Source organism: Pseudomonas sp. BN417, from assembly GCF_029871205.1.
Lineage (GTDB): Bacteria > Pseudomonadota > Gammaproteobacteria > Pseudomonadales > Pseudomonadaceae > Metapseudomonas.
In genome coordinates, this window is record NZ_SSOJ01000160.1 from 14,007 (window position 1) to 70,503 (window position 56,497).

Annotated in this window: 49 protein-coding genes and 1 tRNA gene (1 of these 50 running past the window's edge); 29 read left to right on the forward strand and 21 right to left on the reverse strand. The window is 65.2% G+C overall.

Going from position 1 to position 56,497, the window contains the following annotated elements; genetic code table 11:
- The first annotated feature begins 78 nt into the window (after positions 1 to 78).
- From E8F11_RS26180 to E8F11_RS26195, 4 genes are all read left to right on the forward strand, one after another.
- A tRNA-Gly gene (locus E8F11_RS26180) sits at positions 79 to 154 on the forward strand.
- A gap of 112 nt (positions 155 to 266) precedes the next feature.
- Positions 267 to 506, forward strand: a complete 240-nt coding sequence (locus E8F11_RS26185) for an Arm DNA-binding domain-containing protein (protein ID WP_280291833.1) — start codon at positions 267 to 269, stop codon at positions 504 to 506.
- A gap of 655 nt (positions 507 to 1,161) precedes the next feature.
- Entirely contained in the window at positions 1,162 to 1,689 is a 528-nt protein-coding gene (locus E8F11_RS26190; protein WP_280291834.1) for a VOC family protein, read from the forward strand.
- Positions 1,690 to 1,698: 9 nt separating this feature from the next.
- Positions 1,699 to 2,496, forward strand: a complete 798-nt coding sequence (locus E8F11_RS26195; protein ID WP_280291835.1) for an SDR family oxidoreductase — start codon at positions 1,699 to 1,701, stop codon at positions 2,494 to 2,496.
- 335 nt (positions 2,497 to 2,831) lie between these two features.
- On the opposite strand, the gene E8F11_RS26200 is transcribed toward E8F11_RS26195, so the two are convergent.
- Positions 2,832 to 3,656 (reverse strand): SDR family NAD(P)-dependent oxidoreductase, encoded by an 825-nt coding sequence (locus E8F11_RS26200; RefSeq protein ID WP_280291836.1) that lies wholly within the window; start codon positions 3,654 to 3,656, stop codon positions 2,832 to 2,834.
- 348 nt (positions 3,657 to 4,004) lie between these two features.
- Between E8F11_RS26200 and E8F11_RS26205 the strand changes: the two genes are divergently transcribed.
- On the forward strand, positions 4,005 to 4,520 hold the full coding sequence (locus E8F11_RS26205) for a ProQ/FINO family protein (protein WP_280291904.1): 516 nt from the start codon (positions 4,005 to 4,007) through the stop codon (positions 4,518 to 4,520).
- A gap of 267 nt (positions 4,521 to 4,787) precedes the next feature.
- Complete coding sequence (locus tag E8F11_RS26210; RefSeq protein ID WP_280291837.1) at positions 4,788 to 5,231, forward strand: nuclear transport factor 2 family protein; 444 nt, start codon at positions 4,788 to 4,790, stop codon at positions 5,229 to 5,231.
- Between the two features lie 145 nt (positions 5,232 to 5,376).
- Here the strand turns inward: E8F11_RS26210 and E8F11_RS26215 are convergent, their stop codons facing one another.
- Positions 5,377 to 6,522 (reverse strand): SRPBCC family protein, encoded by a 1,146-nt coding sequence (locus E8F11_RS26215; protein WP_280291838.1) that lies wholly within the window; start codon positions 6,520 to 6,522, stop codon positions 5,377 to 5,379.
- Positions 6,523 to 6,610: 88 nt separating this feature from the next.
- On the opposite strand from E8F11_RS26215, the gene E8F11_RS26220 reads away from it, so the two are divergent.
- The gene (locus tag E8F11_RS26220; protein WP_280291839.1) at positions 6,611 to 7,534 is read left to right on the forward strand and encodes a LysR family transcriptional regulator; all 924 of its coding nucleotides are present in this window, start codon (positions 6,611 to 6,613) and stop codon (positions 7,532 to 7,534) included.
- A 307-nt stretch (positions 7,535 to 7,841) separates the two neighbouring features.
- Positions 7,842 to 8,033: a hypothetical protein gene (locus E8F11_RS26225; protein ID WP_280291840.1), complete on the forward strand. Its 192-nt coding sequence runs from the start codon at positions 7,842 to 7,844 to the stop codon at positions 8,031 to 8,033.
- A 154-nt stretch (positions 8,034 to 8,187) separates the two neighbouring features.
- On the opposite strand, the gene E8F11_RS26230 is transcribed toward E8F11_RS26225, so the two are convergent.
- From E8F11_RS26230 to E8F11_RS26240, 3 genes are all read right to left on the reverse strand, one after another.
- Positions 8,188 to 10,566 (reverse strand): TonB-dependent siderophore receptor, encoded by a 2,379-nt coding sequence (locus E8F11_RS26230; RefSeq protein ID WP_280291841.1) that lies wholly within the window; start codon positions 10,564 to 10,566, stop codon positions 8,188 to 8,190.
- Between the two features lie 159 nt (positions 10,567 to 10,725).
- On the reverse strand, positions 10,726 to 11,136 hold the full coding sequence (locus E8F11_RS26235; RefSeq protein ID WP_280291842.1) for a PA2817 family protein: 411 nt from the start codon (positions 11,134 to 11,136) through the stop codon (positions 10,726 to 10,728).
- Between the two features lie 71 nt (positions 11,137 to 11,207).
- Entirely contained in the window at positions 11,208 to 13,655 is a 2,448-nt protein-coding gene (locus E8F11_RS26240; RefSeq protein ID WP_280291843.1) for an acyl-CoA dehydrogenase, read from the reverse strand.
- Between the two features lie 152 nt (positions 13,656 to 13,807).
- Here E8F11_RS26240 and E8F11_RS26245 point away from each other — a divergent pair, with 152 nt between their 5' ends.
- The 6 genes from E8F11_RS26245 (at position 13,808) to E8F11_RS26270 (ending at position 21,457) form a co-directional block, all read left to right on the forward strand.
- Positions 13,808 to 14,464, forward strand: coding sequence for a transglutaminase family protein (locus E8F11_RS26245; protein WP_280291844.1), 657 nt, complete (start codon positions 13,808 to 13,810; stop codon positions 14,462 to 14,464).
- 352 nt (positions 14,465 to 14,816) lie between these two features.
- Positions 14,817 to 15,437: a glutathione S-transferase gene (locus tag E8F11_RS26250; RefSeq protein WP_280291845.1), complete on the forward strand. Its 621-nt coding sequence runs from the start codon at positions 14,817 to 14,819 to the stop codon at positions 15,435 to 15,437.
- A gap of 126 nt (positions 15,438 to 15,563) precedes the next feature.
- Positions 15,564 to 16,496: an ABC transporter ATP-binding protein gene (locus tag E8F11_RS26255; RefSeq protein WP_280291846.1), complete on the forward strand. Its 933-nt coding sequence runs from the start codon at positions 15,564 to 15,566 to the stop codon at positions 16,494 to 16,496.
- A complete protein-coding gene (locus E8F11_RS26260) occupies positions 16,493 to 17,272 on the forward strand; it encodes an ABC transporter permease (RefSeq protein ID WP_280291847.1) in 780 nt (259 codons plus the stop codon). The genes E8F11_RS26255 and E8F11_RS26260 overlap by 4 nt, the downstream gene beginning before the upstream one ends.
- Positions 17,273 to 17,384: 112 nt before the next feature.
- The gene (locus E8F11_RS26265) at positions 17,385 to 18,401 is read left to right on the forward strand and encodes an efflux RND transporter periplasmic adaptor subunit (protein WP_280291848.1); all 1,017 of its coding nucleotides are present in this window, start codon (positions 17,385 to 17,387) and stop codon (positions 18,399 to 18,401) included.
- Positions 18,398 to 21,457 (forward strand): efflux RND transporter permease subunit, encoded by a 3,060-nt coding sequence (locus tag E8F11_RS26270; protein WP_280291849.1) that lies wholly within the window; start codon positions 18,398 to 18,400, stop codon positions 21,455 to 21,457. The genes E8F11_RS26265 and E8F11_RS26270 overlap by 4 nt, the downstream gene beginning before the upstream one ends.
- Before the next feature lie 288 nt (positions 21,458 to 21,745).
- Here E8F11_RS26270 and E8F11_RS26275 read toward each other — a convergent pair whose 3' ends face one another.
- The 4 genes from E8F11_RS26275 to E8F11_RS26290 all read right to left on the reverse strand — a co-directional run bounded on the left by E8F11_RS26275 (position 21,746) and on the right by E8F11_RS26290 (position 24,925).
- Entirely contained in the window at positions 21,746 to 22,303 is a 558-nt protein-coding gene (locus tag E8F11_RS26275) for a putative glycolipid-binding domain-containing protein (protein WP_280291850.1), read from the reverse strand.
- A 71-nt stretch (positions 22,304 to 22,374) separates the two neighbouring features.
- Positions 22,375 to 22,722, reverse strand: a complete 348-nt coding sequence (locus E8F11_RS26280; RefSeq protein ID WP_280291851.1) for an MmcQ/YjbR family DNA-binding protein — start codon at positions 22,720 to 22,722, stop codon at positions 22,375 to 22,377.
- A gap of 16 nt (positions 22,723 to 22,738) precedes the next feature.
- Entirely contained in the window at positions 22,739 to 23,920 is a 1,182-nt protein-coding gene (locus tag E8F11_RS26285) for an MFS transporter (protein WP_280291852.1), read from the reverse strand.
- 96 nt (positions 23,921 to 24,016) lie between these two features.
- Positions 24,017 to 24,925 (reverse strand): LysR substrate-binding domain-containing protein, encoded by a 909-nt coding sequence (locus tag E8F11_RS26290; RefSeq protein ID WP_280291853.1) that lies wholly within the window; start codon positions 24,923 to 24,925, stop codon positions 24,017 to 24,019.
- 151 nt (positions 24,926 to 25,076) lie between these two features.
- Between E8F11_RS26290 and E8F11_RS26295 the strand changes: the two genes are divergently transcribed.
- Together E8F11_RS26295 and E8F11_RS26300 are read left to right on the forward strand one after the other, a co-directional pair.
- The gene (locus E8F11_RS26295) at positions 25,077 to 25,583 is read left to right on the forward strand and encodes a DUF1993 domain-containing protein (protein ID WP_280291854.1); all 507 of its coding nucleotides are present in this window, start codon (positions 25,077 to 25,079) and stop codon (positions 25,581 to 25,583) included.
- A gap of 217 nt (positions 25,584 to 25,800) precedes the next feature.
- Complete coding sequence (locus E8F11_RS26300) at positions 25,801 to 26,409, forward strand: FMN-dependent NADH-azoreductase (protein ID WP_280291855.1); 609 nt, start codon at positions 25,801 to 25,803, stop codon at positions 26,407 to 26,409.
- 198 nt (positions 26,410 to 26,607) lie between these two features.
- On the opposite strand, the gene E8F11_RS26305 is transcribed toward E8F11_RS26300, so the two are convergent.
- Positions 26,608 to 28,197 carry an ABC-F family ATPase gene (locus E8F11_RS26305; protein WP_280291856.1) on the reverse strand — a complete coding sequence of 530 codons (1,590 nt, stop codon included), beginning with the start codon at positions 28,195 to 28,197 and terminating at the stop codon, positions 26,608 to 26,610.
- A 289-nt stretch (positions 28,198 to 28,486) separates the two neighbouring features.
- Between E8F11_RS26305 and E8F11_RS26310 the strand changes: the two genes are divergently transcribed.
- Positions 28,487 to 28,672 carry a hypothetical protein gene (locus E8F11_RS26310; protein ID WP_280291857.1) on the forward strand — a complete coding sequence of 62 codons (186 nt, stop codon included), beginning with the start codon at positions 28,487 to 28,489 and terminating at the stop codon, positions 28,670 to 28,672.
- 88 nt (positions 28,673 to 28,760) lie between these two features.
- On the forward strand, positions 28,761 to 29,060 hold the full coding sequence (locus tag E8F11_RS26315; protein ID WP_280291858.1) for a hypothetical protein: 300 nt from the start codon (positions 28,761 to 28,763) through the stop codon (positions 29,058 to 29,060).
- A gap of 78 nt (positions 29,061 to 29,138) precedes the next feature.
- Here E8F11_RS26315 and E8F11_RS26320 read toward each other — a convergent pair whose 3' ends face one another.
- Positions 29,139 to 29,417, reverse strand: a complete 279-nt coding sequence (locus E8F11_RS26320) for a peptidylprolyl isomerase (protein WP_280291859.1) — start codon at positions 29,415 to 29,417, stop codon at positions 29,139 to 29,141.
- Between the two features lie 119 nt (positions 29,418 to 29,536).
- Between E8F11_RS26320 and E8F11_RS26325 the strand changes: the two genes are divergently transcribed.
- The gene (locus E8F11_RS26325; RefSeq protein ID WP_280291860.1) at positions 29,537 to 30,733 is read left to right on the forward strand and encodes a PilT/PilU family type 4a pilus ATPase; all 1,197 of its coding nucleotides are present in this window, start codon (positions 29,537 to 29,539) and stop codon (positions 30,731 to 30,733) included.
- A 248-nt stretch (positions 30,734 to 30,981) separates the two neighbouring features.
- Complete coding sequence (locus tag E8F11_RS26330; RefSeq protein WP_280291861.1) at positions 30,982 to 31,578, forward strand: DJ-1/PfpI family protein; 597 nt, start codon at positions 30,982 to 30,984, stop codon at positions 31,576 to 31,578.
- A gap of 141 nt (positions 31,579 to 31,719) precedes the next feature.
- Here the strand turns inward: E8F11_RS26330 and E8F11_RS26335 are convergent, their stop codons facing one another.
- A complete protein-coding gene (locus E8F11_RS26335) occupies positions 31,720 to 33,675 on the reverse strand; it encodes an acetoacetate--CoA ligase (protein WP_280291862.1) in 1,956 nt (651 codons plus the stop codon).
- 61 nt (positions 33,676 to 33,736) lie between these two features.
- Complete coding sequence (locus tag E8F11_RS26340) at positions 33,737 to 34,645, reverse strand: LysR family transcriptional regulator (RefSeq protein WP_280291863.1); 909 nt, start codon at positions 34,643 to 34,645, stop codon at positions 33,737 to 33,739.
- Positions 34,646 to 34,769: 124 nt separating this feature from the next.
- Between E8F11_RS26340 and E8F11_RS26345 the strand changes: the two genes are divergently transcribed.
- From E8F11_RS26345 to E8F11_RS26360, 4 genes are all read left to right on the forward strand, one after another.
- Positions 34,770 to 35,468: a CoA transferase subunit A gene (locus tag E8F11_RS26345; RefSeq protein WP_280291864.1), complete on the forward strand. Its 699-nt coding sequence runs from the start codon at positions 34,770 to 34,772 to the stop codon at positions 35,466 to 35,468.
- 30 nt (positions 35,469 to 35,498) lie between these two features.
- Positions 35,499 to 36,155: a CoA transferase subunit B gene (locus tag E8F11_RS26350; RefSeq protein ID WP_280291865.1), complete on the forward strand. Its 657-nt coding sequence runs from the start codon at positions 35,499 to 35,501 to the stop codon at positions 36,153 to 36,155.
- Between the two features lie 194 nt (positions 36,156 to 36,349).
- Positions 36,350 to 37,528 (forward strand): acetyl-CoA C-acetyltransferase, encoded by a 1,179-nt coding sequence (locus tag E8F11_RS26355; protein ID WP_280291866.1) that lies wholly within the window; start codon positions 36,350 to 36,352, stop codon positions 37,526 to 37,528.
- Between the two features lie 343 nt (positions 37,529 to 37,871).
- Positions 37,872 to 39,311 carry a TIGR00366 family protein gene (locus tag E8F11_RS26360; protein WP_280291867.1) on the forward strand — a complete coding sequence of 480 codons (1,440 nt, stop codon included), beginning with the start codon at positions 37,872 to 37,874 and terminating at the stop codon, positions 39,309 to 39,311.
- A 173-nt stretch (positions 39,312 to 39,484) separates the two neighbouring features.
- Here E8F11_RS26360 and E8F11_RS26365 read toward each other — a convergent pair whose 3' ends face one another.
- From E8F11_RS26365 to E8F11_RS26400, 8 genes are all read right to left on the reverse strand, one after another.
- Positions 39,485 to 40,279, reverse strand: coding sequence for an ABC transporter ATP-binding protein (locus E8F11_RS26365; RefSeq protein ID WP_280291868.1), 795 nt, complete (start codon positions 40,277 to 40,279; stop codon positions 39,485 to 39,487).
- Positions 40,280 to 40,369: 90 nt separating this feature from the next.
- Entirely contained in the window at positions 40,370 to 41,149 is a 780-nt protein-coding gene (locus E8F11_RS26370) for an ABC transporter transmembrane domain-containing protein (protein WP_280291869.1), read from the reverse strand.
- Between the two features lie 392 nt (positions 41,150 to 41,541).
- Entirely contained in the window at positions 41,542 to 42,447 is a 906-nt protein-coding gene (locus E8F11_RS26375; RefSeq protein ID WP_280291870.1) for a hydroxymethylglutaryl-CoA lyase, read from the reverse strand.
- Positions 42,448 to 42,686: 239 nt separating this feature from the next.
- Positions 42,687 to 44,630 (reverse strand): acetyl/propionyl/methylcrotonyl-CoA carboxylase subunit alpha, encoded by a 1,944-nt coding sequence (locus E8F11_RS26380; protein ID WP_280291871.1) that lies wholly within the window; start codon positions 44,628 to 44,630, stop codon positions 42,687 to 42,689.
- A gap of 2 nt (positions 44,631 to 44,632) precedes the next feature.
- A complete protein-coding gene (locus tag E8F11_RS26385) occupies positions 44,633 to 45,427 on the reverse strand; it encodes a gamma-carboxygeranoyl-CoA hydratase (protein ID WP_280291872.1) in 795 nt (264 codons plus the stop codon).
- A gap of 182 nt (positions 45,428 to 45,609) precedes the next feature.
- Positions 45,610 to 47,217 carry a carboxyl transferase domain-containing protein gene (locus E8F11_RS26390; protein ID WP_280291873.1) on the reverse strand — a complete coding sequence of 536 codons (1,608 nt, stop codon included), beginning with the start codon at positions 47,215 to 47,217 and terminating at the stop codon, positions 45,610 to 45,612.
- Positions 47,218 to 47,321: 104 nt separating this feature from the next.
- Positions 47,322 to 48,485: an isovaleryl-CoA dehydrogenase gene (locus E8F11_RS26395; protein WP_280291874.1), complete on the reverse strand. Its 1,164-nt coding sequence runs from the start codon at positions 48,483 to 48,485 to the stop codon at positions 47,322 to 47,324.
- Between the two features lie 40 nt (positions 48,486 to 48,525).
- The gene (locus E8F11_RS26400) at positions 48,526 to 48,924 is read right to left on the reverse strand and encodes a MerR family DNA-binding transcriptional regulator (RefSeq protein WP_028630063.1); all 399 of its coding nucleotides are present in this window, start codon (positions 48,922 to 48,924) and stop codon (positions 48,526 to 48,528) included.
- A gap of 186 nt (positions 48,925 to 49,110) precedes the next feature.
- On the opposite strand from E8F11_RS26400, the gene E8F11_RS26405 reads away from it, so the two are divergent.
- The 5 genes from E8F11_RS26405 to E8F11_RS26425 form a co-directional block, all read left to right on the forward strand.
- Positions 49,111 to 51,018 carry a sigma-54-dependent Fis family transcriptional regulator gene (locus E8F11_RS26405; RefSeq protein ID WP_280291875.1) on the forward strand — a complete coding sequence of 636 codons (1,908 nt, stop codon included), beginning with the start codon at positions 49,111 to 49,113 and terminating at the stop codon, positions 51,016 to 51,018.
- Positions 51,019 to 51,166: 148 nt separating this feature from the next.
- Positions 51,167 to 52,900 carry an ABC transporter ATP-binding protein gene (locus tag E8F11_RS26410; protein ID WP_280291876.1) on the forward strand — a complete coding sequence of 578 codons (1,734 nt, stop codon included), beginning with the start codon at positions 51,167 to 51,169 and terminating at the stop codon, positions 52,898 to 52,900.
- Complete coding sequence (locus E8F11_RS26415) at positions 52,890 to 53,564, forward strand: S8 family serine peptidase (protein ID WP_280291877.1); 675 nt, start codon at positions 52,890 to 52,892, stop codon at positions 53,562 to 53,564. The genes E8F11_RS26410 and E8F11_RS26415 overlap by 11 nt, the downstream gene beginning before the upstream one ends.
- Positions 53,557 to 54,846: an FAD-dependent monooxygenase gene (locus E8F11_RS26420; protein WP_280291878.1), complete on the forward strand. Its 1,290-nt coding sequence runs from the start codon at positions 53,557 to 53,559 to the stop codon at positions 54,844 to 54,846. Before E8F11_RS26415 ends, E8F11_RS26420 begins: the two co-directional genes overlap by 8 nt.
- Positions 54,847 to 55,128: 282 nt before the next feature.
- Positions 55,129 to 56,497, forward strand: partial view of a BCCT family transporter gene (locus E8F11_RS26425; protein ID WP_280291879.1) — the 5' portion only. It continues 197 nt past the right edge of the window; only the first 1,369 of its 1,566 coding nucleotides appear in the window; the start codon lies at positions 55,129 to 55,131; its stop codon lies off the right edge, out of view.

The window sequence follows — 56,497 nt, forward strand, 5'->3', positions numbered from 1 at the left end:
AGTGGCCTAGGACACCGCCCTTTCACGGCGGTAACAGGGGTTCGAGTCCCCTAGGGGACGCCAATTTCGAAGTGTTATGCGGGAATAGCTCAGTTGGTAGAGCACGACCTTGCCAAGGTCGGGGTCGCGAGTTCGAGTCTCGTTTCCCGCTCCAGATAAAGATCTACAGACATCCACCAACGTCTGTAAGTTTTTGAAAGAAGGGGCGAAAGCCCCTTTTTTCATTCCGGTCGGTTCTACTCGATTCCAGCACCAGCCAGCACTATTTGGTTTCGGCCGAAGAAGGCAGAAGCTGGCACTTCCGTTGTTGCTGGAACAGCAAGCCGAAGCGCCTCTATCTCGGCACCTATCCCGAGACTTCCCTCAAAGAAGCCCACACCCGGCGCGACGAAGCTCGCGAGCTGGTTGCGCGCGGTATCGATCCTCGGAAGCACCGGAATCAGGAACGCAGGCAGCCAAGACAGAGCGTCCTTCCTTGGCTCCCGATGACTGGTTCAGGACGGTGAACATGCGCATCTAACGGCCCACCTCCAGCAACTGGTAGAGGGAGAGGTGATTGGGGAATTACGAAGACAGGGGGCCGTAGTCCATTCGGACGTGGCCAGGCTTTGCGGGTTTTCCTTAGTCTCGATCCACCATGCTTCTCCTGGAAGGGCGGTGGAACGGCTATGAAATCAACAAGAAAAATCTGCCTGGCTCTAATCCTGTGTGCATTCTCCGCAGCCTATTTCGCCCTGTTGGCACGCCCAGTGCCAACAGCACTGGCGAGCAACGTCTATTGCAACGCCAGCTACCCCAGTTGCTCCATACCCGTTTCCTCCATTGCCAGGTTGCTGCCCTAGTTGCCGCCCGCTCCGGGGGGGCAGGCGGGCGCGTGGGTTTGTGTGTGGGGCGAGCCATCAGCTGGGAGGCGGTCGCCGATCTACCGTCGGCGGGGAGGTGGCCGAGGCGCTCTTCGCCCCTGTGCGCCAGGTGGGGTAGTCGCTTCCAGCGCGTTTCCGCCGCCTTCACCTCCAGCCAGCGGCAGCAAGCGGTTGGCCTCATGGGCGGCATCTTGGACGTAAGACTCAATGTTTGTGCCAGAGCGGACACAGCCCAGGTATTGGCGGCATACCCCGCTGACGGCTCTTCTCCTACTGACATCACGTGCAAGGATTTGTCATGAGCAGTGCTTTCTTCGGTCCCATAGATCAGATCGGCTATCTCGTTGATGACCTGGAACAGGGCATCGGGCGCTGGCGACAGCATTTCGGCGTCGGGCCATGGACCGTCTTTCGGAACGTCTCCCTGGAGGGGAAATATCGCGGTGAACCGGTGACGGTCACCATGGATGTCGGGCTTGGCTATCAGGGAGAGCTCCAGGTCGAGTTGATTCAGGTGACCAATGCCGCGAAATCGCCTTATCGGGACGAGCAGGGCCATGTCCTTCATGGAATGCACCATGTCGCCTGGGTCGTCACCGATATCGACCAGGCGATAGCGCATTTGACGGCCACTGGACTACGTGTGGTTTTCGAGGCGAGCAACCCCGCGACGCGCGTTGCCTATCTCGAAAACGAAGCGGAGCCGGGGGTGTACTACGAAGTCATCCAGGGCACCGGCATGCGCGAGCTGATCCAGCAGGGCATCCAGGCCGCCAGGACCTGGGATGGTTCCGACCCGATTCATGTCATTGATACAGCTGTGTGAGAGAACTGCATGTCGAAGCGATTGGAAGGTAAGGCGGCGTTGGTGCTGGGGGTTGCGCCCGGCAATATCGGCGAGGCCATCGCCCGGCGCTATGTCGAGCACGGGGCCCGGGTGTTGGTGTCGGGGCGCCGCCCCGATGCGATGTCGGCCGTTGCAGATGCCCTTGGCGTCCCCTGGCGGGTTTGCGATATCACCTCACAGGCCGAGGTTGAGGATCTCGTTGCCCAGAGTGAAAAACGGCTCGGCAGGCTCGATATCGGCGTCAATGCGACCGGATGGGGCCTCTTGAAACCCTTTCTCGAGCACAGCCAGGAAGACCTGGACAGGATGAACGCGGTCCAGTTCACCGGGCCGTTCCAGTACTTCCAGGCGCTGCTGCGCCATATGCCCGAGGGCGGCTCGATCATCCAGGTTTCGTCGGTGACCGCCAGCATCATGTTTGACGACCATGCCGCCTACATGGGTACCAAGGCAGGCATCGACCATGTCATCCGTTGCATCGCTCACGAGTTCGGCCAACATGGCATCCGTGCCAACTCCATTGCCCCGGGCGGAGTGGCCGACGCGCCGATGTCGGGAGGCGGCCTGATGCATCCCGCCGTCGCCGCCCTTTATCACCGCGAGATTCCGCTGCGGCGTAGTGGTATCGCGGCAGAGGTCGCCGACGCCGCGCTCTGGCTGGCGAGTGATGAGTCCAGCTTCGTCACTGGTCAGGTCATCCACGTCAGTGGTGGCCAGACGCTGCGCCGCAATCCATCCCTTGCCGAGGTGTACGCTGCTGCGTCCGACGCGCCTCAGGCCAGCTGAAACCGCAACGAGCAGAAGAACATGGGACAGCGGCCGGCAATGCCGGCCGCTCGCTTTCGATTGCATCGTGTCCCCGTAAATCCCGATCCTGCTGGAAGCCGCCAAACAGCACGCAGCCGTCTTCAAGGCCCACGCTCCGCCGGTGCCGCTCCAGCTGCAGTAGCGACGCTGGACCCGCACAGTTGGCTTGATGACGGCAGGTGGCGATAGCCGCCAGGAAATTCGACCTGCCTGTCTTCCATCAACAGGCAGGACCGAACCTGAAGCCTCGGCGCGTCCGGGAAATTGCCTGGCGCTGTCAATTGGAGCCCGACTGCGCTCAGGGAACCGCTGTATCAGTAACGCGGCAGCTGCGGGTCGCGGCGCATGAGGATCCCTTCCGTGCGTGCCTTGAGCGCTTCATCGAGCAATTCCGGCTGGGGCAGCAGCCAGTAGCGTCCTTCGTTGATGCCGGTGAAGACTCGCTGGGCGAACTCATCGGGAGACAAGCCGTTCTCCCGCAGCATACCGCGCAGTTGCTCCACGAAGCCTCGGACCGCCGGTTGCTCGGGGGCATCGCCGAAGGGGTCGTCGAAGATGCCGCTCTGCACCGGCCCAGGCGCCAGCAGCGAAACGCCAATCGGCGCATCGAGCATGCGCAGCTCGCCATGCAGCGATTCGGTCAGCGCCACCACCGCGAACTTGGTTGCCGAGTACGGGGACATCAGCGGGCTTGGCAGGAATCCGCCTATCGAAGCCGTGTTCACGATATGGGAGCGGCTGCCTTGTTGAAGCAGGCGGGGTACGAAGCTGCGGAGACCGTTCAGCACGCCCTGGACGTTCACGGCGAAGCTGTGTTCGAAACGCCTTTGCGAGATTTCCCAGGTGAAGCCGGTCGCCATGACGCCCGCATTGTTGAACAGCAGGTCGACGCCGCCGAATCGCTCCCAGGCGCGAGCGGCCAACTGGTCGACGGCTGCCTCGTCGGTGACGTCGGTGGGTACTGCGAGTACCTCGGTGTCGAGGGAGGCGCCAAGCGCCTGGAGTCGTTCTGCATCGATATCGGCAAGCACCAGACGCATGCCCAGTTCGGCTGCCCTGCGCGCGAGCCCGGCGCCGATGCCGCTGGCTGCGCCTGTGATGACGGCTGTAGCGCCCTTTCGGCAGATGTGTTCGCTCATGACCAGATTCCTCCGTGGTGTGCAAGGTGAAGCGAAGGCAGTGGGCTTCATCAAACCCGCCGATTCACGCCTGGCCCAATCCACGCATTGGCCGAGTTGTGGGCTGTGTGAGGACGGGGCCATGGCGAACCCGCTCACGAGGCTATGCGGGCGATGGCACGGTGTCATGGTCCGAAGCGACTAGTTGCTTAACGTGCGGTACCGTTTGACTCGACATCGGATCGACCCGTCGCTTGGCGGGGTTGGGTAGAGACAAATGGCGATCAAGGCACAGCTGATGGCTGCAGCCGGGCAGCCTTCTGGGGTAACCTTCCGCATCCGAATTGACCGAACCTGGTAATGCGTACGATGGGTTTTGAACAACTTGCTGAACTGAGGGAGCGTCTTCGCGCTCAGGCTGAACAATCTAAACCGTCCAAGCCGAAGCGTGCCGCCGCCAAGAAGCAGCGCCGCGAGCCGGTATCCCCGGAAGTGGAAATCATCTGGCGCCTGCAAAAGCATTTTCCCCTTGCCTTTCCGCGGAACCCCGCGCCCAAGGTTCCGCTCAAGCAAGGCATCTTCGAAGACGCGCAACAGCATCTCGATACCCTGGGGGTGACGGGTGAGCAGTTGAAGCAGGCCATCGGCGCCTGGTGCCAGGGTGGTCGGTACTGGGCCTGCCTGGTGGAAAATGCCGAGCGGGTCGACCTGCAAGGCCAGGCCGCGGGCCAGGTAACGGCCGCGCAAGCGCTCTATGCCAGAAAGCTGGCCTCGCGCCGCTCGCGGGAGCAGGGGCAGGAACGACGTGCCAAGCGCCCGCGGCCTGCCACGCCAGCGGCACCTGATGCAGCAAACGAGACGGGCGCATCGTCGATCGAAAGCTAGACCTGAAGTCGGCATGACCCCTTGTACGGGGGCGGCGCAAGGCAGTGTCCTTTTGCCGCCTTGTTCCCCGCGACCTCGGGCAGCGCAACGAGCGAGTTGTGCTCTGCATGACTGCGGATTTCGCACGGGACAGCAGTCCCGTTCGACGTCTTCATCGCGCGCCTTCATCCTCCCTAGTCCCACCAGACGAAGAGTTCCGCAGCCGCCTTTCCGATAGTGCCTCCTCCACGGGCCGCGTGTGGCCCGAATCGAGAGGGGGAACGACCCATGCTTTCTCTGCAGGAAATTTCGGATCGGCTCGAGATTCAGCAACTGGTCGTGGACTACGCCACGGCTATCGACAGAAAGGACTTCGATGCACTGAACCAGGTGTTCACCAATGATGCGTATATCGACTACCGCGCGATGGGCGGTATCGATGGCCGCTACCCGGTCGTGAAAACCTGGCTTCAGGATGCACTGAGCGCATTCCCGGCCTACCAGCACATGATCTCGAACATCTCCGTCGTGCTGAATGGCGATGAAGCGAGCGGACGCATCGTCTGCTTCAACCCAATGGAAGTCGCTCTGGCCGACGGCACCCGGCAGACGTTCTTTCTCGGGTTGTGGTACGTCGATCGTTATGTGCGAACCCCCGAGGGGTGGCGAATTGCACAACGAGCTGAAGAGAAATCGTACGGCTTCAATGTGCCGGATGGGCTACCGGTATGAGGCCCGCGGTGCTTGTACTTCATGCGACGCAAGCCAACGCAATCGATACGAAAGCTGGCCGTCGGCCTGCTGCATGGGCTACGGACTCAGGTCCGCCGGGCAATTTCCTGGCGGGTGGGGGCATCGGTCCATCTGTATCGGGACCCTAAGCGGGGAGCCCACCTCGCTGCCGGGTCGGTGCTTCCTCTACGACCCTTTCCACCACTTCCTTCAGTCGCTTCATGGATTCGGCCGATTCGCGGTCGATCTTGCGGCGCATCACCAGCAGGTTGGCCAGGCGCATCAGCGGGCCGGCGAAGCGGTAGTCCAGGGTGCGGACGAAGCGGGTGCCGGTGGCGGTCTTCTCGCATTCGTAGGTCAGCAGGAGTTCCAGGCCGTGGGTGCCCTTGGCAAAGGCGCGCCAGCGGCGGCCGAGGGTGTATTCGGTCACGTCCCAGCTGAGGTGGCCGGCGCGGCCGCCGGCATGGATGTCCTCCTCGAAATGGCTGCCGTCCGGCAGTGGCCCGGCGGGCCCGTCCACCTTGAGGGATGAGGGGTGCCATTCGGGCCAGCGAGTGGCCGTGCTGGCATAGGCCAGGACCTGTTCCGGGCTGCGGGCGATATCCACGTGATGCTGCATTCGGGTCATGGAGCTCTCCTGTTCCAGGGGTTCCCAGTGCAGGCTGCCCTTGAGCCAGTCCATCAGCGGGAAGACCAGGTTGAAGTTGTGGGTTTGCATCAGGTCGCGGCGGTGGTGCAGTTCGTGGAGCCTGCGCATATGGCGTATCCAGGGCAGGCGCGAGATCGGGTGGCTGGCCGGCAGGTGCTCGCAGGCGTGGAAGACCTCGTAGCTCAGGTAGCCCGCCAGCAGCGTAGCCGAGAACAGCGCGGCGACATTGGCATCGAGCAAGGACAACAGCCACCAGACCGGGAACAGGCCGACGCTGAAGAGGACGATCAGCCAGGCGGGGAAGAGGATCACCCGCCAGTCGCGGGCCGATTCCCAGGTCATCTGCCCGGCGACGAAGAAGCTGTGGTGGTCGCCGGTATGGCGCTTGTAGAACATGGCTCCCAGGCGGGTCTTGTAATGGCCGAGGTTCTTGTGGATCGAGTACTCGCCCCAGTTGAAGAACACCAGCGCCGCCGGCACCACCAGCCATTCCCAGAGCTTCACGTTCTCCAGGCTGCCGAAGTAGAAGGCGAGCCAGGCCGTGCCATAGGCCAGCACGAAGCCGCCATGCAGCCAGACGTTGTAGAGCGGATGGATGCCCGCGCGGTAACGCGCGCGAAAGGCCCGGGTGTCGTGGCTCATGGCTTCTCCGGCAGTCTTGTTGACATGCCCTTGAGTCTAGTGATGAATGCTTTATTCCAATAATGGATAGTCGAAATGAGCATTATTCATGATCCTGAATTTGCGCCGAATCGACCTGAACCTGCTGCTGGTGTTCGACGCCCTGATGCAGGAGCAGAACCTGTCGCGGGCCGCTACGCGCCTGCACATGAGCCAGCCGGCGGTGAGCAACGCCCTGGCGCGGCTGCGCAGCCAACTGGGTGAGCCGCTGTTCAAGCGCACCGCCCGTGGCATGTCGCCCACGGCCCACGCCCAGGTGCTCTACGGGCCGGTACGCCAGGCGCTGAACCTGCTGCAGCTGGGGCTCGGTGCCCAGGAGGTGTTCGATCTGCAGGCCGAGCATTGCTTTCGCCTGTCGATGAACGACTACGCCCAGGCCATGCTCCTTCCGGCGTTGCTGGAGCGGCTGAAGGCCGAGGCGCCCAGGGTAGTGCTGGAGGTGCAGGACGATGATGCGCAAACCCTGGTGTCGCGGCTGGCCGCCGGAGAACTCGACCTGGCCATCGACTACCTGTACTTCGACAACCCCGATCTCTGTTACCAGCCTTTCATGGAAGAGGAACTGGCGGTAATCGGCCGGTCCGGCCACCCGGCCTTCGCGGGCGGGCTCACCCGAGAGGGCTACCAGCGCAGCCAGCATGTGCTCGTCCTGCCGCGCGCCGGCCGTGGCTCGCCGCTGGAGATCGTTCTGGGCTCGGCGAAGATCAAGCGCCAGGCGGGGCTGCACGTTCCCCACTACCTGACGATCCCGCCCATCGTGGCGCGCTCCGACCTGCTGGGCACCGTGCCGCGCCGGTTGGCCAAGTACTTCGCGGCCATCTATGCGCTGGAGGTGGCGCCGCTGCCGGTGGCGACGCCGCCCGTGCAGGTGAGCCTGATCTGGCACCGCCAGCAGGAACTGGCGCCCGGCCTGCGCTGGCTGCGAGAGCGACTGGCGCAGCTCGGCACGGCGCTTGCCGACGGCGACGCCTGAATGTCCTCGGCGGACGATGCCATCCTGCCGTTCGCGCAGGGTGGTTTCAGCAGGCAGCCCGACGGGTGGTTCGGGCCGCTCTAGGCTCCCGGCGGTAGCGGGTTTTTGCCGGGGCTGCGGGAGATTGCCGTGGGGCCAAATTCGTTAGCAAGCGAACTAATTTCGTTTGGGCCGGTCCTATTTTCCGGAATTGATCGTTGGTCTGCAGTCTTTCGGCATCAGCTTGTGCTCCAGTCGCCAGCCGTTGATCGAGGATGACTCCCGCTGATCCTTTCCGTTTAGCCTTTTTGTTGTCCGGAGTTCCAATATGAAATCTGTTATCGCCCTTGCTTCCGCCCTGACCATCGTCCTTTCGGCCAGTTCAGCCATGGCCTCAGGCGGCGGCGATCGTACGACGCAACGCTGGCAGACCCGCCTGGTTCAGGTCCAGCTGAAAGAGCAGAAGCAGCAAGAGGCTGTGGCTGCAAAGCAGCGCGCCGAACAAGCCCGGCAGGGCTGACCCGAGGCGTTGGCCGGCGTCCTTCTTCAACGCCCCCCGCGCACCCCATGAAAAAGGCCCGCCCGGCAATGCCAGGCGGGCCTTTTCAGTTCTCGTCCTGGCACTTGCTGATGTCTGCAGCCAGGACCAATAGGCAGCAGGAAGAGGGCGCAGATCAGAACTTGTAGTTCACGCTGCCGATGACGCTGCGCTCGTCGCCGTAGTAGCACCAGTAGCCGTCACAGGTGGACAGGTACTCCTTGTTGAATACGTTCTTCGCGTCCACCGTCACCGACAGGCCTTGCAGCGAGCTGTCCAGGCGGCCCAGGTCGAAGTGCGCGGAAGCGTCGTAGACAGTGTAGGAACCGGTGTGGCCGAGCCAGGTATTGGCGGTGTTGCCGTAGCTGTCACCGACATAGCGCACGCCGCCGGCGACGCCGAAGCCGTCGAGCATGCCGCTGTGCCAGGTGTAGTCGACCCAGGCGGTGGCCTGGTTGCGCGGGACCTGGGCCATGCGGTTGCCCTTGTCCGGCCCTTTCTGGATCTCGCTGTCGGTGTAGCTGTAGGAGGCCACCAGCTTGAGGTTCTCGGTGACGTCGGCGGTGGCTTCCAGTTCCAGGCCGCGTACTTCCAGCTCGCCGACCTGGCGGGTCAGGCTGCCCTCGGTGGCGCTGACGTTGGTCTGGGTCAGGTCATAAACGGCGGCGGTCAGCATGGCGTCGGTGCCGGGCGGCTGGTATTTGACCCCTACCTCGTACTGCTTGCCTTCGGTGGGTTCGAACGACAGCGTGCTGTCGACGTTGGCGCCCATGGCCGGCTGGAAGGACTCGGCGTAGGAGACATAGGGGGTCACGCCATTGTCGAACAGGTAGCTCAGGCCGACGTTGCCGCTGAAGGCCACGTCGCGCTGGGTGTTGGTGGCGTCGTTCTTGTTGTGGAAGGTGGTGCCGGTGTGCACCCAGTCCTCGCGGCCGCCGAGGGTCAGTCGCCAGTTGTCCAGGGCGATCTGGTCCTGGATGTAGAGGCCGGTCTGCTGGGTCTTCTGGTTGAAGTCCTGCATCGTGAAATAGCTGACCCCGGACATATCCGCGCCGTAGATCGGGTTGTTCACGTTGATCGGCGGCACGCCCATGCCGTAGAGCCACCGATAGTTGGTGTTGGCGCGCTGGTGGTCGAGGCCGAGCAGCAGGGTGTGGTCCAGTTCACCGGTACTGAAGTTGGCCTGGAAGTTGTTGTCCACGGCGAACTGGCTGATGTCCTCGTCGACGATGCCGGACTCGCGGTTGACGTTGCCGTCGGCGTCAACGGTATTGAAGGTGGCTACGTTCACCGCCTGGAACTCCAGGTCGCTCTTGGTGTAGCGCAGGTTCTGGCGGAACTGCCAGACATCGTTGAAGCGGTGCTCGAAGGCGTAGCCGAGGGCGTAGTAGGTGCGGTCGTAGAAGTCCCAGTCCGGCTCGCCGAGGTTCTTGTGATGGGAGATATCGCCGAAGGGCGAGTCGATCTTGGTGCCTTGCAGCGGCAGGAACTGGCCGGTGATGCCCGTGTCGTCACGGGTGTACTGCGAGAGGAAGGTCAGGCGAGTGTCATCGTTGATGTTCCAGGTCAGGCTCGGCGCGATGTTGTAGCGCTTGTCCGGGATGTGGTCGATGGGCGAGTTGCTGTCGCGCGCGGTACCGCTGACGCGGTAGAGAAACTGGCCCTCGTCGTCGATCTTGCCGGTGCTGTCGAAGTTGACCTGCTTGTGTTCATTGCTGCCGGCTTGCAGCTCCACCTCGTTGGCCTGCTCGGCCTGCGGACGGCGGCTGACCATGTCGAGCAGGCCGCCGGGCGGGGTCTGGCCATAGACGGAGGAGGCCGGACCGCGCAGCACGGCGATGCGCTCGAGGTTCCAGGGCTCGATCTTCGGGTTGGCGAAGGAACCCACCGGCAACGGCAGGCCATCGAGGAACTGGGTGGGCACAAAGCCGCGGACCTTGAGCCAGTCGGCACGGGAGTCGGAGCCGTAGCCGCTGCTCATCACGCCCGCGGTATAGCGCAGCGAGTCGTTGAGGTTGAGGGTGGGGCGCGAATCCAGCTGCTCGCGGGTGATCACCGAGATGGAACGCGGAATCTCGATGATCGCGGTGTCGGTCTTGGTGCCGGCGGCCGTGCGGGTGGCGACCATGCCAGTGGTCGGGCCCCATGCGCTTTCATAGCTGCGGTTTCCGTCGATGTTCACGTCCGGCAGGCTCATGGCCTCGTCAGCCACTGGGGCCAGGCTGAAGCTGTCAGCCCCATTCTGCACCAGGCGCAGGTTGCTGCCCTGCAGGGCCTGGGACAGCGCCTGCAGCGGGCTGAGCTCGCCTTTCACGGCGGGAGCGGTCTTGCCGGCGGTCAGGGCCGGATCGATGCTCAGCGCTATACCGGCATCGGCGGCAATGCGGTTCAGCGTGCTGGCCAGCGGGGCCGACGGCAGCTGGTAGCTTTCCGCCAGGGCCTGGGTGGACAGGCCGCCGAGGGTGACGGCCAGCGCCAGCAAGGCATGGCGGAAAGGGGCGGAAACAGGGCGCATTTGGAAACATCTCCTAAGTGAGAAAAAGTCTCAATGCCCTGTTGCCGAAGCAGAATCGAAAAGTGATAGGGCTGCGGAGAAAAGTTTTCCGGCGGGGTCGGAAGCGGGGCGCCAGCGGGGAAGGGTGGGGCGACGCAGTGGCGCCACCCCGAGGGAAAATCAGTGCTTGCTGCCGTCGTCCGGCAGGGCCAGCAGTTGTTTTTCGCGGTTCCAGTCAAAGGGTTCGTCGTTCTGCTCGGCCTCGAAGCGGCGCTCGTCGAGCCGTTGGAACAGGTCGATTTCCTCGTCCGGCATGAAGTGCAGGCAGTCGCCGCCGAAGAACCAGAGCAGGTCGCGCGGCACCAGGTGAGCAATCTGCGGGTAGCGATGGAAGACCTGGCTGATGAGGTCCTGGCCCAGGTACAGGCTGCGTTCCGGGTCGCGCGGAAGTTCGCTCATCAGCTCGTCGAAGCGTTCGACGAAGAGGGCGTGGTTTTCTTCCGGCACCTGTTCGGCCTCGCCCAGGGCGACCAGGATGCCGCGCAGATGGGCGAGCAGGGCGAGGTGGTGGTCGAGGTAGGGATTGGCCATGGCGGATTTCCTGAAGCTGGATCGGGCGCGGGAGTATAAGGCCCCCGGCGCCCGCTGTCCTGCCCACGGGCTCAGCGGGTCTTGCCGGGGCTGAGTTCGAAGTCCTCCTTGGCGAAATCGTCGACATCTATCACCCGGCGGCGCGCTGCCTCGGTCGCCTGCAGCTGCTGCGCTTCGCTGTCCTCTATCAGGCCAGCCGCCAGCGCAGCGGCAATCGCGCTTTCGCCCGGCGCCGGCCTGAGCTGGCCGGACTTGAGGGCCTGCTGCAGTTTCTTCTGCGCAGCCTGGCTGGCGATCGACAGTTCGATGGCCTGCTGCAATGCGCCTACAGGGTCGTTGGCGGACTGAGGGCGATGGCAACCGGCGAGCAGTTCTTCCAGGGCCGGGTCGCCGCGGTCGCGGCCTATCACCCCGGCCACTTCGGCGTCCAACCGGTCCGAGGGGCCGGGATGGCGGCGGCCGAGGGGGAACACCAGCACCCGCAGCAGGCCGCTCATCATGGCGTTGGGGAAGTTGTCCAGCAGCCCGTCGAGGGCCTGCTCGGCCTTGCCCAGGCTCTCTTCCAGGGCCCAGCGCAGTAGTGGCTGCAGGTGTTCGGGGTAGTCGCGGTCGTGGTAGCGCTTGAGCGCGGCCGACGCCAGGTAGAGGTAGCTCAGGGCATCGCCCAGGCGCGCGGACAGGCGTTCGCGGCGTTTCAGCTCGCCGCCGAGCAACAGCATGCTGCTGTCGGCCAGTAGGGCAAAGCTCGCGGCGAGGCGGTTGAGGGCGCGGAAGTAAGGGCGGCAAAGATTGTCGCCGGGGACGTCGCCGACGCGTCCGAGGCTGAGGCCGAGCAGCAGGCTGCTGGCGGCGTTGCCCACGGCGAAGCCGATATGGCGCAGCAGCAGCTGGTCGAACTCCTCCAGCGCCCGCTCACGGTCATCGCGACCCGCCAGGGCCATTTCATCGAGCACGAAGGGATGGCAGCGGATGGCGCCCTGGCCAAAGATCATCAGGTTGCGCGAGAGGATATTGGCGCCTTCCACCGTGATCGAGATGGGCGCCCCCTGCCAGGCGCGCCCCAGGTAGTTGTTGGGGCCGAGGATGATGCCTTTGCCGCCGTGCACATCCATGGCGTGGCCGATGCACTCGCGGCTCCGCTCGGTAAGGTGGTACTTGAGGATGGCCGAAAGCACCGAGGGCTTCTCGCCGAGGTCCACGGCGCTGGCGGTGAGGATGCGCGCGCTGTCCATCAGCCAGGCGTTGCCGGCGATGCGCGCCAGGGCTTCCTGGATGCCTTCGAAGGCAGCCAGGGGCACATTGAACTGCTCACGTACGCGGCAGTACTGGCCGCTCACCAGGCTGGTGAACTTGGCCTGGCCCGTGGCCGCCGCCGGCAGGGAAATGGAGCGGCCCACCGAGAGGCAGTTCATCAGCATCATCCAGCCCTTGCCGAGCATGGCCTGGCCGCCGATGACGAAGTCCAGGGGCACGAACACGTCCTTGCCCGAGTTCGGGCCGTTCATGAAGGCCGCGCCCAGGGGCAGGTGGCGCCGGCCTATCTCCACGCCGGGGGTGTCGGTGGGCACCAGGGCCAGGCTGATGCCGAGGTCTTCTTCCTCGCCCAGCAGGTGGTCCGGGTCATGGGCTTTGAAGGCCAGGCCGAGGAGGGTGGCCACCGGGCCCAGGGTGATGTAGCGCTTCTCCCAGGTCAGGCGCAGGCCCAGGACCTCCTGGCCCTGCCATTGGCCCCGGCAGACGATGCCGATATCCGGCATGGCGCCGGCGTCGGAGCCGGCCAGGGGGCCGGTCAGGGCGAAGCAGGGGATGTCTTCGCCGCTGGCCAGGCGCGGCAGATAATGCTGGCGTTGCTGGTCGGTGCCGTAGTGCAGCAGCAGTTCTGCCGGGCCGAGGGAGTTCGGCACCATCACGGTGGACGCCAGGTCGGCGCTGCGGGTGGCCAGCTTCATCGCCACCTGGGAGTGGGCCAGGGCGGAGAAACCCTTGCCGCCGTACTCCTTGGGGATGATCAGGGCGAAGAAGCCATGCCGCTTGATGTGCGCCCAGGCTTCGGCCGGCAGGTCCAGCTGCTGGCCGATCTGCCAGTCGCTGACCATGGCGCAGAGTTCTTCGGTGGGGCCGTCGAGGAAGGCCTGTTCCTCTTCCGTCAGCTGCGGGCGTGGGGAGTCCAGCAACTTTTGCCAGTCCGGACGGCCGCTGAACAGTTCGCCATCCCACCAGACGGTACCGGCCTCGATGGCGTCGCGCTCGGTCTCGGACATGGGCGGCAGTACCCGTTGGAACCAGGCGAACAGCGGTGCGCTGAGCCATTTGCGGCGCAGTTCCGGTAGCGCCAGGGGCAGGGCGACCGCCAGCCACGGCAGCCAGAGCAGAAGCAGCAGCCAACCCGGTGCGCGGCTGAACAGCCCCATCGCCAGCAGGAAGCCGGCCACCAGGGTCAGGGCGGGCAGGGGAGCGGTGCGGCGATGGGCGAGATAGGCAACACCCAGGACCAGTGCGAGTAACCAGAGAAACAGCATGGTCGATCCTCCATGATGGCGGCGCGGGGCCGTCACGAGCTTAGTCGCCATCCGGAATCATGGCGACAGGAACGGCGAGCTTGGCCGGATCGTCGTTTTCCCGCTTGTAATGCCCTCTATAGACTGGGCCGATGCCCCGAGGAGGAACCCCCATGCAGTGCTACCTGGAAGCCGGCCGCTTCGTTGATAGTGACCACCCCCTGGTGGTCGAGTTCGCCGAAAAGCACCGTGGCGCAAGCGCCAACTCCGCTGATCAGGCTGTCAGCCTGTACCGCGCGGTGCGTGACGAGGTCCGCTACAACCCTTACGTGTTCAGCCGCGATCCTGAAACCCTGAAGGCCAGCCACGCCCTGGCCGCAGGTGAGTCCTACTGCGTGCCCAAGGCGATCTTGCTGGCGGCCTGCGCGCGGCATTGCGGCATCCCCGCGCGCATCGGGCTGGCCGATGTGCGCAACCACCTGGCCACGCCCAGGCTGCTGGAGCTGCTGCGTAGCGAGGTGTTCGCCATGCACGGCTATACCGAGTTCCATCTCGACGGCCGCTGGGTCAAGGCCACTCCGGCCTTCAATCTCGCCTTGTGCCGGCTCTTCAATGTTCCGCCCCTGGAGTTCGACGGTCGCCACGACAGCGTCTTCCACCCCTTCAACCGGCAGGGTGAGCGCTATATGGAATACCTGGCCGACCACGGCCAGTTCGCCGACCTGCCGGAAGAGCTGTTCTTCGGGCACCTGGCGGCCGTCTACCCGCACCTGTTCGAGGAAGGCGCCGCCTTCCTCACCGGCGACCTGCATGCCGAGCTAGGGACGTAGGGTGGATCACACTTCACCGATCCACCGGCGGTGGTTGAGCTTCTGAGCGTTTGCCCACGTCCCTCTGGTGGAAATCCGCCACGCGGATTTTCACCCTACGTGGCTGCGTTGGAAGGGAAGGCTTTTCCTGTGGGGGCGAATTCATTCGCCAAGGGCTGCGGAGCTGCCCCGGAAGGCCGCGGGGCGAACCTGCGGTTCGCTTGGCGATTGAAATCGCCCCCACAATGAGTGGTGCCTCCGTGCAGGCCATCCTGCGAACCTGCGCAGAATATCTGGAGGATTCGGCATTCCGTCGCCGGGACCGCCGCCCTAGAATGGTGCCCCTGCCCATCTGGCCGAGGAGTGTGTCGCGATGCTGAAAATCTGGGGACGAAGGAATTCCACCAATGTGCGCAAGGTGCTCTGGTGCGCCGAGGAGATCGGCATCGCCCATGAGCAACTGGACGCCGGCGGCGCCTTCGGCCTGGTCAATGACGCCGCCTACCGGGCGCTCAACCCCAATGGCCTGGTGCCGATGATCGAGGACGATGGCCTGGTGCTCTGGGAGTCCAACGCCATCGTCCGTTACCTGGCCGCGCGCTACGCCGCCGGCAGCCTCTACCCCGAATCCCCGGTGGCGCGCGCCGAAGGCGACAAGTGGATGGACTGGGCCACCTCCAGCCTGGCCACGCCGTTCCGCGACCTGTTCTGGGGCACCCTTCGCACACCGCCTGCCGAACGCAACCAGGCGCTGATCGACGCCGCGCTGACCCGCTGCGGCGAGCTGCTGGCCATTCCCGACCGTGCCCTGGCCGAGCGGCCCTACCTGTCGGGCGCGAGCTTCGCCATGGGCGACATTCCCCTGGGCTGTTTCGCCTATGCCTGGTTCGAGATGCCGATCCTGCGTCCCGAACTGCCGAATCTCGAAGCCTGGTACGAACGCCTGAAGGCGCGCCCGGCCTACCGCAAGGCGGTGATGACGGCGCTGACCTGAGCGGGTCGCGACCCCGGTTCGCCGATCCTTTCCATCGAACCTAGGCTGATGTGCAATGATCCGTAGTTGAATTTACTGGCATTCAGCCTTATCTAGCCTCTTCCCCTTGAATCAGACGAATCCGATATGACTTCCGCCCTGTCCATCCGGCAGTTGACCAAGACCTACGCCAATGGCTTCCAGGCCCTCAAGGGCATCGACCTGGAAGTAGCCGAAGGCGACTTCTTCGCCTTGCTCGGGCCCAACGGCGCGGGCAAGTCCACCACCATCGGCATCCTGTCCACCCTGGTGAACAAGACCAGCGGCACGGTCAACGTGTTCGGCAACGACCTGGACAAATCGCCCTATGCGCTCAAGCGCTGCCTTGGGGTGGTGCCCCAGGAGTTCAACTTCAACCAGTTCGAGAAGGTCTTCGACATAGTCGTGACCCAGGCGGGCTACTACGGTATTCCGGCGAAGATCGCCAAGGAGCGCGCCGAGCAGTACCTGACCCAGCTCGGCCTGTGGGAGAAGCGCGACTCGGCGTCCCGCGAGCTGTCCGGCGGCATGAAGCGCCGGCTGATGATCGCCCGTGCGCTGATCCACCAGCCGCGCCTGTTGATCCTCGACGAACCCACCGCGGGCGTCGACATCGAGCTGCGCCGCTCCATGTGGAGCTTCCTCACCGAGCTCAACCAGCAGGGCATCACCATCATCCTCACCACCCACTACCTGGAAGAGGCCGAGCAGCTCTGCCGCCACATCGGCATCATCGACCACGGGCGGATCATCGAGCACACCAGCATGAAAGAGCTGCTGAAGAAGCTCCATGTGGAGACCTTCCTGCTCGACCTCAAGGAGTCCCTGGAAGTGGTGCCGCAGCTCAATGGCTACCCGGCGCACCTGGTGGACCACCACACCCTGGAGGTGCAGGTGGAGAAGACCCAGGGCATGACCGAGCTGTTCCGCCAGTTGGCGGCGCTGAACATCGACGTGCTGAGCATGCGTAACAAGTCCAATCGCCTCGAGGAGCTGTTCGTGTCACTGGTGGAGAAAAACCTGGCGAAGGTGGCCCTATGAGTTCGGAACTGAGCGCCAACCTGGTCGCCCTGAATACCATCGTCTATCGCGAAGTCCGTCGTTTCACCCGTATCTGGCCGCAGACCCTGCTGCCCCCGGCCATCACCATGGCCCTGTACTTCGTCATCTTCGGCAACCTGATCGGCCGGCAGATCGGCGAAATGGGCGGCTTCAGCTACATGGACTACATAGTCCCCGGGCTGATCATGATGTCGGTCATCACCAACTCCTACAGCAACGTGGTCTCGAGCTTCTTCGGCAGCAAGTTCCAGCGTTCGGTGGAGGAGCTGCTGGTGTCGCCGGTGTCGCCGCACACCATCCTCCTCGGCTACACCATCGGCGGCGTGCTGCGCGGGCTGGCAGTGGGGGTGATAGTCACTTTCCTGTCGCTGTTCTTCACCAAGCTCTCGGTGCACCACATCGGGGTGACGGCGCTGGTGGTGCTGCTGACCGCCACCATCTTCTCCCTGGGTGGCTTCATCAACGCCGTCTACGCGCGCAACTTCGACGACATCTCGATCATCCCGACCTTCGTGCTGACCCCGCTGACCTACCTGGGCGGCGTGTTCTACTCGATCAACCTGCTGCCGCCGTTCTGGCAGACGGTGTCGCTGGGAAACCCGATCCTGCACATGGTCAACGCCTTCCGTTACGGCATCCTCGGCGTTTCCGACATCAATATCGGCGTCGCCATCGCCCTGATGCTGCTGACCATGGCCGTTCTCTACGTCGCCTGCATCCACCTGCTGGTGAGCGGGCGCGGCATGCGTCAATAAGGCGAAACAAAGCGACACAGAGTGGCATTATCTTCTGGATGCCGCTGATCGAAGTCTGCCGATACAGTCGGCAGACTTCCTCCCCCCTTGCGTTCAGTCTCAGAGGCTCCAGATGAAGGTCCGTCGCAGTGTTTGGCTGTTGCTCGGGACGATCGCCGCTGTCTCCGCCCTGGCCCAGGAGGCGCCCCTGGTGGAAGTGGCCGAGCCGCAGCGGGCGCTGGTGCGCGACGAGCTGGTGACCTTCGGTTCGCTGCGTTCCGACGAGTCGGTGATGATCCGCCCGGAGATCGAGGGCCGGGTAGCCGCCCTGCATTTCAAGGAGGGGCAACAGGTCAAGGGTGGCGCCTTGCTGGTCAGCCTGGATGATGCCATCGCTCGCGCCGAGCTGGCCCAGGCCCAGGCCAACCTCGACCTGGCGGAAAAAAGCTACCAGCGCGCAAAGATGCTGTTCTCCCGGGGCGCCAGCAATGCCCAGGCCCAGGATGAATCCCAATCCCAGCAGCAGGCGGCCCGCGCCAGCCTGGCCCTGGCCCAGGCGCGCCTCGACAAGACGCAGATCCGCGCGCCCTACGACGGCACCCTCGGCCTGCGCCAGGTGAGCGTCGGCGACTACCTGAGCGCCGGCCAGGACATGGTCAACCTGGAAGTCCTGGACCCGCTCAAGCTCGACTTCCGAATCCCGCAGAGGGCGGTCAGCCAGGTGAATCTCGGCCAGCCGGTGGAGATCAGCCTGGACGCCTATCCGGGCGAACGCTTCCGTGGCGACATCATCGCCCTCAACCCGCGCCTGGACGAAGTCGGTCGCAGCCAGGCGATCCGCGCGCAGATTGCCAACAAGGATCACCGTCTCAAGCCCGGCCAGTTCGTAAAGGTGTCGGTGATCCTCGCCGAACGCCCAGAGGCCCTGCTGATCCCCGAGGAGGCGGTGATGCCCGTGGGGCAGCAGTTGTTCGTCAACCTGGTGGTGGACGGCAAGGTGGAGCGGCGTCAGATCAAGATCGGCCAGCGCCTGCGCGGCAAGGCCGAGGTTCGTGAAGGCCTGCAGGGCAATGAGCAGGTCATTACCGCGGGCTGGCAAAAGGTCAGCCCCGGGCTGGAGGTCCGCACCGTAGCGCGAGGTGGGGTATGACCCTCTCTGATGTGTGCATCCGCAGGCCGGTCTTCGCCACCGTCCTGTCGCTGATCCTGGTCCTGCTCGGGCTGCTGGCCTACCAGCGGCTGGCAGTGCGGGAGTATCCCAACATCGACGTGCCGATCGTCACGGTCAACATCATCTACCCCGGCGCCAGCCCCGAGATCATGGAGTCCCAGGTGGCCCAGCCCATCGAGGACGTGCTCTCGGGCATCGAGGGCCTGGACTTCGTCGCTTCCATCAGCCGCTCGGAAAACACCCAGATCACCGCCCAGTTCCGCCTCGGCACCAATGCCGACGAGGCGGCCAACGACGTCCGCGACCGCCTGGGCCGGGTACGCGGGCTGCTGCCGGACGAGATCAACGAACCTATAGTGCAGAAGGTCGAGGCCGACGCCCAACCGGTGATCTGGATCGCGTTCTACAGCGAGCAGCACTCGGCCATGGAGATCACCGATGTGCTGGAGCGGGTGGTGCGTGACCGCCTGCAGACCATCCCCGGCGTCTCCGAAGTGCAGATCCGCGGCGCGCGGCGCTTCGCCATGCGCATCTGGCTGGACCCGGAAAAGCTCGCTGCCCATGACCTCACCGTGCAGGACGTGGAGGACGCCCTGCGCCGGCAGAACGTGGAGATTCCCGCCGGGCGCATCGAGTCGGTGCAGCGCGAGTTCAGCGTGCTCTCGGAAACCGACCTGCGTACCCCCGAGGAATTCAACGACCTGATCCTCAACGACCAGCGCGGCTACCTGCTGCGCCTCGCCGACGTCGGCCATGCCGAGGTAGGCGCGGCGGATTTGCGCAGCATCGTGCGCTTCAATGGCCGTTCAGCGGTGTCCCTCGGCCTGGTGCGGCAGGCCACGGCCAACCCGCTGGACATCTCCGATGGGCTGAACGCCGCGCTGCCGGAAATCCGCGCGCTCCTGCCGGACGGCATGAAGATGGCCATTGCCAACGACAACTCGCTGTTCATCCGCGAGTCCATCGACAACGTCTACACCACGATCTGGGAAGCGGTGGGGCTGGTGATCCTGATCATCTTCCTGTTCCTGCGCTCCCTGCGCGCCACCCTGATTCCCCTGGTGACCATTCCGGTGTCGCTGATCGGCGCCTTCAGCCTGATGGTGCTGCTGGGATTCTCCATCAACACCCTGACCTTGCTGGCCATGGTGCTCGCCATTGGCCTGGTGGTGGACGACGCCATCGTGGTGCTGGAGAACATCCACCGGCATATCGAGGAAGGCATGTCGCCGCTGCAGGCAGCCTACAAGGGCAGCCGCGAGATCGCCTTCGCGGTGATCGCCATGACCCTGACCCTGGCTGCCGTCTATGCCCCCATCGGTTTCATGCAGGGCACTTCGGGCAAGCTCTTCACCGAGTTTTCCTGGACCCTGGCCGGCGCGGTGCTGGTGTCCGGCTTCGTCGCCCTGACCCTGTCGCCGATGATGTGCGGGCATCTGCTCAAGCCCTATGCGCCGCAGCAGCATGGACGGCTGTACAACCTGGTGGAGTCCTTCCTCCACGGCCTGACCTATAGCTATCGCCACCTGCTGGAGCGGGTCCTGCATGCCTGGGTGCTGATCATCGGCGTGCTGGTGGCCATCCTGGTCCTGTGCCTGGTGATGTTCAGCGGCCTGCGCAGCGAACTGGCGCCCACCGAAGACACCGGCACCATAGTCGGTTCCATCAACGGTCCCGACGGCGCCACCATCGAGTACACCAGCCGCTACGCGAAGATGCTGGAAGACGCCTACCGCTCGATCCCGGAAACCAACCGCTACATGGTCGTGGTGGGCTTCCCCACTGTGGCCCAGGGCCTGTCGTTCATGAAGCTGGAGGACTGGGACTCCCGCGACCGCACCCAGTTCGAGATCCGTGACGAGCTGCTGCCCAAGCTGCGCGACATCCCCGGCGTGCGCGCCTTCCCGATCAACCGGCCGCCACTGGGTCAGAGCGCGCGCAACCAGCCGGTGAACTTCGTGGTCCGCTCCTCCCTGGAGTACAGCGAGCTGCAGAGGTACGTCGACCAGTTGATGGAGCGGGTGCGCGACTACCCGGGGCTGGAAAGCCTGGACAGCGACCTCAAGCTCAACTCGCCGCAGCTCAAGGTCACGGTCAACCGCGAGCAGGCGGTGGCGGTGGGCACCGATGTCGCCGCCATCGGCCGCAGCCTGGAAAGCCTGTTCGGCAGCCGCCAGGTGACTCGCTTCAAGCAGAACGGCGAGCAGTACGACGTGCTGGTGCAGCTGGCCAACGTCGACCGCAGCAACCCGGAAGACCTCAACCGCGTCTATGTGCGCGGGCGCAACGACAGCATGGTGCAGCTGGCCAACCTGATCGAGATTCGCGAGACCGTGGCGCCCCGCGAGCTGAATCACTTCAACCAGCTGCGCGCGGTGACCGTCACCGCCAACGTCGGCTCCGGCTACACCCTGGGCGAGGCCCTGGACTATCTGGAAGAAGCGGCGCGGGGCATATTCCCGCCCGACACCCAGTTCGACTACACCGGCACCTCAAGGGACTTCAAGGACGCGAGTACAGGCGTGGCGCTGATCTTCGCCCTGGCCCTGGTGTTCATCTATCTGGTGCTGGCGGCGCAGTTCGAGAGCTTCATCGACCCGCTGATCATCCTCTTCAGCGTGCCCCTGTCCATGGCCGGTGCGCTGCTGGCCCTGTCCTTCTTCGGCGGCACCCTGAACATCTACTCGCAGGTGGGCATGGTCACGCTGATCGGCCTGATCACCAAGCACGGCATCCTCATCGTCGAGTTCGCCAACCAGCTGCTGCGCCAGGGTATGGAGCTGCACGAGGCGGTGCTGGAGGCCTCGGTGAAGCGCCTGCGGCCGATCCTCATGACCACCGGCGCCATGGTGCTGGGCTCGGTGCCCCTGGCCATCGCCAGCGGCGCCGGCGGCGAAAGCCGGCAGCAGATCGGCATGGTGATAGTCGGCGGGCTGCTGGTGGGCACTTTCTTCACCCTCTTCGTGGTGCCGACCCTCTACCAGCAGCTGCGCCGCTGGCGGCCAATCCACAAGCTGGAGGCGGCGCCGGCCTGATTTATCTCCCCTCTCCCTCCGGGAGAGGGGCCGGGGGTGAGGGTATCCAGTCCGCTCTGCGCCAAGCTGCGGGATTTAGTAGGGTGAAAATCCGCGTGGCGGATTTCCACCGAGGGGGATCGCGCGGCGCGGTGACAACCGCCCTACCCGACTGCAGGCAGCTCGCTTCTTGTGGGGGCGATTTCAATCGCTAAGGGGCGCGCAGCGGCCCCCTTTGACCTTGCAGGCCGAACCTTCGGTCCGGTTAGCGAATGAATTCGCCCCCACAAGGTCGCCCAACCGACCCGATCACAACCGCTGGAAGAATTTCGGATAGCGGTGCACCAGCCCATCCTCATCCAGGGTCAGCACCGCCTCGAAGCCACTGCCATCGAGGTTCTGGTAGAGGTAATGGCCATGGTCCAGGCGGGTGTAGGCTTGGCGCATGCGCCGAACCGTCAGCTGCGGCGCCTCGACGAACACCACCTCGATCTCGCGGCGCTCGCCGGGATTGAGGAACAACCGCCAGATGCTCGGGCTGTTGGTGAAGGGGGTGGGCCAGAGGTCCAGGTCGAGGCAGCCGGACAGCTCCGGCAGCTTGCGGCCGTCGCCGTCGAACCAGTGCAAGCCGTCGCGGCGCAGGACCAGGCTCCGGCTGCCTCGTGCATCGCGCACCGTGGCGTTGAATGCCCGCGGTTCCCAACCTTTCTCGTATTCCAGGGTGTAGTTCAGGCGGTAGCACTTGCCGTCGTCGTCGAAAGCCAGCATGCCGCTGTCCACCCGCCGACCTTCCAGGCGGAAGTCCTCCAGCCCCTGGGTGGGCGCCCGGGTGTTCCAGAGGTGGGTCCAGAGAGCGGTGGTTCGCATCGGTTCAAGCCTCGTGGCGCTTGAGTGCGCGCAGGTCCTGGGACAAGGGTAGCAACTGGAAGGGGCAGGGTTCAGTCCAGCCGCAGCCCCACCTGGCGAATCTTCGGCAGGCGTGCCACCACCAACTGGTGGGAGCGGGTGATCAGCTCGCGCAGTTCATGCTCGCCCATGGGGTAGGGGCGCTGCATGGCAATCCAGTGGGCGCGGGCCAGATAGGGGGCGGGGCGAATGCCGGGGCGGTCGACGTAACCGAGGAACAGCTCCTTGTCGACCTTGAAGGTCAGGCCGTCACCCATGAAGTCGAGTATGGCGAACATCTTGTTGCCGGCCACCGAGAACACCCGGTTGCTGCCCCACTTGAGGTCTTCCCGGGCCCCGGGCAGTTGCAGGCAGAAAGCGGCGACTTGATCGGGGGTCATGGGTGCTCCTGTTCCTTCAGGTTGTCGATTCGCTGCGCAGCAGCCACAGGCTCAGCAGCATGCCGGTCAGCGCCATCAGTGCAGCTACCAGGAATATCGCGGCGAAGCCTGCGAGGCTTGCGATGGCGCCCATCAGCGGCCCGGCGATGCCCAGGGCCAGGTCGAAGAATACCGCGTAGGCGCCCAGGGCCGAACTGCGGCTTGCGGCCGGGATGCGGGTGACCGCCTCGACGCCGAGGGCCGGATAGACCAGGGACAGGCCGAATCCGGTCAGCGCCGCGCCGGCCAGGGCCATCCAGGGTGTCGGCGCCAGCCACAGCAGGAACAGGCCGAGGCTTTCCACCGTCAGGCAGGCGATCGCCACGCGGTAGCCGCCGAGGTGCTTGATGCTGTTGACGAACAGCAGCCGCGCGCCGATGAAGGCGCAGCCGAAGGCCGTCAGGCAGTAGGCGGCGCCTTCCCAGCCGACGCTGGCGTAGTACAGGGTGATGAAGGTGGCCAGGGTGCCGAAGCCGATGGAGCCCAGGGCCAGCGCCGTGCCGTTGGGGGCGATGCGCAGGAAAACGTTGGTGAAGGGGAGTCGCTCGCCGTGGACGATGGGCGCCGGGCGCTTGGGCCAGGCCAGCAGCAGGGCGATGGCGCAGAGCAGGGCCATCAGTCCGCCGATGCTCCACAGCCCCAGGGCGTCCACCATCACCACGCCCAGTGGCGCACCGATGGCCACCGCACCGTAGGAAGCGATGCCGTTCCAGGAAATCACCCGCGCCATGTTCTCCGCGCCCACCAGGCCCACGCCCCAGCTGATGGAACCCGTGCCGACCAGGCCCTGGCCAATGCCCAGCAGCACCCGCCCGCCCAGCAACAGGCCGAGGCTCGCCAGGGGGAACTGCGCGAGGCTGGTGGAGAGCAGCGTCAGTACCCCGGAGAGGCCGCAGCAGGCCATGCCATACATGACCGCGCGCTTGGCGCCCAGACGGTCGGCCAGGCTGCCGGACATGGGGCGGGAAAGCAGGGTGGAGAGGTACTGGGTACTGATGACGATGCCCGCCATCACCGAGCCGTAGCCCATGTCGTCGTGCACGTAGCCGGGCAGCACGGCGATCGGCAGGCCGACGCAAAAGAAGCTGATGAAGGTGAAGAAGACGACGGTGATGATCTGCAGGGTGGTGGAGGACGCGGACGGCCGTGGCGTGCTCATGGCAGAACCTGGAAAGGGGGAAGAGGGCGCCGCCCATGATCCCTGACTCGGGCCGACAAAGAAAGCTAGCTAATGGTTGTCTTGCTGCCGGATGACTCAGACGGTGGGGTAGCGCTCGTGGGGGAAGCTTACGGCCAGATGCTCGATCCAGGCGCGTACCGCCGGCAGCATGCCGCGCCTATGGGTGTAGACGGCCCGCAGGTAACCACTCGGCAGGTCCCAGTCCGGCAGCAGGCGTACCAGGCTGCCATCGCGCAGTTCGGCGTCGCAGTTCATCTCCGGCAGCATGCTGAAGCCCAGGCCGGCCAGCACGGCGTGCTTGCGCACGTCGAAGTCCTCGATGCCGAGGCGGGCTTCCAGCACCACCTCGCGACGGTTGCCGTCGCTGTCGCGCAGCGGGTGGTGGATGCGCCGGTCCGCCTCCAGAGCGCCGAGGGCCGGCAGTTTCTGCAGATCGTCCGGGGTTTCTATTCGAATGCCTTCCAGCAGGCTGGGCGCTGCCACCAGGAATGCCTTGGCCGGGCTCAGTGGTCGGGCGATCAGCGACGGGTCTTCGTCACCTTCCTCGCGCACCCGCAGGGCCACGTCCACGCCTTCCTCACGAAGGTCCACGCGGCGGTTGGTGAGGATCAGGTCCAGTTGAACCAGCGGGTGGCGCTGGAGGAATTCTGCGATGACGGTCTTCAGCAGCGAGTGTGCCATCTCGGTGGGGCAGGACACTCGCAGGCGGCCGCGGGGCTCGGCGGTCAGGCTGGCCACCGCCTCGTCGGCCTGTTCGGCTTCGGCGAGCATGGCCTGGCAGTGGCGCAGGTAGCGCTCGCCGACATCGGTCAGCGCCAGCTTGCGGGTGGTGCGCTGCAGCAGGCGCACGCCCAGGCGCGTCTCCAGCTCGGCGATGCGCCGCGAGAGGCGCGACTTGGGCACCCCCAGCAGGCGGCCGGCGGAGGAGAAGCCGCCGTGCTCGACGACTTTGGCGAAATAGAAGAGATCGTTGAGGTCTTGCATGGCTTCGTCCTGCGGGTGGGACGAACTATCGCACCGGGCGGGTTTCCTGCGCTATTGCTTTGTTTGGCGGGACTCGGCCGCCGATTGCCGACGGGCCTGCCAGGGTCTATACCTGATCCTCTTCCAACCACCCGATAACGGAGCGATCACCATGTCCTTGTCCATGTACGAGGCGTCCATCCCGGTACTGGCGCGCATGCTCAACAATCTGTCCAACATCCTCAAGAAGGCCGAAGCCAATGCCCAGGCCCGCGGCATCGAGCCCAAGGTGTTCATCGAATCGCGCCTGGCGCCGGACATGTATCCGCTGGCGCGCCAGGTGCAGATCGCCAGCGATATGGCCAAGGGCTGTGCGGCCCGCCTGGCTGGCGTCGAGGTCCCGAGCTGGGCCGACACCGAAACCAGCTTCGAGGAACTGCAGGGGCGCATCGCCAAGACCCGGGACTTCATCAAGGGCATCGACGCCACTCAACTGGAAGGCAGCGAAAGCCGCACCGTGGTGTTGAAGATGCGCAGTGGCGATATCAGCTTCAGCGGCCAGGACTACCTGCTCAACTTTGCCTTGCCGAACTTCTATTTCCACATCACCGCCGCCTACGCGATCCTGCGCCACAACGGCGTGGATGTGGGCAAGATGGATTACCTGGGCGGGGTCTGACGCTCTGGTAGGTTGGCGCTGAGCGCAGCGAAGCCCAACGGTTCCGTGCATTGGGCTGTTGGGCTTCGCGGAGCTCTGCCCAACCTACAACCTGAGTTTGTTCTGCCAGTGGGACGCTGAATCACAAAATTGCTGGCTAATCAGCTTTTATCGACATGGATAGGATTACCCCCATTCCGGTCGGCCGTCGCCGATCGCCCAACTGAGGGAACCTTCCATGAAACTCCTGCACCTCGATTCCAGCATCCTCGGCGACGCCTCCGCCTCCCGTCAGCTCAGCCGCGCCGTGGTCGAAGCCTGGCAAGCCGCCGAGCCGGCCGCCAAGGTCACCTACCGCGACCTGGCCGGCGATGCCCTGAGCCACCTGTCGGCGCTGAGCCTGGTCGCCGGTGGTACCCCGTCCGAACTGCGTGACGCCGCGCAGAAGCATGAAGCCGAGCTGGGCGAAACCACCCTGAACGAATTCCTCGCCGCCGACGCCATCGTCATCGGCGCGCCGATGTACAACTTCACCGTGCCGACCCAGCTGAAAGCCTGGATCGACCGCATCGCCATTGCCGGCAAGACCTTCCGCTACACCGAGAACGGTCCCGAAGGCCTGGCCGTTGGCAAGAAGGTAGTGATCGTTTCCACCGCCGGTGGTATCCATTCCGGCCAGGTCACCGGCCAGGCCCACGAGGACTACCTGAAGCTTGTGCTGAACTTCCTCGGCGTGACCGACATCGAGATCGTCCGCGCCGAAGGCCTGGCCTACGGTGAAGAGCCGCGCGCCAACGCCATCAGTGGCGCCCAGGCGCAGATCGGCGGGCTGTTCGCCACCGTCTGATCCGGCTGCCTGTAACGACAAAGCCCCGCAATTGCGGGGCTTTGTCGTTTCGGTCGGGCAGGGCAACTGCCGGCTTTACCTGTGGGGGCGAATTCATTCGCTAAGGGGCGCGAAGCGGCCCCCTTGAGGTGTCGAAGGCCGAACCTTCGGTCCGGTTGGCGAATGAATTCGCCCCCACAAAGAGCCAAGCCAGTGCGATCAGACAATCACACCCTGGCTACGCAGGTAGTCGTCATAGGTGCCGCTGAAGTCGGTCACGCCGTTTTCCGACAGCTCGATGATCCGGGTGGCCAGGGAGCCGACGAACTCGCGGTCGTGGCTGACGAAGACCAGGGTGCCCGGGTAGTTCTCCAGCGCCAGGTTGAGCGCCTCGATGGACTCCATGTCCAGGTGGTTGGTGGGTTCGTCCATCACCAGCACGTTGGGTTTCTTCAGGATCAGCTTGCCGAACAGCATGCGACCCTGCTCGCCGCCGGAGATCACCTTCACCGACTTGAGGATCTCGTCGTTGGAGAACAGCATGCGGCCGAGGGTGCCGCGCACCAGCTGCTCGCCGCCCTGGGTCCACTGGGCCATCCAGTCGAACAGGGTGACGTCGTCTTCGAAATCATGGGCGTGGTCCTGGGCGTAGTAGCCCAGCTCCGCGCTTTCGGTCCACTTCACGTTGCCGGCGTCCGGCGTCATCTCGCCGACCAGGGTGCGCAGCAGGGTGGTCTTGCCGATGCCGTTGGGGCCGATGATGGCCACGCGCTCGCCGGCTTCGATCTGCAGGTCCAGGCCCTTGAACAGTTGCTTGTCCTCGAAGCCCTTCGCCAGCTTCTCCACGGTCACCGCCTGGCGGTGCAGCTTCTTGTGCTGCTCGAAGCGGATGAAGGGGCTGACGCGGCTGGACGGCTTGACCTCGGCCAGCTGGATCTTGTCGATCTGCTTGGCGCGGGAAGTGGCCTGCTTGGCCTTCGAGGCGTTGGCGGAGAAGCGACTGACGAAGGTCTGCAGCTCGGCGATCTGCGCCTTCTTCTTCGCGTTGTCGGCCAGCAGTTGCTCGCGCGACTGGGTCGCCGCGGTCATGTATTCGTCGTAGTTGCCCGGGAACAGGCGCAGCTCGCCGTAGTCCAGGTCCGCCATATGGGTGCACACGCTGTTCAGGAAGTGGCGGTCGTGGGAAATGATGATCATGGTGCTGTTACGCGCCGTGAGGATGTTTTCCAGCCAGCGGATGGTGTTGATATCCAGGTGGTTGGTCGGCTCGTCCAGCAGCAGCACGTCCGGGTCCGAGAACAGCGCCTGGGCCAGCAGCACGCGCAGCTTCCAGCCGGGGGCGACTTCGCTCATCGGGCCGAAATGCTGGCTCAGCGGGATGCCCAGGCCAAGCAGCAGCTCACCGGCGCGGGATTCGGCGGTGTAGCCGTCCATCTCCGCGAACTCGGTCTCCAGCTCGGCCACGGCCATGCCGTCTTCCTCGCTCATTTCCAGCAGCGAGTAGATACGATCGCGCTCGGCCTTGACCCGCCACAGCGCCTCGTGCCCCATGATCACGGTGTCGATCACACTGAAGTCTTCGTAGGCGAACTGGTCCTGGCGCAGCTTGCCGAGGCGCACGTTGGGCTCCAGCATCACCTGGCCACCGGACGGCTCCAGATCACTGCCGAGGATCTTCATGAAAGTCGACTTGCCGCAGCCATTGGCGCCGATCAGGCCGTAGCGGTTGCCGTTGCCGAATTTGACGGAAACGTTCTCGAACAGCGGCTTGGGGCCGAACTGCATGGTGATATTGGCGGTGGAGATCACAGTTGAATCCTGGGCTGGCTAGGCGCTCGCGCGCAAAAAGGGCGAGATTGTAGCCTTTTCGATGGGCTTCGGGGGGATCGGTTGTCGGACCGGGGCCTTGTTCGGCGCAGTCGCGAGAGCGTCGCAAAACCGTCAACTTGCAGCGCTAGCCTGGGCTGGCTTCCACGGCACTCTCAATGCACGTCGCATTGCCCATACCTTCGCGGTGCAGGCCAACCTGATCAGTTGGTCTTTTTTCTTGGCGTCGCAGGCTTGGAGGGTGTCCGGGTGAATTCAGCCGGAGTACTCCATGGACATCGCGATCCACCAGGTTAGCCGCGGCGGCAGGGAAGAATGGCAGGTGGAGGTCCTCGGCATGAAGGTGCCCTTCAGGGACAGGGCCTCGGCCCTGGCGTTCGCCGTCAGGCTGCAGGAGCGGGTCGAGGCGCCCCATTGGTTGCCGGGCCTGGAGCAGCAGAAGTGCACGGAAGACTGAGGTGCCCGCGCCTTGTCGTTTTCGGCTATTGCCTGCGAGGGGGCCACTGCGGCAAGAATGTGCCTTCGGGACCAGCAGGAGACGGCATGTGAAGAAGACTCGGATTTTCGCTGCATTGGCCTTGCAGGCCTGCGCCTTCGCAGCGCTGGCGGGGGAGTGGCCGCCCGGGGGCGGCGAGAAATTCACCCAGGAGTGCGTGACCAGCGCCGCGCGGCAGGTCCCGCAGGACAAGGCGGTCGCCTACTGCACGTGCTCCAACGGCATGATGCAGGAGGCGTTCACCTCCCAGCAGCTGGTGGGGGTCACCGAAGGTCGGAAGCCGACCGCGGACGAACTGACGGTCCTGACCGATATCTCGCGTTCCTGCGCACGGGAAACGCTGCAGTGAAACGGCAATAGAAGCGTCACATATCCGCTCTAGAATGGGCACTGCGCCACGGACGGTGCCCATCTCCCTGCAGATGACTCATTCCCGGAAGAATACCTGCACCAGGTGATAGCCGAACTGGCTCTTCACCGGGCCATGGACGACCCGTACGGGCTTCTTGAAGATCACCTGATCGATCACCCGCACCATCTGGCCGGGGCGGACTTCGCCCAGATCGCCGCCGCGCTTGGCGGAAGGGCAGATGGAATGCTTCTTTGCCAGGACGGCGAAGTCCTCGCCATTGGCCAGGCGCTTCTTCAGTTGTTCGGCTTCCGCCTCGGTCTTGACCAGGATGTGGCGGGCAAGTGCCTTGGCCATGGGATTTCCTCTTGGACTGTGGAACGGTTCATTGTGCCAGCATGGCCAGCCGCCATACAGTTGCCGGCCTATAATCCGCTGCGCGGATGCAACGACCCCACATTGGATGCGGATGCCCCATGGACCTTTCCTCGATGCTGAAAATCCTGGCCACCCAGGATGGTTCCGACCTCTACCTGTCCACCGGTGCGCCGCCTTGCGCCAAGTTTAATGGCGTGCTCAAGCCTCTCAGCAACGAGCCGATGCGGGCCGGCGACGTGGCCCGGATCGCCGAGTCCGTCATGGATGCCGAGCAGCGCGCCGAGTTCGACAAAGAGCTGGAAATGAACCTGGCGATCTCGCTGCCGAACATCGGTCGTTTCCGCATCAACATCTTCCGCCAGCGCAACGAGGTTTCCATCGTCGCGCGGAACATCAAGCTGGATATCCCGCGCTTCGAGGACCTCAAGCTGCCCGAGGTGCTGCTCAAAATGGTGATGGAGAAGCGCGGCCTGGTGCTCTTCGTCGGTGGTACCGGCTCCGGCAAGTCCACCTCCCTGGCGGCGCTGATCGACTACCGCAATCGCAACAGCGGCGGCCATATCATCACCATCGAGGACCCGGTGGAGTACGTGCACCGGCACAAGAAATCCATCATCAACCAGCGCGAGGTGGGGGTGGACACCCGCAGTTTCCACGCCGCGCTGAAGAACACCCTGCGCCAGGCGCCGGACGTGATCCTGATCGGTGAGATCCGCGACCGCGAGACGATGGAGCACGCCCTGGCGTTCGCCGACACCGGCCACCTGGCCATCTCCACCCTGCACGCCAACAACGCCAACCAGGCGCTGGACCGCATCATCAACTTCTTCCCCGAGGAGCGCCGCCCGCAGCTGCTCAACGACCTGGGCAACAACCTCAAGGCCTTCGTTTCCCAGCGCCTGGTGCGCACCCAGGACGGCAAGCGCCGCGCCGCGGTGGAAGTGCTGCTGGGCACCTCCACCATCAGCGACCTGATCAAACGCGGTGAATTCCACTCCATCAAGGAAATCATGGAAAAGTCCCGCGGCCTGGGGATGCAGACCTTCGACCAGGCGCTGTTCGACCTGGTGGTGGAGGGCGCCATTCCCGAAGAGGAGGCGATCAAGAACGCCGATTCGGCGAACAACCTGCGCCTGAAGCTCAAGCTGTACCGGGAAGACCCCGCAGCCCAGCCAGCGGCGGCCGCCGCTGCGCCGGCCGCAGCACCGGCTCGCACCCAGGATGCTGGCTGGGGTACGGAGCTTAAGCTGGAGGAGCTGGAGGAGGATGAGCCGGAGGAACCGGGGCTGCGCTAGGCCGTTCCGGGGGGCACTGCCTGCTTTGTGGGGGTGAATTCATTCGCTAACCGGACCGAAGGTTCGGCCTGCTGGTCCCTGGGGGGCAGCTTCGCCGCCCATCGCGAATGAATTCGCCCCCACAGGTAAAGCCGGGACATGCGCATTGAATAGCCTGTATGGCCAAATTTAATTCCCGCTGTACATGGCCCCTGTGTCCCGCTGCGCATAGATTCGCTCCATGCACCAAACCGATCCGGGAGGTCGTGATGCGTATCGCTGTTCTGACGTTCGAAGGCTTCAACGAGCTGGATTCATTTGTTGCCGCCGGGCTGCTCAACCGCATGCGCGGACAGGGCTGGCAGGCGGAGATCACCGCGCCCAGCGAATGGGTCACCTCGATGAATGGTGTACGGGTCCAGGCCCAACAGCCGCTGGAGTTCGCCAATGCCGCCGACGTGGTGCTGTTCGGCAGCGGCATCCTGACCCGCGACATCGCCCAGGACCGCGGCATCCTCGATCGCCTGCGCCTGGACCCCTCGCGCCAGCTGATCGGCTCCCAGTGCTCCGGCGCCTTGCTGATGGCCAAGCTCGGCCTGCTCGGCAGCCTGCCGGCCTGTACCGACCTGACCACCAAGCCCTGGGTGATCGAGGCCGGCGTGCAGGTGCTGGACCAGCCGTTCTACGCTTCGGGCAACCTGGCCACCGCTGGCGGCTGCCTGTCCGCGCCCTATCTCGCGGCCTGGGTGATCGCCAAGTTGGCCGGTGAGGATGCCTGCGCCACGGCGCTGCACTACGTGGCGCCGGTGGGGGAGAAGGAGGCGTACATGGAGCACGCATTGGGCGTGGTGCGGCCGTATCTCTAGGCAGAGACCGCTTTCCTTGTGGGGGCGATTTCAATCGCTAAGGGCAGCGAAGCTGCCCCCAGGAAGGCCCAAGGCCGAACCTTCGGTCCGGTTAGCGAATGAATTCGCCCCCACAGGGCAGTGCCCCACAAGGGAGTCGCATCAATCTCGTAATTCCGGCAGATCCCTGTACAACTCCAGCGCCTGCGGGTTGGCCAGGGCGTCGGTGTTCTTCACCGGCTTGCCGTGCACCACATTGCGCACCGCCAGTTCGACGATCTTGCCGCTCAAGGTCCGGGGGATATCGGCGACGGCGATGATCTTCGTCGGCACATGGCGCGGGCTGGTGTTGGCGCGGATAACCTGGCGGATGTGATCGCGCAGGGTTTCGTCCAGCGTCACGCCCTCGCGCAGGCGGACGAAGAGCACCACGCGCACATCGCCTTCCCAGTCCTGGCCTATGGCGATGGATTCCAACACTTCCTCGACCTTTTCCACCTGGCGGTAGATCTCCGCGGTGCCGATGCGCACGCCGCCGGGATTGAGCACTGCGTCGGATCGGCCGTGGATCACCAGGCCGCCGTGGGCGGTTTCCTCGGCGTAGTCGCCGTGGGCCCAGACGCCGGGGAAGGTCTCGAAGTAGGCGGCCCTGAACTTCTCGCCGTCCGGGTCGTTCCAGAAGCCTACCGGCATCGACGGGAAATGCCGCGCGCAAACCAGCTCGCCCTTTTCGCCGAACACCCGCTTGCCGTCCTCGTTCCATACCTGCACGTCCATGCCCAGACCCTTGCACTGCAGCTCGCCGCGCCATACCGGCAGCACCGGGTTGCCCAGGGCGAAGCAGGAGACTATGTCGGTGCCGCCGGAAATGGACGACAGGCAGAGCTCGGTCTTGATGTCGCGGTAGACGTACTCGAAGCTCTCGTGGGACAGCGGCGAGCCGGTGGAGAGCAGGCCCTTCAGGCGTTCCAGGCGGTGGCTCTGGCGTGGTTTGACACCGGCCTTTTCCAGCGCGGCCAGGTATTTGGCGCTGGTGCCGAAGAGGCTGATGCCCTCGGCGTCGATCAGGTCCAGCAGGCGTTCCGGGCCGGGATGGAAGGGCGAGCCGTCGTAGAGCACCAGCGTGGAGCCCTGGGTCAGGCCGGACACCAGCCAGTTCCACATCATCCAGCCGCAGGTGGTGAAGTAGAACAGGGTGTCCGAGGCTGACAGGTCGCAATGCAGGCCGTGTTCCTTGACGTGCTGCAGCAGGGTGCCGCCGACCCCATGGACGATGCATTTGGGCACGCCCGTGGTGCCGCTGGAGTAGAGGATGTACAGCGGTTGGTCGAAGGGTACCGGGGTGAAGGCGGGCTCGCCTCCTGGGCGGTAGCAGTCGTCCCACAGCGCGATTCGGGCGTCGGTGGTGAAGTCCGTGGCCTTGGCCTCGGGATGGGAGTAGGGCACCACCACCAACTGCTGCAGTGACGGCATGCGCGCGAGGATTTCATTGAGCTTGGCGCTCAGGTCCACGTCCTTGCCGGCATAGCGGTAGCCGGCGGCGGCGATCAGCACCTTGGGTTCGATCTGGCCGAAGCGGTCGATCACCCCCTGGGTGCCGAAGTCCGGCGAACAGGACGACCAGGTGGCTCCCAGGCTGGTGGCGGCGAGCATACCGACCACGGTCTGCCAGGTGTTGGGCATGAAGGCCGCGACCCGGTCGCCGACCCCGACGCCGCAGGCCTGCAGGTTCTGCTGCAGGCCGGCGACATGGGCGGCCAGCTCCGCATAGGTGAGCTGCTCGCGGCTGCCGTCTTCGCCTATGGCCACCAGGGCCGGGCGGTCGTCGCGGCGGCGCAGCAGGTGTTCAGCGAAGTTCAGCGTGGCACCGGGAAACCAGCGGGCGCTGGGCATGGCCGCGCCCTCTTCCAGCAGCGCGCTGGGCGGGCTGCTCAAACGGATGTCGAAGAATTCGACCACGGCCTGCCAGAAGGCCTCGCGGCGGTCCAGGCTCCAGGCATGCAGGGCAGGGTAGTCGGGTAGGTCCAGGCCCTGTTGCTGGCTGACCTGGCGGCGGAAGGCATCCATGCGGGTGGCGGCGATCCGCACCGGGCTGGGGGTCCACAGTGGCTTGTCCATCTGCGCATCCTCATTCTGCGTGTCTTGGTTCGACCGGCTGCTTTTCAGCATAGGCCCTGCCTCAGGCCGCGGGCAGGTCGAGCCGGTTCCAGTCGCGCACGTGCAGCAGCACGTCGGCGAGCGCCTGGGCGGCGGCGGAGAGCTTGTGCTCGGCCAGCCGCAGCAGCCCTACCCGGCGCTCCACCTGGGGTCCGTGGAGGGCGATGCAGCGGGCCCCGAGCTCCTCCATCTGCTGGATGCACAGGCTGGGCACAGCGCTGACGCCCAGCCCCTGGGCGACCATCCGGCCCACGGTCACCAACTGGTGGCTCTCGAAGGCCACCGGGAGTCGGCCGTGCTGCGCAGCGATGCTTTCCTCCAGCAGCAGGCGCACCGCCGACGGCCGCTGCAGGGTGATGAAGTTGCCTTGCAGCAGCTCCGCCCAGCTCACCTCGGTGCGCTGGGCCAGCTCGCAATCGGCCGGCACCACGGCGACGAAGCGGTCGGTGTAGAAGGGCGTGAAGTCCAGACCATCAAGGGAATCCGGCTCCAGGGCGATGCCGATTTCCACCCGGCGGTTGCGCACCATCTCCAGCACCTGCTCGTTGATCACGTCGTGCACCGCTACGTTGACCTTGGGATGGCGGTCGCGGAAGGCCTTGAGCACCACCGGCAGCAGGTTGCCGGCGAAGGAGGGCATGGCGGCGATGGAAACCTTGCCGAGCTGCAGCGTGAAGTGCTGGCGCAGTAGCTCCTCGGCATTGTCCCAGTCGGCCAGGAGGCGCCGGGCGATGGGCAGCAGGGTCTCGCCTTCGGGCGTCAGGGCGACGCTACGGGTGGTGCGCACCAGCAGCTGGCCGCCGAGGGATTCCTCCAGGTTCTTGATTGCCAGGCTCAGCGCTGGTTGGGAGAGGTGCAGCCGCTCGCAGGCCTGGGCGAAGCTCAGGCTCTGGGCCACGGCAAGGAAGGCGCGCAGCTGTTTGACGGTCATTTATTTGCCTTTCTTATTAATTGTTAGGAAAAACAAACTTAACAAATCAGTCGGGAGGGGAGAAGCTCTGGACCACTCAAGGCGGCAACCCCGCCAACGCGAAAACTACAAGAGGCGCAACAGCATGAGTGGACTCGACAAGCGAGTAGGCAGCTACGAGGAAGCCCTGGCCGGGCTGACCGACAACATGACCGTCCTGGCTGGCGGCTTCGGCATCTGCGGCATCCCCGAGAACCTCATCGCCGAAATCCGCCGCCGTGGCGTCAAGGGGCTCACCGTGGTCTCCAACAACTGCGGCATCGATGGCTTTGGCCTCGGCGTACTGCTGGAAGACCGCCAGATCCGCAAGATGGTCGCCTCCTACGTCGGCGAAAACGCCTTGTTCGAGAAACAGCTGCTCAGCGGTGAGCTGGAGGTCGAACTGACTCCCCAGGGCACCCTGGCCGAGAAACTCCGCGCTGGCGGCGCCGGCATCCCGGCTTTCTTCACCGCCACCGGCTATGGCACCCCGATCGCCGACGGCAAGGAAGTACGCGAGTTCAACGGTCGCCATTACATCCTCGAGCCGTCCATCACCGGTGACTTCGCCATCGTCAAGGGCTGGAAGGCCGACCATTTCGGCAACGTGATCTACCGCCACACCGCGCAGAACTTCAACCCGCTGGCGGCCACCGCCGGCCGTATCACCGTGGTCGAGGTGGAGGAGATCGTCGAGCCAGGTGAACTGGACCCGGCCCAGATCCACACCCCCGGCATCTACGTGGACCGCGTCATCTGCGGCACCTTCGAGAAACGTATCGAGAAGCGGACCGTCCGCTCCTGACCACGACAAGAAGAATTCGAGGAAATCGACATGGCACTGACCCGCGAACAAATGGCCCAGCGCGTGGCCCGCGAACTGAAGGACGGCTACTACGTGAACCTGGGCATCGGCATCCCGACCCTGGTGGCCAACTACGTACCCGAAGGCATGCAGGTGATGCTGCAGTCCGAAAACGGCCTGCTCGGCATGGGCGCCTTCCCCACGGAAGACGAGGTTGACGCCGATATGATCAACGCCGGCAAGCAGACCGTCACCGCGGTCAAGGGCGCTTCGATCTTCTCCTCCGCCGAGTCCTTCGCCATGATCCGTGGCGGCCACGTCGACCTGACCGTGCTCGGTGCCTTCGAGGTGGACGTCCAGGGCAACATCGCCTCCTGGATGATCCCCGGCAAGCTGGTCAAGGGCATGGGCGGCGCCATGGACCTGGTGGCCGGCGCGGACAACATCATCGTCACCATGACCCACGCCTCCAAGGACGGCGAGTCCAAGCTGCTGGATCGCTGTGAACTGCCGCTGACCGGCGCCGGCTGCATCCGCAAGGTGCTCACCGACCTGGCCTACCTGGAGATCGAGAATGGCGCCTTCATCCTGCGCGAAACCGCGCCGGGGGTGAGCATTGCCGAGATCGCCGAGAAGACCGCCGGCCGCCTGATCGTCCCCGACGACGTGGTCGAAATGACCTTCTGATTGCTCTGCCGCTCTGGAGGAGGCCACCACGCATGGCGCTCCTCCGGCGCGGTTTTTTGGTTTTGTAGGATGGGTGGAGCGGAGCGATACCCATCATTCGTCCTTTGGCCCTGGTTTGTTGGGTTTCGCTTCGCTCAAGCGGAACGCCGCCCGCACCAACCTACGGGGCCGTGCCGTTTTCAGGAGTTCCAGAGATGCAAGACGTCGTTATCGTCGCCGCCACCCGCACCGCCATCGGCAGCTTCCAGGGCGCCCTGGCCAACATTCCCGCCCACGAGCTGGGCGCTGCGGTGATCCGCCAGTTGCTGGCGCAAACCGGCCTGAAGGGCGAGCAGGTCGATGAGGTCATCCTCGGCCAGGTGCTCACCGCCGGCAGCGGCCAGAACCCGGCGCGCCAGGCCGCCGTCCTCGCCGGCCTGCCCCATGCGGTGCCGGCCATGACCCTGAACAAGCTCTGCGGCTCCGGCCTCAAGGCCCTGCACCTGGGCATCCAGGCCATCCGCTGCGGCGACGCCGAGGTAATCATCGCTGGCGGCCAGGAGAGCATGAGCCTGGCCCCTTACATCCTGCCAGCTGCCCGTACCGGCATGCGAATGGGCCACGCCAAGGCGCTGGACACCATGATCCACGACGGCCTGACCGATGCCTTCAACGATTACCACATGGGCGTGACTGCCGAGAACCTGGTGGAGAAGTACGGTCTCACCCGCGAGCAGCAGGACGCCTTCGCCGCCGCTTCCCAGCAGAAGGCCGCCGCCGCCATCGAGGCCGGGCGCTTCCAGGACGAGATCACCCCGATCCTGATCCCGCAGCGCAAGGGCGAGCCCGTTGCCTTCGATACCGACGAAGGTCCGCGCGCCGGCACCACTGCCGAATCCCTGGCCAAGCTCAAACCGGCGTTCAAGAAGGACGGCAGCGTCACCGCCGGCAACGCCTCCACCCTCAACGACGGCGCCGCCGCCGTGGTGCTGATGAGCGCCGCCAAGGCCGAGGCCCTGGGCCTGCCGGTGTTGGCGAGGATCAAGGGCTACGCCAATTCCGGCGTCGATCCGGCGATCATGGGCATCGGCCCGGTGACCGCCACCCGCCGCTGCCTGGAGAAGGCCGGCTGGAGCCTGGACGAGCTGGACCTGATCGAAGCCAACGAAGCCTTCGCCGCCCAGTCCCTGTCGGTGGGCAAGGAGCTGGGTTGGGACATGGCCAAGGTCAACGTCAACGGTGGCGCCATCGCCCTCGGCCACCCCATCGGCGCCTCCGGCTGCCGCGTGCTGGTGACCCTGCTGCACGAGATGATCAAGCGCGACGCGAAGAAGGGCCTGGCGACCCTGTGCATCGGCGGTGGCATGGGCGTAGCCCTGGCCGTCGAGCGCTAAGCATTCTGGTTTGTAGGGTGGACAGCGCTTTTCTGTCCACCACGCGGACTTGAATCGAAAAAACCGGGTTCCCGGATTGGTGGAAATCGCTTCGCGATTTTCACCCTACGAGGAACACCGAAAAGGGTGGACAACGTATCCACCCACGCAAGGTCATCACGCACGTGCCCAAGGCCGAAAGGCTGCGGGACTCGGACTTCGCCACGCCCGGTCACGGGTGTGGCGTCGTCGTTTCAGACAGAAAGAGGGCACAAGACCCTCGGTTTCGTTTCAAGACCACTGTCCCGGTACCCGGCTGCGGCTGGGTGATTGCCGATAAGAATAAAACTCCCGAGGTAACCCGATGACCACAATACTTCTCGAAAGCCGATCGGCACTTCACGAAAGCCGCTCAGCACGCTTTGCCATGCGTTGCTCGAACTGGGCGGAACGCTGGTTCCCCGACTCCTGGGTCTTCGCCGCAGTCGCCGTGCTGCTGGTGACGATCGCCGCCCTGGCCATGGGGGCACCGGCCAGCCAGGCCGCCAAGGCCTTTGGCGATGGTTTCTGGAGCCTGATTCCCTTCACCATGCAGATGGCCTTCGTCGTCATCGGCGGCTATGTGGTCGCCAGCTCCGGCCCGGCCTCGCGGCTGATCGACCTGCTGGCCCGCGTACCGAAGAATGGCCGCTCGGCGGTGTGCTGGGTGGCGCTGATCTCCATGGTGGCCTCGCTGCTGAACTGGGGCCTCAGCCTGGTGTTCGGCGGCCTGCTGGTGCGCGCCCTGGCTCGCCGTGAAGAGCTGAAGATGGACTACCGCGCCGCCGGTGCCGCCGCCTACCTGGGCCTGGGCGCCGTCTGGGCCCTGGGCCTGTCGTCCTCGGCGGCGCAACTGCAGGCCAACCCGGCCAGCCTGCCGCCGTCGATCCTCGCCATCACCGGCGTGATCCCCTTCACCGAGACCATCTTCCTCTGGCAGTCGGGTGTGATGTTGCTGGCGCTGATGGTGGTGTCCCTGGTGATCGCCTACATGACCGCCCCCAGCGCAGCCAGCGCGCGTGACGCCAAGTCGTGCGGCGTGGACCCGAGCTTCACCGCGCCGCCGCAGGTCAAGCCGACCCGTCCGGGCGAGTGGCTGGAGCACAGCCCGCTGCTGATCATCCTGCTGGTGGTGCTGGCCGGTGGCTGGCTGGCCCAGGAGTTCGCCAGCAAGCCGGCGATCACCGCCATTTCCGGGCTGAATACCTACAACCTGCTGTTCATCATGGCCGGTGCGCTGCTGCACTGGCGTCCGCGCAGCTTCCTCGACGCCGTGGCCCGTGCGGTGCCGACCACCACCGGGGTGCTGATCCAGTTTCCGCTCTACGGCTCCATCGCCGCCATCATGACCACGGTGAAAGGCGTGGACGGCTCGACCCTGGCGCACCACATCTCCACCTTCTTCGTGCAGATCGCCAACCACGACACCTATGCGCTGCTGATGGGCGTGTATTCGGCCGTGCTGGGCTTCTTCATCCCGTCCGGCGGTGGCAAGTGGATCATCGAGGCGCCCTACGTGATGCAGGTGGCCAACGAGCTGAACTACCACCTGGGCTGGTCGGTACAGATCTACAACGCCGCCGAGGCGCTGCCGAACCTGATCAACCCCTTCTACATGCTGCCGCTGCTGGGCGTGCTGGGCCTGAAGGCGCGCGACCTGATCGGCTTCTCCTTCGTCCAGCTGCTGGTGCACATACCGCTGGTAATGGTGCTGCTGTGGGCGTTGGGCACGACGCTGGCGTATGTTCCGCCGGTCATGCCTTGAGGGTAGGGCGGGCTTCCCTCTCCCCCCGGCCCCTCTCCCGCAAGCGGGAGAGGGGAGTTTATCCGTGCCGCCTGCCAGACTTGCGAGGACTGTCAGGCGCGCGTCACCCCTCTCCCTTCAGGGAGAGGGGCAGGGGGAGAGGGGCTTCGAGGCAGGGCTCAGCAATCGGCCGTTCAAGTCAGGGCTATGGCTTGCGAACCAAGATCAATCACCTCGTCCGCCATGGCCCTGGACGCGTCTCGATGAGTAATCAGGATCAAGGTGTTGATCCTGGACTTCAGGAACCCAAGAACCCTTGCTTCCGTTTCGCCATCCAGTGCAGAGGTAGGCTCGTCCAGGATCATCACGTCTTTCTTGCGCAGCGCGGCCCTTGCAATGGCGATTCGCTGACGCTCTCCCCCCGACAGAGAGCGATTCTCGCCACCCGCGATCAGCTCCAGGCGGCTGTAATCATCCTCGCAGCCGAAATCGAGTCCCAAGGCATCAAGAGCAAGCGTCAATTCGTCATCGCCCAACTGATCTTCGGTGCCATAGAGCAGGTTCTCGCGAACGGTTCCTGAAAAGATGAACGGGTTCTGCGAGACGACGCTGACCCGATCCATGATGGTTTTCGGCGAGAGCCTGGAAACGTCCGTCCCCATGAACCTGATCGTCCCTTCATATTCGCGATTCAAGCCGAGCAGGACGTTGACCAGCGTCGTCTTGCCGCTGCCGGTAGGGCCTCGGACGGCATAGGTCTTGCCATTTTCGATCCTGAAGCTCAGCGGTTCTCCTTTGTTCGTTCTGTACGAACGGACTTCGAACAAGACGCTTCCATCTCGAACTTCGTCCTTGTCGGCATCCGTCTCCGCGAGGTCGAAGTACTTCAAGCCTGCCTCGAGGGCCAGGTATTCGCGTTTCAGGCCAACCAGGGAACTGGCGACAATCGCGAACGGCGTTGTCAGCTGGACGATATAGGAGGCCACCATGACAAAGTCACCAACCCCGAAACTCCCATAGATCGCCATATACGACGAGGCCAGGGTGAAACAAAGCAGGACAAGGCCGATCGCGATGACCTAGGTGCCCAGCAGGATCGCCGTCCTGGCGTTTGCCTTGAAAACGGCGGTGGCATGCTGGTTGATGATGGGCTCGAGCTTCCGCGATTCCTTCGCTTTCGACAGGTTGATGCTGATTTCGTGGTTGGCGTCCAGCTTCTCTACCAGAAAAGCGGAAAGCTGGTTCGTGGCTTCAAAAGTTTTCCGGTAGACGTCCCGTGTTTGCTGAGATACCCAGAGCGCGACACAGAACAAGGCCATCATGGCGATAAGAAACAGCGTCGAGAAAACGATGCTGGTCGCTTTCCAGAGGACCAGGAACACGAAGGCAAACTCGAACAGCATCGGCGTAAGCGTCCAGAACAGCGTGTCGTTGATCTGGCCGAAGCTGCTCATCGATCTGTCGAAGTCAGATAGGACTTCGCCTTTCGAAAGGCTTTGTTGCCTGTGCAGCGGGATGCTGAGCAGGCAGTCGAACAGGGATCTGTAAAAGGCTGTGTCGCATCGCACCATCACACGGGATGTAGCGATGTGCTTGATCCACTGCATCGCGTTACAGAAAGTCCAGGAACATGCATAGGCGGCCACGAAGGTGAATACCGTGGCAGCTTCTGCATCGGAGCTGCTGAGGAGGTCGGCGGCTTCACGTAGGAAGAGTGGAACCAATGCACTGAAGAGGGAAAGCAGCAGCGTGGAGATGAAAACCAGGAAGAAGTCCCTTGGGAAGCTGAGGTACTCCGATCCTATGATTTTCAGTGCCTTGGCATAGGGGACCGCAAAATCCTCGAACAACGTCTTCATCTGATTCACCGTCCCGGGTCCAAAGGATGAAAACAGGCATCGTCGGCCGAGTTTCAAGAATCGCCGGCAATCTGCGAGGGGGGGCAGAGCCGGGAGAGTGTCTGGGAGGGCTGGGTCGATTTGAAGGGGGTGTCCGTTGTTTCGGATCGGTCAGGGTGAAGACTTCATGTCTTCAGAGTATCGGAGGGAGGTATTCTGACGGCGTGGTCCGCCGGTCATGCCTTGAGGGTAGGGCGGGCCTGGTAAGCGATCGTAGGTTGGGCTGAGCTCCGCGAAGCCCAACGCATCGACCTCGACTGGAACACCGCCGTTGGGCCGCGCTGCGCTTGGCCCAACCTACAAAAAGGCCGCGCTCCATGGGAGCGCTGCCATAGGAGAAACGCTTGGCCGAATCAACCTTGCTTCGCCAATATCGCCCGCGCCACCCTTGAGCCATTCTCCTTACCCAGCACTGCGCAGATGCGCTGGCCGGCGTCCACCAACCTGCCCATGTCGATCCCGGTTTCGATGCCCAAGCCGTTGAGCAGGTAGAGCACGTCTTCGGTGGCCACGTTGCCAGTGGCGCCCTTGGCGTAGGGGCAGCCGCCGAGGCCGGCGACCGAGCTGTCGAACACGGCGATACCCTCCAGCAGGCTGGCGTGGATGTTCGCCACCGCCTGGCCGAAGGTGTCGTGGAAGTGGCCGGCAAGGCGGTCGCGCGGGACGCGGGTGCCGACCACGTTGATCAGGTGGCGGGTGGCGCCGGCGGTGCCGGTGCCGATGGTGTCGCCCAGGGACACTTCGTAGCAGCCCATGGCGTAGAGTTCGGCGGCGACGGCGGCGACTTGCTCGGCGGGAACATCGCCCTCGTAGGGGCAGCCCAGTACGCAGGACACATAGCCGCGCACGCTGATGCCAGCGGCCTTGGCCGCGTCCATCACCGGAACGAAGCGCGCCAGGCTCTCGGCGATGGAGCAGTTGATGTTCTTCTGCGAGAAGGATTCGGAGGCGGCGGCGAATACCGCCACTTCCTTCACCCCGGCTTCCAGGGCGGCCTCGAAGCCTTTCAGGTTCGGCGCCAGGGCGGCGTAGGTGACGCCGGCCTTGCGCTGGATCTGCGCGAAGACCTCGGCGGAGCCGGCCATCTGCGGCACCCACTTGGGCGAGACGAAGCTGCCCACCTCGATATAGCCGAGGCCGGCGGCGGTCAGGTCGTCCACCAGGCGTACCTTGTCGGCGATGCTGATGGGCTGTTTCTCGTTCTGCAGGCCATCGCGGGGGCCGACTTCGACAAGGCGGACCTTGCTGGGAATAGTCATTGCGTCATCTCTCGATTCGGGGCGTTGGGCAATGGGTAGGGTGGATGTCGCTTTTTACATCCACCATGGTGCTCGATCTGAACACCGATGGTGGACATGAAAGGCGATGTCCACCCTACGGGACCGTGGCCGTTCAGACCGTAGGATGGGGCGGGCGGCGTTCCGTGATCCCCGCGATACCCATCGCGGGGTTGATGGGTATCGCTCCGCTCCACCCATCCTACGATGGTGCCAGCACTTCAGGCCTCTTCCAGCTCGACGAGGGCGGTGCCTTCGTTGACCAGCTCGCCTTCGCCGCAATACAGCGCCTTGACCACGCCTGCGTGGGGCGCGCGGATGCTGTGTTCCATCTTCATGGCTTCGAGCACCACCAGGGCGGTGCCGGCTTCCACCTGCTGCCCGGCTTCCACCAGCACGCGCACGATACTGCCGTTCATGGGCGCCGTCAGCCCGCCGTGATGGGCGTGGCTGGCTTCCACTTCCTCGATCGGGTCGACGCGCTCGACGTTGCGCAGCTCGCCATCCCATTCGAGATACAGGGTTTCGCCACGGCGGATCGCCAGGTGCTGGCGGCGCAGGCCGTCCTGTTCCAGGGTGATGCGCTCGCCCTTGAGCAGGATCGGGCTGGCGGCCGTGCCGCGCAGACGGATCACATGGCGCTCGCCGCCGCAGGTCAGGTGCAGGTCGGTCTCGCTGGGCAGGCCGGCGCGCCAGCCGCTATTGCGGTTCCAGGGCGAGTGCGGGTCGTCGCCGCGCACGCGTTCGGCCTCGCTCTGGCGGAAGGCTTCGCCCGCCATCTGCCAGAACGCCTGGGGCAGGGCGGCCGTGGCGGGCAGCAGCTGCTCCTGGTGGCGGGCGATAAAGCCGGTGTCCAGCTCGGCGGCGGCGAAGGCCGGGTGGGCCAGCACGCGACGGAGGAAGGCCAGGTTGGTCCGGAAGCCCCCCACGGCGGTTTCGTCCACCATGGCCAGCAGGCGCTGGCGGGCTTCCTCGCGGGTCTCGCCCCAGGCGATCAGTTTGGCCAGCATGGGGTCGTAGAAGGGCGATACCTCATCACCCTCGGCCACGCCGCTGTCCACCCGGCGGCCCGGGCCGGCGGTGGCTTCGCGGTAGAGCGCGAGGCGGCCGCTGGCGGGCAGGAAGTCCTGGTCCGGGTCTTCGGCGTAGAGGCGCACTTCGATGGCGTGGCCGATCAGCGGCACCTGCTCCTGGGTGATGGGCAGGGCCTCGCCACGGGCGACGCGGATCTGCCAGGCCACCAGGTCGAGGCCGGTGATGGCTTCGGTAACCGGGTGTTCCACCTGCAGGCGGGTGTTCATCTCCATGAAGAAGAAGTCGCCGCGCTCGTCCAGCAGGAATTCCACGGTGCCGGCGCCCACATAACCAATGGCCTGGGCGGCACGCACGGCGGATTCGCCCATGGCCCTGCGGATTTCGGGGGAGAGTCCGGGGGCCGGCGCTTCTTCCACCACCTTCTGGTGGCGGCGCTGGATGGAGCAGTCGCGTTCGTTGAGGTAGAGGCAGTTGCCGTGGCTGTCGGCGAACACCTGGATTTCCACGTGGCGCGGCTTGAGGACGTATTTCTCCACCAGCATGCGCGAGTCGCCGAAGGCCGACTGGGCTTCCCGCTGGGCGGAAGCCAGGGCTTCGGCCAGTTCGCTTTCCTGTTCGACTACCTTCATGCCCTTGCCGCCACCGCCGGCGGCGGCCTTGAGCAGCACCGGGTAGCCGATGCGCTCGGCGGCGTCGCGGAAGGTTTCCAGGTCCTGGGCCTCGCCGTGGTAGCCGGGCACCAGGGGCACGCCGGCGGCCTCCATCAGCGCCTTGGCGGCGGACTTGCTACCCATGGCGTCGATGGCGCTGGCCGGCGGGCCGAGGAAGATCAGCCCGGCATCGGCGATGGCGCGGGCGAATCCGGCGTTCTCCGAAAGGAAGCCGTAGCCGGGGTGGATGGCCTGGGCGCCGCTGGCCTTGGCGGCGGCGATCAGCTTGTCCACCAGCAGGTAGCTCTCCGCCGGTTTGGCGCCGCCCAGGTCCACGGCCATGTCGGCCTCGCGCACATGGCGGGCGTTGCGGTCGATGGCGCTGTGCACGGCCACGGTACGAATGCCGAGGGCCTTGGCGGTGCGCATGACGCGGCAGGCGATTTCGCCGCGGTTGGCGATCAGCAGGGTGGTGATCATTGTTATTGCTCCTGCCAGGACGGTTTGCGTTTTTCCAGGAAGGCGCGCAGGCCCTCCTGGCCTTCGGGGCTTACACGGATGCGGGCGATGGCGCTTTCGGTGTAGCGGCGCAGCGAGGGGGAGAGGGCGCCGCTGGCCACTTCGCGCAGCAGGTCCTTGGTGGCGCTCATGGCTTGCGGGCTGTTTTGCAGCAGGTTGGCGGTCCAGCCGCTGACGGCTTCGTCCAGTTCCTCTGCCGGGTAGCACTCGGCGAGCAGGCCCAGTTCGCGGGCGCGTTCGCCGCTGAAGCGTTCGGCGGTCAGGGCATAGCGGCGCGCGGCGCGCTCGCCGATGGCCTGGACCACGAAGGGGCTGATCACCGCCGGGGCCAGGCCGATGCGCACCTCGGAGAGGGAGAACTGCGCGTCGACAGCGCCGATAGCCATGTCGCAGCAACTGATCAGGCCCAGGGCGCCACCGAAGGCCGCGCCTTGCACCACGGCCAGGGTGGGCACCTTGAGGTGGTAGAGGTTGTACATCACCTCGGCCAGCTCGCGGGCGTCATCCAGGTTGGCGGCGTAGTCGAGCTGGGCGGATTCCTGCATCCAGGCCAGGTCCGCGCCGGCGGAGAAGTGCCGGCCACGGCCGCGCAGGACCAGGAAGCGCACATTGGCGGCGGCCTTGACCGCGTCCAGGGCGAGGATCAGCTCGCGGATCATCCCGGCGTTGAAGGCGTTGTTCTTCTCCGGACGGTTGAGCCAGAGGGTGGCGACACCGTTGGCGGCGATGTCCAGTTGCAGGGTGTTGAAGTCGGTCATGGTCGATCCTGTAGGGTGCGCCGTGCGCACCGGGATGCCTGGGTAGCGGAGAGGGCTGGCTACCCTCTCCCCCGGCCCCTCTGGACTCGCCACATCCATGTGGCTCGGCCTTCGGCCAGCTCTTCGAGCTGCCCAAATCGGCTGTCCTGCCGATTTGTCCGAAGGGAGAGGGGAGCTGTTTATTACATCCGGAACACACCAAAAGTGGTCCGCTCGATCGGGGCATTCAGGCTGGCGGACAGGGCCAGGCCCAGCACGTCGCGGGTCTGCGCCGGATCGATCACGCCGTCGTCCCAGAGCCGCGCGCTGGAGTAATAGGGGTGCCCCTGGCGCTCGTACTGCTCGAGGATCGGCTGCTTGATCCGTGCTTCGTCTTCCGCGCTCAGGTGGTGGCCGGCGCGTTCGCTCTGCTCGCGCTTGACCTGGGCCAGCACGCCGGCGGCCTGCTCGGCGCCCATCACGCCGATCCGCGCGTTGGGCCACATCCACAGGAAGCGCGGGTCGTAGGCGCGGCCGCACATGCCGTAGTTACCGGCGCCGAAGCTGCCGCCGATGATCACGGTGAACTTCGGCACCTTGGCGCAGGCCACCGCCGTCACCAGCTTGGCGCCGTGCTTGGCGATGCCGCCGGCCTCGTACTTCTGGCCGACCATGAAGCCGGTGATGTTCTGCAGGAACAACAGCGGAATGCCGCGCTGGCAGGCCAGTTCGATGAAGTGCGCGCCTTTCTGCGCGGCTTCGGCGAAGAGAATGCCGTTGTTGGCCAGGATGGCGATGGGGTAGCCGTGGAGGTGGGCGAAGCCGCAGACCAGGGTGGTGCCGAACAGGGCCTTGAATTCATCGAACTCGGAGTCGTCCACCAGGCGGCCGATGACTTCACGCACGTCGAACGGCTGCTTGGCGTCGGCCGGGATCACCCCGTACAGCTCCTCGGCCGGATGGCGCGGCAGCAGCGGTTCGCGGCGGTTCAGCTCGCCCTGCTTGCGCCAGTTGAGGTTGGCGATGCAGCGGCGGGCCAGGGCCAGCGCGTGTTCGTCGTTCTCGGCGTAATGGTCGGCCACGCCCGAGGTCTTGCAGTGCACATCGGCACCACCCAGGTCCTCGGCGCTCACCACTTCACCGGTGGCGGCCTTCACCAGCGGCGGGCCGGCGAGGAAGATGGTGGCCTGGTTGCGCACCATGATGGTCTCGTCGGACATGGCCGGCACATAGGCGCCGCCGGCGGTGCAGGAACCCATCACCACGGCGATCTGCGGGATGCCCATGGCGCTCATGTTGGCCTGGTTGAAGAAGATCCGCCCGAAGTGCTCGCGGTCCGGGAATACCTCGTCCTGGCGCGGCAGGTTGGCGCCGCCGGAGTCCACCAGGTAGATGCAGGGCAGGCGGTTCTCGCGGGCGATGGCCTGGGCGCGCAGGTGCTTCTTCACCGTCAGCGGGTAGTAGGAGCCGCCTTTCACCGTGGCGTCGTTGGCCACGATCATGCATTCCACGCCCTCTACGCGGCCGATGCCGGCTACCACGCCGGCGGCGGGCACGTCCTCGCCATAGACCTCATGGGCGGCCAACTGGCCGACTTCGAGGAAGGCCGAGCCCGGGTCCAGCAGGCGGTTGATGCGCTCGCGGGGCAGCAGCTTGCCGCGCGAGGTATGGCGCTCCTGGGCCTTGGCGCCGCCGCCTTCATGGATGCGGCCGAGCAGCGTGTGCAGGGCGCCGACCTGTTCGAGCATGGCCGCGCTGTTGCGGGCGAACTCGGGGGAACGGGGGTTGATCTGGGTGTGCAGGATGGCCATCTGGCGCGCTCCGTCGAGTGTTGGCACTACCTCTTGTAGGAGCGAGCTTGCTCGCGAAAGGCGCTTCGCCAGCAAGCTGGCTCCTACAGGGGAGGTGTTGGCGGTCAGCGGGTCTCGTTAAACAGCTCGCGGCCGATCAGCATGCGGCGGATCTCGCTGGTGCCGGCGCCGATCTCGTAGAGCTTGGCGTCGCGCAGCAGGCGGCCGGTGGGGAACTCGTTGATGTAGCCATTGCCGCCCAGAACCTGGATGGCTTCCAGGGCCATCTGGGTGGCGCGCTCGGCGGTGTAGAGGATCACCCCCGCGGCGTCCTTGCGGGTGGTCTCGCCACGGTCGCAGGCCTGGGCCACGGCGTAGAGGTAGGCGCGGCTGGCGGCGAGCTGGCTGTACATGTCGGCGACCTTGCCCTGGATGAACTGGAACTCGCCGATGCTCTGGCCGAACTGCTTGCGGTCGTGGATGTAGGGAACCACCACGTCCATGCAGGCCTGCATGATGCCCACCGGGCCGCCGGACAGCACCACACGCTCGTAGTCCAGGCCGCTCATCAGTACCTTGACGCCGCCGTTGACCACGCCCAGGACGTTCTCTTCAGGCACTTCCACGTCATCGAAGAACAGCTCGCAGGTGTTGGAGCCGCGCATGCCCAGCTTGTCGAACTTGTTGCTGCGGCTGAAGCCTTTCCAGTCGCGCTCGACGATGAAGGCGGTGATGCCGTGGGGGCCCTTGTCCAGGTCGGTCTTGGCGTAGATCACGTAGGTGTTGGCGTCCGGGCCGTTGGTGATCCAGGTCTTGCTGCCGTTGAGGACGAAGTGGTCGCCCTTGCGCTCGGCGCGCAGCTTCATGGAGACCACGTCGGAGCCGGCGTTCGGCTCGCTCATGGCCAGGGCGCCGACGTGCTCGCCGCTGATCAGCTTGGGCAGGTACTTCAGCTTCTGCTCGTGGGTGCCGTTGCGATTGATCTGGTTGACGCAGAGGTTGGAGTGGGCGCCGTAGGAGAGGGCGACCGAGGCGGAGCCACGGCTGATCTCTTCCATCGCGACGACGTGGGCGAGATAGCCCAGGCCGGCGCCGCCGTACTCCTCGCTGACAGTCACGCCGAGCAGGCCCATGTCACCGAACTTCTTCCACATGTCCATGGGGAAGGCGTTTTCCTGGTCGATTTCGGCGGCGCGCGGCGCCAGCTCGGCGGCGACGAAGGCTTGTACCTGCTCGCGCAGCATGTCGATGGTTTCGCCGAGGGCGAAGTTCAGGCTCGAGTAAGTCATGGTTCCACCTGTGCTTGTCATTGTCGGGGAGTAGGGGGAGTCAGGCGTTGACGCCCTGTTTGCGTTCGGTTTCGGCCATCGCCGCCAGGCAGCGTTCTTCGGCCGTATCCAGTTCCAGTTGCATCTGCTGGATGTCCAGCAGCTGCTGTTCCAGCTGCGCGCGGCGCGCGGCGATCTTGTCCATGAAGGTCTGCAGCTGCTTGCGGTTGCCGCTGCTGGGGTCGTAGAGGTCGATCAGCTCCTTGCACTCGGCCAGGGAGAAGCCGATGCGCTTGCCGCGCAGGATCAGCTTCAGCGCCACCAGGTCCTTTGGGCTGTAGATGCGTTCCTGGCCACGGCGCTCGGGGCTGAGCATGCCTTGCTCCTCATAGAAGCGGATGGCGCGGGTGGTGACGTCCAGTTCGCGGGCCAGGTCGGAAATGCTGTAGGTGGTGGGCATGGTCGGGGCTCGTGGCTATGTTTACCTTTACGTTAACGTAAACCTGTGCCAACCTGACTGTCAACTACGCGACACCCGGGATCTCGACTGACTGCCCGCTCTTTACGGACGCGGGCCGGGGGTGTAGACATTCAAGGCGTGCGACTTCACCGCCGGCCGCTGCCGGGGCGCACGCTGGAGCGAGAGATGGCGCAAGACATTCGAATAAAAAACGCTACCGATCCCTTGCACGAATCGCGGCAGGCGCGCCTGAAGCTGGTCAGCGATGGCGAGCTGCCCCAGGGCGTGCTGCGCGAAGAGATCGATGCCTCCTGGCGGCGCAGCCTGGGTCACGGCCTCAACTGCCTGGAAGGCGAGCAGGTCGGCCTGCAGCAGGACCTCGACCTGCAATTGCTGCTGGCCAGCAACCGCCTGCTGATCGACGCCGCCACCCCCGAACTGGAATACCTGGTCAGCCAGCAAGGCAAGGGCGGGCTGATCATCCTCGGCGACGCCCAGGCCAACGTGCTGGCCATCGAAGGCCAGACCGAATTCCTCAAGAGCTTCGGCCTGCGCGACCTCAAGCCCGGCAGCTGCTGGAGCGAATCCCTGCGCGGCACCAACGCCATCGGCACCGCGGTGGTGGAAGGGCGCCCGACCCTGATCAACTGCGGCGAGCACTACCTGGACCGCCTGAGCCCCTTCTCCTGCACCTCGGTACCCCTGCGCGACCCCCAGGGCCGGGTGATCGGCGTGATCGACCTGACCCGCGAAGGCGTCATGGCGCAGCCCCAGGACAACCTCGCCACGCTGATGCTGGCCGCCGGCAATATCGAAAGCCGCATGTTCGGCCTCTGCTACCCGGAACACCTGGTGCTGGCCTTCCACAGCCGGCCGCAATACCTCGGCAGTGCCTGGCACGGCCTCCTGGCCCTGAGCCTGGACGGCGAGGTGCTGGCCGCCAACGAACAGGCCTGCGGCTTGCTGCAATTGCGCCGCGAGACCCTGGTGGGGCGGCGCAGCAGCGATCTTCTCGGTGAGCGCTCGCCGCAGTTCATCGCCCGCCTGCTGCAGGGCGGGGTGAGCAGCGTGCAGACCGCCAAGGGCGAGTTCTATTTCCGCGCCTTGCAGGTGCCGCGTCACACCAGTCTCGGTGGCACAGCGCCTGCCGCCAAGGCTCCCGGCGCCGCCAAGCCCGAGTTGCTGGAAGAGCTGGCCGGCCGCGACAGCCGCTTCGCCCGCGCCCTGCGCATGGCCCGTCAGGGCCTGGCCAACGACCTGCCGGTGCTGCTCCTGGGCGAGACCGGCACCGGCAAGGAAGTGGTGGCCCGCGCCTTGCACCAGTCCAGTCCGCGCGCCGACAAGCCTTTCGTGGCGGTGAACTGCGCCGCCATCCCGGAAGGGTTGATCGAATCGGAACTCTTCGGCTACCGCGAAGGCGCCTTCACTGGTTCCCGTCGGGGCGGCATGGTCGGCCGGCTGATGCAGGCCCATGGCGGCACCCTGTTCCTCGACGAGATCGGCGACATGCCCCTGAGCCTCCAGGCGCGCCTGCTGCGCGTGTTGCAGGAGCGCAAGGTGGCGCCCCTGGGCGCAGGCGAAGAACAGGAAATCAACGTGGCGGTGATCTGCGCCACCCACCGCGACTTGAAGCGCCTGGTGCAGGACAAGCTGTTCCGCGAAGACCTCTACTACCGCGTCAATGGCGTCAGCCTGCGCTTGCCGGCCCTGCGCGAGCGCGAAGACCTGGCCGGCATGATCGGCAGCGTGCTGGAGCGCTTCGGCGCGGGCCACATCAGCCTCGACAAGGACCTTGCCGAGTTGCTGTCCGGCTACGACTGGCCGGGCAATATCCGCCAGCTGGAGATGGTCCTGCGCTCGGCCCTGGCCATGCGCGAAGAGGGTGAAAAGGTGCTGGGGCTGGACCACCTCACCGACAGCCTTCTGGACGAGCTGACCGCCAGCTGCCGCCAGCCCGGCAGCATCCGCGAGAACGAGCTGGAACTGATCCGCGGCGCGCTGGATCGCCACCAGGGCAACATCTCCGCTGCCGCCGACTCCCTCGGCATCAGTCGCGCGACCCTGTACCGCAAGCTGAAGCAACTTCGGGGATGAAGCGCGGCCTTGGCTGTTTCTTGTGGGGGCGAATTCATTCGCTAAGCAGACCGCAGGTCTGCCCTGCAATGCCCAAGGGGGCTGCGTTGCAGCCCATAGCGAATGAATTCGCCCCCACAAAGACCGTGAATTCCCTGGCCATTACCTGATGACCCGCCTCTTCCTCAAACTGGTGGAAACCAGCGACCCCGAACTCCTGCGCCGGGCCCTGGCCTGGCTCTACGGCTTCGTCCGCCCGCACGTGCGCGCCATCCTGCTACTGCTCGGCCTGTCCCTCGGCGCCTCCCTGCTGGTGCTGGCCCAGCCCTGGCTGACCAAGACGCTGATCGACGACGGCCTGCTGGCCAAGGACTTCGGCAGGCTGGTGCAGGTGGCGGTGGCAATGATCGCCGTCGGCATCCTCGGCACCGTCCTGTCCGGCATCAACCGCTACCTGCACACGCGGCTGTCCGGACGCATCCTCTTTGCCCTGCGCGATGATCTCTACCGCCACCTCCAACAGCTGTCGCCGGCCTTCTACGGGCGCAAGCGCATCGGTGACCTGTTGTCGCGGCTGGATGGCGACGTCGCGGAGATCCAGCGTTTCGCCGTGGATTCCCTGTTCTCCGCCGTCTCCAGCGTCATTGGCCTGATCGGGGCGGTGACCCTCATGCTGCTGCTGTCCTGGCAGCTCTCCCTGCTGCTGGCGCTGCTGATTCCCATCGAAGTGCTCTGGTTGCGCTGGATGCGGCGCAAAGTGGAGCGCGAAGTGCGCAGCCTGCGCGAGCGTTCGGCCGATGTGTCGTCCTTCCTCGTGGAGACCCTGCCGGCGATGAAATTCATCCAGGCCGCCGGCCAGCAGCAGCGCGAATCCCGTCGTCTGGAAGGGCTGGGGCAGGGCTACATGAGCCAGCTGCTCAAGGTGCAGGTCACCGAGTTCTTCACCCATGCGGTGCCGGGCACCCTGACGTCCTTGTCCCGCGCCTGCGCCTTCCTTATCGGCGGTTACTGGGTGATCCAGGGCACCTGGCAACTGGGCGCGCTGATCGCCTTCTCCACCTACCTGGGCATGGCCGTGGGCCCGGTGCAGAGCCTGCTGGGCCTCTATGTCGCCATGCAGCGAATGACCGTCAGCCTTGGCCGGGTCATGGAGCTGCAGCAGGAGCCGGTACCGGTGCGCCAGCCGGTGGCGCCACGGCCGATGCCGGAGGGCAGGGGAGAGCTGCGCTTCGAAGGCGTGCACTTTGCCCACGAACAACGGGCCGGTGCCGTGTTGCGCGGCGTGGATGCCGTGATTCCCCCCGGCCTCAAGGTCGCCATCAGCGGCGCCTCGGGCGTTGGCAAGTCCACCCTGATCGACCTGCTGCAACGCTTCTACGACCCGGACCAGGGGCGCGTCCTGCTGGACGGCGCCGACCTGCGCGAGCTGGACCTGTTCGCCCTGCGCCGGCGCATCGCCGTGGTCAGCCAGGACATCGTCCTGTTCCGCGGTACCCTGGCCGACAACCTGGCCTACAGCGCTCCCGAAGCCAGCCGCGAGGCCCTGGAAGAGGTCGCGCGCCTGGCGCGCCTGGACGGCCTGATCGAATCCCTGCCACACGGCCTGGACAGCCAGCTGGGGGAGCGCGGCCAGCAGCTTTCCGGTGGCCAGAAGCAACGCATCGCCATCGCCCGCGCACTGTTGCAGGACCCGCTGATCCTGGTGCTGGACGAAGCCACCTCGGCGGTGGACGAAGCCACCGAGCGCGAGGTGATCGCCGCCATCGACCAGCTCTTCGCCGGGCGCACCCGTATCCTCATCAGCCACCGGCCCTCCACCCTGGCACAGGCCGATATCGGCCTGCGCCTGGAGCATGGCCAGTTGCACAGCCTCGAATCCGAGCAGGTGGACCATGGCCACTGAACTCGCCATCGGCATCATCGACAGCGGTTTTTCGCCCGCGCAGTCCGCCCTGGTCAGTGCGTCCCGGCGCTTCTGGCTGGACGCCGGCGAATTGCAGGAAGGCGATACCCAGCCCGACGCCCTTGGCCATGGCAGGGAGGTGCTCGATACCTTGACCCGTGAGGCAGGCCCTGTGCGCCTCTGCGTCGCCCAGGTATTCGCCGAGCGCTGGCAGACCAGCCCATTGCAGATAGCCGCCGCATTGCACTGGCTGATCGAGCAGGACGTGGCCCTGGTCAATATGAGCCTCGGCCTGCGCAACGACCGCCCGGTGCTACGCGAGGCCTGCGTCCTCGCCCAGGCCTCCGGTGTTCTCCTCTGCGCCTCCAGCCCGGCCCAGGGCGAGCCGGTGTACCCGGCCAGCTATCCAGGGGTGATCCGCATCACCGGTGACGCCCGCTGCGCACCGGGCCAGTGGTCCTGGTTGAACAGCGCCCAGGCCGACTTCGGCGCCCATGTGGCCGGCGCCAACGGCGTGTCCGGTTCCAGTGTCGGCTGCGCCGCGCTGAGTGGAGTCATCGCGGGCTTCCTCCAACGTCATCCCGGCGCCAGCCGCGAGGACGTCCTTCTCTGGCTGCGCGAGAGCGCCGCCTTCGCCGGGCCGGAGCGCCGTGGCCATGACTGAGATCGCCATCCTCGGCGCCGGCCCCGCGGGCGCGGTGGTGGCCCTCGGCCTGCGCCGCTTGGGTTATGCCGTTCGGGTCATCAGCGAATGGCGACGCTTCGCGGCGGTCGAGGGCGTGTCCCAGCGGGTGCTCGACGGCCTGCGCCAGGCCGGATTGAGCCGGGCACTGGCCTGCGCCGCGGCGCCATCGCCACGGCGGGTGCAGTGGAATGGCGACGGCCAGTCCATCAACCAGGAATGCCTGCTGGACCGCCCGCAATTCGATGCTGCCATCCGCGAAGACCTGCATGCCGCCGGCATCGAGGTGCTGGAAGCCCGTGTGCTGAAAGTGGCAAGCGCCGATGACGGCCATCTCATCAATATTGAATCGGGCGAGCCGCTGCGTGCGGACTTCCTCGTCGAAGCCCGTGGCCGACAGGCACCCCTGGCCGGCGGCCGCCTGCGCGGGCCGGAAACCCTCAGCCTGCTCAATCAGTGGCGGGAGGAACCGGGCCGCCCCGGCTCGGCAGTGGAAAGCCTGCCCGACGGCTGGGCCTGGATGGCGCGCTTGGAAGATGGCCGCTGCTACTGGCAGATCACCCTGGATGCCCGCGACCTGCCGCCCAGGGACCAGCTACCCGACTACTGCGCCCGCCGGCGCAGCCAATCCGCCCTGGTGCGCGAACTCTTCGGCGAAGCCGCGTTGCAACCCGCCAGCCTGCACGCCCGCAGCAGCACGGCCATCCTCTTCCACGAGGCCAGCGGCCCGAACTGGCTGCGAGTCGGCGATGCGGCCATGGCCGTGGACCCGCTGTCGGGCAACGGTATCTTCCAGTCCCTGTCCTCGGCCTTACAGGCACCGGCAGTGATCAACACGATGCTGCAACGCCCGGAGCGCGCCGAACTGGCCCGCCGCTTCCACCAGCGGCGGGTGGAGCACCTGTTCCTGCGCTTCGCCCGCACCGGGCGGGATTTCTATGCCCTGGAACAGCGCTGGCCCGAGCAACCCTTCTGGCGAGATCGATGTGCTTGGCCAGACACCGAGCCCATGCACGCCCCGGCGGACTTCAGCCAGGTGCGGGTGGAGCGGGCGCCGGTCATCCAGGGCGACCTGATCGAGGAGGCCGAGGTGGTGGTGACGGCGGACCAGCCGCTGGGCATCTGGCACCTGCAAGGCGTCGAGTTGGCGCCGATCGTCAAGGCCCTGCGACTGGGCAAACTGGGGCGGGCCCTGGCGAGTTTGCCGGAGCCGCAGCGGCGAATGGTACAGGGCTGGCTGCTGGGGCAGGGGTACAGGCCCTGAAGTCCAGGCGGCCCAGCCAGTAGGGTGGATCTCGCTTCATCGATCCACCGTCGGCGCTTCGCCAAGGCCTGCCAGTCCCCAAACGGCTTTTTTCGCTGTCACTGTCCTGCGCCGAAAAAGACCGAAGCGGCAGAAGCCCTGTCGCATTTGGATCTGCGGGCATCGTCCATGCGCAAGTCGCAGTTCACCTGTCGCGCGACCATTGAGGGGCAATGAATATCGCCCGCCACGGCAGGTTCAACACCTTACAAGAAGAAAGGCATTCAAAGCTTGAGGAGGCCTATGCATAAGACACCGGGATCACCCGTCGACAAGGTCGTTTTCTGGGGGGCTGCTGCGATATCAGCCTCGTTGGTCACTTGGGGGGCACTCGCGCCCACGGCCATGGCGACGGCGTCGCAGGCGCTGCTGAACACCATCATCGACTGGTTCGGCTGGAGCTTCGTCATCTCCACGGCGTTCTTCCTGGGCTTCGCGCTGTTCCTGGCTTTCAGCCGCTTCGGCCGAATCAGGCTGGGCCAGGACGACGAACAACCCGAGTTCAGCACGTCGTCGTGGATCGCGATGATGTTCAGCGTCGGCATGGGAATCGGGCTCATGTTCTGGGGGGTGGCCGAGCCGATCACACACTTTTCGACGCTGCCCAACGACCTGGCGCAGCCGCACTCCAGGGAAGCAGCCAAGGTGGCAATGGGCTTCGCCTACTTCCATTGGGCGTTCCACCCCTGGGCGATTTACGCCATCGTCGGTCTGGTGATGGCTTACTTCTCGTTCCGCAAGGGACTGCCGAACCTGATATCCAGCGCCTTTACGCCCCTGATCGGCGAGGCGGGTGTGCGCGGACCGCTGGGCAAGTCGATCGACGTGCTGGCGGTTCTGGCCACTCTTTTCGGCACCGCCACCTCGCTCGGCCTGGGCGCCCAGCAGATCAACAGCGGCCTGAACTACCTCTGGCACACCGGCGAATCGAATAGCATCGCGCTGACGATCATCGCGGTGATGACGGTGCTCTTCATCCTCTCCGCAGTGTCCGGCGTGGGCAAGGGGGTGCAGTTCCTGAGCAACGTCAACATGGTGGTCGCGGTGCTGTTGCTGCTGTTCCTGGCGGCGGTAGGCCCCAGCGTGTTCATCATGAACACACTGGTCGCATCGATTGGCGAGTACCTCCGCGAGCTGGTACCGATGTCGTTTCGCACCGCGGCCTTCAGCGATGGCAAGTGGCTCGCTGGCTGGACCATCTTCTACTGGGCCTGGTGGATCTCCTGGGCGCCGTTCGTGGGCACCTTCATCGCGCGAATCTCGCGCGGCCGCACCATTCGCGAGTTCGTCGTCGGCGTCATTTTCATTCCCAGTGGGGTGACGATGGTGTGGTTCGCGATCATGGGCGGCGCGGCCCTGTACTCGGAGCTGGCAGGCGCTGGCGGCATTGCCGCGGCAGTGAATGACCAGGGACCGGCAGTGGCGCTCTTCACGCTGCTGGCTCAGTATCCCGCCGCGGCGCTGACTTCGTTTGCGGCCATTGTGCTGGTCGGCGTGTTCTTCATCTCGGGGGCCGACGCGGGTTCCATCGTCATGGGCATGCTGTGTGCCCGCGGCAGCCTGGAGCCGCCGAGCTGGCTGGTGGTGCTGTGGGGCACGTTGACCAGTGCGG

Coding starts and splice junctions, on each gene's coding strand:
- E8F11_RS26190 (WP_280291834.1), top strand. CDS start 1,162: ATGAGCAGTGCTTTCTTCGGTCCCATAGATCAGATCGGCTATCTCGTT.
- E8F11_RS26195 (WP_280291835.1), top strand. CDS start 1,699: ATGTCGAAGCGATTGGAAGGTAAGGCGGCGTTGGTGCTGGGGGTTGCG.
- E8F11_RS26200 (WP_280291836.1), bottom strand. CDS start 3,656: ATGAGCGAACACATCTGCCGAAAGGGCGCTACAGCCGTCATCACAGGC.
- E8F11_RS26205 (WP_280291904.1), top strand. CDS start 4,005: ATGGGTTTTGAACAACTTGCTGAACTGAGGGAGCGTCTTCGCGCTCAG.
- E8F11_RS26210 (WP_280291837.1), top strand. CDS start 4,788: ATGCTTTCTCTGCAGGAAATTTCGGATCGGCTCGAGATTCAGCAACTG.
- E8F11_RS26215 (WP_280291838.1), bottom strand. CDS start 6,522: ATGAGCCACGACACCCGGGCCTTTCGCGCGCGTTACCGCGCGGGCATC.
- E8F11_RS26220 (WP_280291839.1), top strand. CDS start 6,611: ATGATCCTGAATTTGCGCCGAATCGACCTGAACCTGCTGCTGGTGTTC.
- E8F11_RS26225 (WP_280291840.1), top strand. CDS start 7,842: ATGAAATCTGTTATCGCCCTTGCTTCCGCCCTGACCATCGTCCTTTCG.
- E8F11_RS26230 (WP_280291841.1), bottom strand. CDS start 10,566: ATGCGCCCTGTTTCCGCCCCTTTCCGCCATGCCTTGCTGGCGCTGGCC.
- E8F11_RS26235 (WP_280291842.1), bottom strand. CDS start 11,136: ATGGCCAATCCCTACCTCGACCACCACCTCGCCCTGCTCGCCCATCTG.
- E8F11_RS26240 (WP_280291843.1), bottom strand. CDS start 13,655: ATGCTGTTTCTCTGGTTACTCGCACTGGTCCTGGGTGTTGCCTATCTC.
- E8F11_RS26245 (WP_280291844.1), top strand. CDS start 13,808: ATGCAGTGCTACCTGGAAGCCGGCCGCTTCGTTGATAGTGACCACCCC.
- E8F11_RS26250 (WP_280291845.1), top strand. CDS start 14,817: ATGCTGAAAATCTGGGGACGAAGGAATTCCACCAATGTGCGCAAGGTG.
- E8F11_RS26255 (WP_280291846.1), top strand. CDS start 15,564: ATGACTTCCGCCCTGTCCATCCGGCAGTTGACCAAGACCTACGCCAAT.
- E8F11_RS26260 (WP_280291847.1), top strand. CDS start 16,493: ATGAGTTCGGAACTGAGCGCCAACCTGGTCGCCCTGAATACCATCGTC.
- E8F11_RS26265 (WP_280291848.1), top strand. CDS start 17,385: ATGAAGGTCCGTCGCAGTGTTTGGCTGTTGCTCGGGACGATCGCCGCT.
- E8F11_RS26270 (WP_280291849.1), top strand. CDS start 18,398: ATGACCCTCTCTGATGTGTGCATCCGCAGGCCGGTCTTCGCCACCGTC.
- E8F11_RS26275 (WP_280291850.1), bottom strand. CDS start 22,303: ATGCGAACCACCGCTCTCTGGACCCACCTCTGGAACACCCGGGCGCCC.
- E8F11_RS26280 (WP_280291851.1), bottom strand. CDS start 22,722: ATGACCCCCGATCAAGTCGCCGCTTTCTGCCTGCAACTGCCCGGGGCC.
- E8F11_RS26285 (WP_280291852.1), bottom strand. CDS start 23,920: ATGAGCACGCCACGGCCGTCCGCGTCCTCCACCACCCTGCAGATCATC.
- E8F11_RS26290 (WP_280291853.1), bottom strand. CDS start 24,925: ATGCAAGACCTCAACGATCTCTTCTATTTCGCCAAAGTCGTCGAGCAC.
- E8F11_RS26295 (WP_280291854.1), top strand. CDS start 25,077: ATGTCCTTGTCCATGTACGAGGCGTCCATCCCGGTACTGGCGCGCATG.
- E8F11_RS26300 (WP_280291855.1), top strand. CDS start 25,801: ATGAAACTCCTGCACCTCGATTCCAGCATCCTCGGCGACGCCTCCGCC.
- E8F11_RS26310 (WP_280291857.1), top strand. CDS start 28,487: ATGGACATCGCGATCCACCAGGTTAGCCGCGGCGGCAGGGAAGAATGG.
- E8F11_RS26320 (WP_280291859.1), bottom strand. CDS start 29,417: ATGGCCAAGGCACTTGCCCGCCACATCCTGGTCAAGACCGAGGCGGAA.
- E8F11_RS26325 (WP_280291860.1), top strand. CDS start 29,537: ATGGACCTTTCCTCGATGCTGAAAATCCTGGCCACCCAGGATGGTTCC.
- E8F11_RS26330 (WP_280291861.1), top strand. CDS start 30,982: ATGCGTATCGCTGTTCTGACGTTCGAAGGCTTCAACGAGCTGGATTCA.
- E8F11_RS26335 (WP_280291862.1), bottom strand. CDS start 33,675: ATGGACAAGCCACTGTGGACCCCCAGCCCGGTGCGGATCGCCGCCACC.
- E8F11_RS26340 (WP_280291863.1), bottom strand. CDS start 34,645: ATGACCGTCAAACAGCTGCGCGCCTTCCTTGCCGTGGCCCAGAGCCTG.
- E8F11_RS26345 (WP_280291864.1), top strand. CDS start 34,770: ATGAGTGGACTCGACAAGCGAGTAGGCAGCTACGAGGAAGCCCTGGCC.
- E8F11_RS26350 (WP_280291865.1), top strand. CDS start 35,499: ATGGCACTGACCCGCGAACAAATGGCCCAGCGCGTGGCCCGCGAACTG.
- E8F11_RS26355 (WP_280291866.1), top strand. CDS start 36,350: ATGCAAGACGTCGTTATCGTCGCCGCCACCCGCACCGCCATCGGCAGC.
- E8F11_RS26360 (WP_280291867.1), top strand. CDS start 37,872: ATGACCACAATACTTCTCGAAAGCCGATCGGCACTTCACGAAAGCCGC.
- E8F11_RS26365 (WP_280291868.1), bottom strand. CDS start 40,279: ATGGTGGCCTCCTATATCGTCCAGCTGACAACGCCGTTCGCGATTGTC.
- E8F11_RS26370 (WP_280291869.1), bottom strand. CDS start 41,149: ATGAAGACGTTGTTCGAGGATTTTGCGGTCCCCTATGCCAAGGCACTG.
- E8F11_RS26375 (WP_280291870.1), bottom strand. CDS start 42,447: ATGACTATTCCCAGCAAGGTCCGCCTTGTCGAAGTCGGCCCCCGCGAT.
- E8F11_RS26380 (WP_280291871.1), bottom strand. CDS start 44,630: ATGATCACCACCCTGCTGATCGCCAACCGCGGCGAAATCGCCTGCCGC.
- E8F11_RS26385 (WP_280291872.1), bottom strand. CDS start 45,427: ATGACCGACTTCAACACCCTGCAACTGGACATCGCCGCCAACGGTGTC.
- E8F11_RS26390 (WP_280291873.1), bottom strand. CDS start 47,217: ATGGCCATCCTGCACACCCAGATCAACCCCCGTTCCCCCGAGTTCGCC.
- E8F11_RS26395 (WP_280291874.1), bottom strand. CDS start 48,485: ATGACTTACTCGAGCCTGAACTTCGCCCTCGGCGAAACCATCGACATG.
- E8F11_RS26400 (WP_028630063.1), bottom strand. CDS start 48,924: ATGCCCACCACCTACAGCATTTCCGACCTGGCCCGCGAACTGGACGTC.
- E8F11_RS26405 (WP_280291875.1), top strand. CDS start 49,111: ATGGCGCAAGACATTCGAATAAAAAACGCTACCGATCCCTTGCACGAA.
- E8F11_RS26410 (WP_280291876.1), top strand. CDS start 51,167: ATGACCCGCCTCTTCCTCAAACTGGTGGAAACCAGCGACCCCGAACTC.
- E8F11_RS26415 (WP_280291877.1), top strand. CDS start 52,890: ATGGCCACTGAACTCGCCATCGGCATCATCGACAGCGGTTTTTCGCCC.
- E8F11_RS26420 (WP_280291878.1), top strand. CDS start 53,557: ATGACTGAGATCGCCATCCTCGGCGCCGGCCCCGCGGGCGCGGTGGTG.